The organism is Microcoleus sp. M2_D5, assembly GCF_036701935.1.
In the GTDB taxonomy this organism is placed as follows: domain Bacteria; phylum Cyanobacteriota; class Cyanobacteriia; order Cyanobacteriales; family Microcoleaceae; genus Microcoleus.
In genome coordinates, this window is record NZ_JAUBRP010000040.1 from 1 (window position 1) to 54,652 (window position 54,652).

Consider the following 54,652-nt stretch of genomic DNA (forward strand, 5'->3'; position numbering starts at 1 on the left):
GTCCAAAACGGACGGGCGGGACGCCCATCCCACAATAACAATTAAAATTGTAAGTTATTTAATTCGCGATCCTAAGCGGGATTTCACGTTAGTTGTTAGTTGTATTTTCTACCCTTGCTGTTCGGCCGTTAAAAAAGCACATCTTCATCTCCGCAGTGAAAAACCCTCTATTCTTCTCCCCCTCAGACTCTCTCCCCCTCTTCCCCTCTCCCCTTCTCCCCGCGCCCCGGCAATCACGATCTGCTGCAGCTTATCTAGCAGGAGTTGCTGCTTGAGAAGTCGGCGGCGCAATATTAATTAATGGCAAAGTTCCGCCTCCTCCCATTACTGTCGGAAACTGACCGTTCCATTTTTCAATTGCTTGCTGCTGCAAAATTTCGGCTGTTAATGTTTGCCGCTGCAAGCGTTGAGCTTCAGCTTTACCTTTAGCGCGGTTAATTTCAGCTTGAGCATCTTGGGTGGCTTTTTGAACAGTAAATTCTGCTTGTTTAGCTTCTTGTTCGGCTATTTGTTTGGATTCTATGGCTTTGCTAAATTCAGGAGAAAAGCCAAAATTTATTAAGGAAACATCTCTGACAATGACACCGTAAGGTTCCAAACGCTTTTTGAGGCTGTTGTCGATTTCAGTTTTGAGTTCGGTGCGCTTAGTGATAATTTCTTCGGCGGTTTTTTTAGAAGTTGCTGCTTTGAGAACTTCTGAAATTGCCGGACTCAGAATGCTGGTAACAATTTGTTCTTCGTCTCCTATTTGTTGGTAAATTTGATTTACTTTGGCGGGGTCAACATTCCAGTTGACTGCCAAATCTGTCGTAATGCTTTGCAAATCTTTGGATGCTGCATCTGCTTTCAAATCTGTTTTTTGTACCCTCACGCTGAGAGTTTTTACAGAGGTGACGATGGGTAAAATCGGGTGGATGCCTTCATCTAAAATCGCCTCTTGAACTTTCCCGAAGCGCATCATAACGCCGCGTTCCCCTGGGCCGACGATGGCAAAAGGTCTTAAAATTAAGGCGGCGATGATGAAGACGATGCCACCGACGATGTAGAGAGCTAGGTTGTACTGAACACTTTGCATGGTTTTCATATGTTGATTCACCTATGTTGTGTTACTTGATGTTAGTTTTCTATTTGATATTATCTAAGATTATAACTTCAGGTTAATGGTGCAACCACTCATAAATTTATGTATTTTTTTTCATAAAAGTCATATACTTGTCAGGGTCTGGGAACCTCTTAGCTCGATGAGCGGGGATGAACAATGGCACTTGTAGCTGGGTGAGATTATTGATGAATAAATGTTTCAAGGATCTTGACAAATAGAATTTTTTTAGATAAAGCCGAAGTAAATAGATAGCTCGATCGCTCTTTGAGAAGCGATAAAAGGGCGATCGGAAACAGAAAGCTTTCTAGAAAGCTAAAAAATCAGCATCAAAGAGGTACTTTTTGTAAATTTAGAGTAGAAAATTGGAGCAGTGTGCCGATTAAACCTTTGGGGGTTGGTTCCAGCACAAGCGAAAGATAGAATTTGACTCTCCGACCTACAGACTCTATTTGTAGAATTGGCATCGGCCCGCCTAGATCAACCCTCCTGAGTAGAAAAAAGACTCATCGGGCAAGTTGGGAATTTATAGCTACAAACGATAAAAATCCGAGTTTAAAAATGCCCGAAAATAAGTTAAGCTTAGATGAGAACGGTTGAAGAAAAATCAAAATGTTGCAGCGACACCCTTGGCCGCAGACAATTGAAGAGGCGATCGCCATTCAAGAACAGCTTCGGTCAGAGGTAATTACCCAAAATCAACTGGAGACAGTTCGCTACGTCGCAGGCGTAGATGTCGGCTACGACAGTGAAAACGACGTATCGCGGGCCGCTGTAACAGTTCTGAGCTTTCCAGACTTGCAGTTGCAACAGCAAGCTGTGGTTCGCAGTCCTACAACTTTTCCTTATATTCCGGGTTTCCTGTCTTTTCGAGAAGTGCCTGCTGTTCTCGAAGCTTTGGAAAATATCAGTTTGAGGCCAGACTTGATATTGTGCGACGGTCAAGGACTTGCCCATCCCCGCAAATTCGGTCTTGCTTGCCATTTGGGGGTTTTGACAGGGATTCCGACGATCGGAGTTGCCAAAAATCGATTTATGGGAGAACATTCCGAAGTCGGACTCGACCGGGGCAGTTGGCAACCCTTGCTGCTAGAGGGATCGACGGTAGGCGCAGCGCTGAGGACGCAAACAGGGGTAAAGCCGATGTATGTTTCGATAGGTCATAAGGTAAACTTGATAAGTGCGATCGAGTACGTCCTGCGCTGCGCCCCAAAATATCGCTTACCAGAAACAACTCGATCGGCAGACCAACTAACATAGGGATAACAGACCAGCGCGGAATGCCTCAAAAAAAAGTAAAAAGACCAAAAAAGCATCCGTCTTTGGACTTTGAATTTTTGAGGTGGCGCGGCCAGAGTCGAAAAATCCTCTGAGTCTACTGCCAATCAGCTTTCGGTTCCATCCTTCCAGCGAACTAAAGAATGACTATACCTGAGAAAGAGGTATAAAAGTTGGGGGGGTTTATAGAATGATTGAAACACAGTAACCAGCTTAAAAAATTGGCGGCTCTAACTATAGTGCCCGGGCGTGAACTATTTTTAGTTCACAGTTGTAAATTATGCAATATTCATTCTGCGAGTTAAACCAAAAGCTTACATTCGTTTGATGAAGTTTCATAATTTACCGTCGGATATCTCACCACTGACTGGGAGTAACCACAACAGTGGGAGGCGAAGGCGCGATCGAGCTAAAAAATCAGAAACAAACAAGGAGACAGTCATGGCTGAGAAAAGCAAACGCGGATTCGCTTCTATGGATGCAGAAAAACAGCGCGCAATTGCTAGCAAAGGCGGAAAAGCTGCACACGAGAAAGGAACTGCACACGAATTCACCCCTGAAGAAGCCAGACAAGCTGGTCAAAAAGGCGGCGAAGCTGTCAGCAGAAATCGCGAACACATGGCTCAAATTGGTCGCGAAGGCGGTCGGAAAAGCCGCAAAAGCGAAGCTTAAGTCTTTCAAGGCTTGCCCTGTAATGAAAGATTGCACAGTTGCAGCGTGAGAGATAGCACTAGGACAGTAAACGTTTGAGGAGGTGGGGCGATCGAAGTTACCGAGGTAGTTCGATCGCCCAACCTCCAAAATTCGTCACTAGCGCACCAAAGCTTCGCAAAGGTGAAAACCCCCCAGGAATTAGTTTTTAGCAATCGCTGCTCAATCTTTAACAGCAAAATTTTAACAAAGGTGCACTCGGCTCAATAATTTTGCGGGAAACAAAAGCTGGCAAGCGCGAGTCAGTCTCTCAAAAAAAAGCCAATACGAGCACTAAAAGCCCCGAATTCAGGGCTTTTTTGTATAGCTGCACATAATATTTTTAGAAGTGCGATGAGTCGGCGTCATTCGATTTTAGATTTTAGATTTTAGATTTTGGATTGACTTGCGCGAGATTAATTCGGGGGACGCAAGGATTTTAGATTTTAGATTTTGGATTGACTTGCGCGAGATAAATCACGTGGCGGATACCACCTTTGAAATTCGCTTGTCAATAATTATAATTAAGTTTTTTGGTGAGGAACTCCGTCCTCAAAATAAATCAGTTAATATTTTTTTATATTTTTGAGTTAACTATAAAATCATGACAAACCAGCTCACTTTAGTATGGACAGAAGCTGGGGTGCGCCAAACTCAGACAATTGAAAACGGACAGCCGAGCAAAAATCCGGGAACCGTGAGGCTAGGGCGCGATCCGGCGAAGTGCGATATAGTATTTTCGCATCTGAGCGTATCGGGTCTGCACGTTGAAATATTTTTTAATCAGGAATTGCAGGAGTATGCAGTGCGGAATTTGCGCCAAAGCAATCCGCCGCTGGTAGATGGACAAATTCTCGCCCGAGGCGAAGCAAAATTGAACTCGGGAAGCCACATCCATTTAGGCCAAGTGCAAATTGAGGTGGTAAATGTCACGGAGGTGCAGGTAGCCGCGCCCCAGACAGTTTTGCTGTCCGGGCCTCCCGCACCTGGTAACTTTCAGCCGACGGGGCCTTCACAATATGGTTTGCAGTGTCCCAAATGCAGCCGAATTTCGCCTTACGCGCAGTTGAATGCGGGGTGTCCGTGGTGCGGTACTTCTTTGGCGGCGGCGGCGAGTGTGGTTATCTCTCCGTGAAAGTTGGAAAAACTGAGATGTTGCACCATTCTCAAGAACGGGCATCTTGCCCGTTCCACAAAGAGTGAATTTTCTTGTGGAACAGGCCGAAAAGCCTGTTCATAAAAGGCTAATTGACAATGGTGCAAGATTTAAGAAAAAGGGAAAATCACGGTATCCGCTAAACACTCTCAACTTCACAAATCTTTTTTTGCAGGAAGCTCAAAGCCGACGGCTGATGTTTAAAAAATAATCATGAATTCTCAACCCTTGCGCCTGCGACTGACTTGGACAGATACAGCTACGGGGGATTGTCGATCCCCGATACTCGACTTACCCATCGCTTTGGGACGAATTTTTGAAGCTATGCCCGCCACTATCAACGGGAAACGAGTTTCTCGAATTGCCCTCAGCAGCAGTCAAGTTTCTCGCTTTCACGCAGTGATTGGCACAGAAGGTAACAGTATTTTACTTACTGACACGGGCAGCCGCAACGGTACTTTTGTTAACGGCATTCGCCAAACCCGTTGCGTGCTGGCAAACGGGGATATGCTGCAAGTTGGGCCCTACGCGATCGGCATTTCATTTGCTGTTAATTCCCCAGAAACGCCATCGGTCAATTCTCACATTTTCTTTAACCTGCAGACCAATGGGCCAGACCCTGCATTGGGGCCGCAAATAATGTCGCAGGTTTCTCAAACAAGTAGTAAGGGAGAATTTCCGCCGATCGCATTTTTGCACGCTTCTCAAGTGTCAATGCGATCGCTCCAATCTATGGGACTTCCTGTAGCAGAAGTTGATTGGGCGGCCGTTGGCGGCGGTTTGGGCAGCTTTATTTGGGTGGATTTGCTGAGAATTTGCGGTGTGAAAACCGATCGAATTGCAGTTTTGGGCATGGAAAGCCAGCCTTACGCCCGCTACCTGCGTCTGTGCCTGAATTCTCAAATTCCGCTGCGGGAACGGCTGCGATCGAATTCTGACTCTTGTCCAGACAACATTTGGGGGTGGCCTCCCTATGCTTTGCGGGAAGCTTGGCGGGAATTGCACAAAGGGCGTTTGGGAATGTCGCTGAAGTTAATGTGGCAGGTGTTTGCCGAACCGACTTTTGCCGAAACTTATACGCCTCGCGCGGGGAATGTATTTGATTCTATTGACAGGGAAGTCGATCGAATTGGGTGGAATCAGATGTTTCGCTACGGTAGAGTGCGGGGAATTCGCAAAACAGATGACGGCAGGTACGCGATCGCTTATTCTCGATCGAATGCCGATCGTCGCGACCACGCTTTTTTAATCGCCAAATACGTACACTTAGCCACCGGCTATCCCGCCATTCAATTTTTGCCGGATTTGCAAGCTTACCGCGAAAAAACCCAGGATTTTGAGTCGGTTGTCAACGCTTACGAAAGCCACGACGGCGTTTATGAAAAATTGGAAGCCAGCGGCGGCAGCGTGTTAATTAGAGGCCGGGGAATTGTGGCTTCCCGCGTGGTGCAGCGAATTTACGAAGCGCGACAGCGGAACCGCAACATTCAAGTATTGCATTTGATGCGATCGCCCAAACCTCAAGGTAACAAATTTAAACTCGCTGAGCGCCGCGTCGAAAATCACTACGAATTTCAACCTTTCAACTGGCCGAAAGCTTGCTGGGGCGGCGAACTGCGAGTAATTTTGGAAAAAGCGGCCCCGGAATTTCGCCCGCAGTTGCTCACCGACTGGGGCGGAACTACCACTGCCCAGCGCAGCGACTGGCGGCGGATTGTCAAAGAAGGTTTAAGTCAAGGATGGTATCAAATTACCTTCGGCGAAGTCGAGCGAGTTGAGCGCGACAGTCAAAACCGCACGGTGACGTACATTCAGGAGAAGGAACTCAAGGGGCAAATTAAGTTAGAAGCTGATTTTATTATTGACGCTACGGGTTTGGACGCTAAGGTAAAAACCAGTCCCCTGTTAAACGATTTGGTAGTTCAATACAATCTTCCCCTCAACAGTTTGGGGCGGCTGAGTGTTAACAACGATTTTGAAGTTCCCGAATTGCGGAATTCTTCTGCTAGCAACACAGAAGGCCGGGTATACGCAGCCGGCGCGATTACTTTGGGGGGGCCTTACGCGCCGGTAGACAGTTTTTTGGGCTTGCAATACGCCGCCTTGCGTTCCGTTGAAAGTCTGGCCGCCAACCGAGTTGCGGGTGTGCGGAAATTGAGCGTTTGGCGATCGTTCGTGCAGTGGTTGAAGTGGATTTTCAATAAATCTCCCGACTAATTTGAAGGACGAAGTTCGGCAACAAGCCATGTACGGGATTTAATAGATTTAACGGAGACATTGCACCATTTTCAATAGTTTTTTTACGGGCTAGCAGGTTTTTTACGGGCGGGCAAGATGCCCACCCCACAAGAAAACCCACTCTTCGCGGAACGAGCATCTTGCGCGGGCATCCTGCCCACTCCACAAGAAAACTCACTCTCTGTGGAACGAGCATCTTGCGCGGGCATCCTGCCCACTCCACAAGAAAACTCACTCTCTGTGGAACGAGCATCTTGCGCGGGCATCCTGCCCACTCCACAAGAAAACTCACTCTTTGTGGAACAGGCATCTTGCGCGGGCATCCTGCCCACCCCACAAGAAAAGTCACTCTTTGTGGAACAGGCATCTTGCCTGTTCTTAAAAATGGTAAAAGATATCATATTTAACTTATTAAAACGGACTTCGCCTTCAACCTAAAATCCCAAATCCAAAATCCCAAATCGCACAACTTTCCCATTCAATCTAAAATCCCAAATCCAAAATCCCAAATCGAACAACCTTCCCATTCAATCTAAAATCTAAAATCTAAAATCTAAAATCGCATGACTCCCACCTTATTCGGCCGCTGGCAAACTCGGTTACTGCTATTTGCAACCGCAGGCATTTTAGTAACGCTGCCCTTTTTTCTGGGTTTAATTACCTCCCAATCAGGCTCAATCTTTTTCTGGATTTTAGGGTATGTAGCGATTTTTGGCATCGGCTGGGATGCTTTATATATATACATCCAGCAGTTCCGCTGGGATCGAGATTGGCCCGGTGTATTTCAAGTGCTCGCTGGGATTTGGGAGGCACTTTTTGTGTTATTTTTAATCAAAGTTATCGGTTTGCCGGGAATACCTGCACAAGATTTTGACTTGGGAGCTTTTGCTTTGCATTACAGTTTACTGTGGCTGGCTATTTATCTGGCGTCGCAAACACTGATGCGGATTTTCTTTCCCTACTGGCGTTTCCGAGGCGGTCAATGGTTGTAAAAATATTGTGTGATTTTTGTGATGCCTGTAGGGGCGGGTTTTACAAATAATAATCGCCTCAAATTAATAATCTCATAAACCCGCCCCGGTCAATTACCAATTACCAATTCCCAATTCCCAATTCCCCATGCCCAATTCCCAATTCCCCATCCCCTGTATTTTCTCATTTTTTTCGGGTTCAGGCTTGCTCGATCTGGGTTTTGAGTCGATCGGCTTTAATATAGCGTATGTCAATGAAATTTTCCCACCTTTCATGCAAGCATACCGCTATTCTCGGCAGTGCCTGAATTTGCCGCTACCAGAATACGGATATTGCGAAGGAGAGGAAGCAGATGTAACTCGACTTGTAGGGGGAGAACCAGCTTTTCGCCTGCGGGAATTGATGCAGGATGCCCGCAAGCATCACGATATTGTGGGATTTATCGCCGGCCCGCCTTGTCCTGACTTTTCTATTGGCGGCAAAAACCGGGGTGGGGAAGGAGATAAAGGTCAACTTTCAGCTTCATACATTGAATTGATTTGCCAGCAGCAGCCAGATTTCTTTTTATTTGAAAATGTCAAAGGTTTGTGGAGAACAAAAAAACATAAAGCTTTTTACGACGCACTCAAAAATCAGTTGTCTGAGTCGGGATACGTTTTTACCGAACGTTTAATTAATGCGATAGAATACGGGGTTCCGCAAGATAGGGATAGAATTATTTTGATAGGACTTAGAAAAAATCTTGTCAAAAATCTGGGCATTTCCCTAGAGGAAAAAAGCCAAATGTTATCCGAAAATTTATTTCCTTGGCAAAGTCAGATATTATATCCCAAATCAGAAATTTTTTCTCATCCTTGGCCGGATAGAACTGCCTTTGCAGGTGATGGTTTCGTGCCTTGTCCCGATGGTATTCCTAAAGAGTTAACCGTTGAGTTTTGGTTCCAAAAAAATGACGTTCTCAACCATCCCAATGCCAAACACTATTTTCAACCCAAAGCAGGCATTAAGCGGTTTGCTTCGGTTGATGAAGGAGATGATTCAAAAAAATCTTTCAAGCGATTGCACCGGTGGCGTTATTCGCCGACAGCTTGTTACGGCAATAACGAAGTTCACTTGCACCCTTACAAACTTCGCCGGCTTTCTGTTGCAGAAACACTGGCTATTCAGTCACTGCCAAAAGATTTTGCACTGCCGGCTAAGATGACGTTGACTAATATGTTTAAAACAGTTGGCAATGGAGTCCCTTATTTGGCTGCACAAGGTATTGCCAAAACAATTTTAGAGTTTTTACAGAGAAAATAAATAGATAAATAGGCGCAAATAAACCTTAGCATCAGGACTTTCGCCGTGGTGCGTAAGGGCGAGTATTTTTTGAATTCAAACTGTGGATTTTTAATATTCACGCACCGCCCCAACTAGATTTTGGTGCGTGACGCGCGGTTTAAGATTGATTGTCAGTGGCGGAAGTTAATCGCCGCGCCTCACACACCCTACAGATTTGTGAAAGTGGTTTTTTTAAGAGGCAAGATTGTATGCCTTTGCAAACTATCTTCAAAGGCATTTGCGTTTATCTGCGTTTATCTGCGGTTTCCCCTATCCATCAAAGATTTATGCAATAAGTCTAATAAACAGGAGAGGGTGCTGAGAAAGAGAAAAGACGGATAAAAATAAAAGTTCACAAAGGGTTTAGATTTGTTATATAATACTTGGTTGAGGTTGAAAACCTATATTTTTTATTTGCCTGCAATTCGCCATGACCGTTAAACCCCGCCGCTATCACATCACTACTTTCGGATGCCAGATGAATAAAGCCGACTCGGAACGGATGGCCGGCATTCTGGAAAATATGGGCTTTGAGTTCTCGGAAGACCCGAATGAAGCTAGCTTGATACTCTACAATACTTGCACGATTCGCGACAATGCCGAACAAAGAGTTTATTCTAACCTCGGAAGGCAAGCTCATCGCAAGCGCCAAGAACCGGGTTTAACTTTAGTTGTAGCTGGATGCGTGGCGCAGCAGGAAGGTGAAGCGCTGCTGCGGAGAGTGCCGGAATTAGACTTAGTAATGGGGCCGCAACACGCTAACCGACTTGAAGATTTGCTGGAACAAGTTTTTGAGGGCAATCAGGTTGTGGCGACTGAAGCTGTTGAGATTATGGAGGATATTACTAAGCCGCGCCGCGACAGCAAGGTGACTGCTTGGGTGAATGTAATTTACGGCTGCAATGAACGCTGCACTTATTGTGTTGTCCCGAATGTTCGCGGCGTTGAACAGTCGCGAATGCCGGAGGCTATTCGCGCGGAAATGGAGGATTTGGGCCGTCAAGGTTACAAGGAAGTAACTTTATTGGGGCAAAATATTGATGCTTATGGGCGCGATTTGCCTGGGACAAAACCGGACGGCAGCAACCAGCATACTTTGACGCATTTGCTTTATTTTGTGCAGGATGTGCCTGGGATCGATCGCCTCAGATTTGCTACTAGCCACCCGCGCTATTTTACGGAGAGATTAATTAAGGCTTGTGCTGAATTACCGCAGGTTTGCGAACATTTTCACATTCCTTTTCAGTCGGGAGATAATGAGATTTTGAAGGCGATGTCGCGCGGTTATACTCAGGAGAAATACCGCCGGATTATTGATACAATTCGCCGTTATATGCCGGATGCTTCGATTACTGCGGATGCGATTGTGGGTTTTCCTGGGGAGACGGAAGCGCAGTTTGAGAAGACTTTGAAGTTAATCGAAGATGTTGGTTTCGATTTGGTGAATACTGCGGCTTATTCGCCGCGCCCGGGAACGCCGGCGGCTTTGTGGGAAAATCAGTTGAGTGAGGATGTGAAGGCCGATCGCCTGCAACGAATCAATCACGTAGTGACAACAACGGCGATGGAACGATCGCAGCGCTATTTCGGACGCACTGAAGAGGTTTTGGTTGAAGTCCAGAATCTCAAAGATCCAACTCAGGTGATGGGGCGGACTCGCGGCAATCGCCTCACATTTTTTAAGGGCGATATTGCTGAATTGGCGGGTAAAATTGTGCGGGTTAAAATTACCGATATTCGTGCTTTTAGTTTGACGGGGGAAATGCTTTAAATAGCACCGGAATGAGATAGGGGACGGCTTACTGGTGAACTTTTCTAAGAAGATGTAATTTTTTTTACCGCAGAGATCGCAGAGATCGCAGAGGAAGAGTGGGAGGGAGGAGATAAGTAGTTTTAAGGCGGTTCGTTTCTGCGTTGGCTGCGCTAACTGCGTGTATATTTGTCGAAAAGTCCTAGGAGTAGTGAAAAATGACAATGATGCGGATCGGGCTATTGTTCGGGGGGCGATCGGGCGAACACGAAGTCTCTATTAGTTCGGCGCGCGCGATCGCCCGTGCCCTCGCTGCTGAGGAAAATGCCTCTAAATACGAAGTTCTGCCCTTTTACATCCAAAAAAACGGCCGCTGGCTGTCGGGAACATTACCTCAAGAAGTCTTAGCCACCGGAAAACCTCTGGAAATAGAGGAACAAACAGCAGAAGATGATTCTTCCGCTGGACAGTTTCCTAATTTTAATGCCGTAGATGTTTGGTTCCCTGTTTTGCACGGCCCAAACGGTGAAGACGGCACTGTGCAAGGGTTGCTGAAATTATTGCAAGTTCCTTTTGTCGGTTCGGGGGTTTTAGGTTCGGCGCTGGGAATGGATAAAATTGCGATGAAAATGGCTTTTGCTCAAGCTGGTTTGCCGCAGGTAAAATACATCGCTGTCAACCGTTCCGAAATCTGGTCTAATCCTTGCGTTTTCCCCAAACTGTGCGACAAAATTGAAGCGAGTTTGGGCTATCCTTGCTTTGTTAAACCAGCGAATTTGGGTTCGTCTGTGGGAATTTCTAAAGCTCGATCGCGCGCTGAGTTAGAAGCAGCCCTCGACAGCGCCGCTAGCTACGACAGGCGGATAATTGTCGAAGCGGGTGTGGTTGCTAGAGAATTAGAATGTGCAGTTTTAGGTAACGATAATCCCCAAGCTTCAACGGTGGGAGAAATTTCTTTTCAAAGCGATTTCTACGACTACGAAACTAAATATACCCAGGGACAAGCCGACTGCTCAATCCCGGCAAAAGTCAGCGGTGCGATCGTCTCGCAAATCCAAGAAATGGCAGTGCAAGCATTTTTGGCTGTAGACGCTGCAGGTTTAGCGCGAGTAGACTTTTTCTACATTGAATCAACCGGAGAAGTTTTGATTAATGAAATCAACACTTTTCCTGGCTTTACAGCTACCAGTATGTATCCGCAAATGTGGGCAGCGGACGGCATTTCTTTCCCTGAATTAGTAGACCGTTTAATTCAATTAGCTCTCGAAAGGCACGGGGAAAAAGGTTGAATTGCGATTTGCAAACCGCTGCCCGGTCAACTGAAAATAAATTATTTTCGCAGGTAATATATCCATACTAGCGGAAACGATATAACATAGTTGTGGCAGGCTCTGCCTGCCAGCAACCCAATTTCCGCTGCGGGTCGAGCAACTGGAAATTTTCAGCAGTCGGGTATAAATAAATACACTATAAAATGGTTGAGAAAGAAGGGCGAATAGCAGCGCCAATCTCACATCTTGCATCTCAAATTTTAACTCGGTTAACTTAGATGAGACGTTTCACTCAACTGCAGCAGTGGTGGACTTACGGACTGGTATTTCCCCTAGCGGTACTCAACTGCTGGTTAGCCCTCCTAGTCTTTGAATATTTTCGCGCCCTGATTACAGTTTTGGTAGTGGCTACAGTGCTGTCTTTTTTGCTAGATTATCCCGTGCGCTTTCTGTACAGATACGGCTTAAAGCGCGATCGAGCAGTTTTATCGGTATTGTTTTTGACTTTACTGGTATTGGTGGTTTTAGCTATCACTCTGGCTCCCATTCTGCTAAACCAAATCACTGAACTCGCCACCCGACTGCCGACTTGGATAGTTTCTGGCACAGAACAAATTGAAGCATTCCACAATTGGGCGGAAAATCGCAATCTCCGCATTGATGTTAGCGGTTTGACTACCCAATTGAGCGATCGACTTTCATTTCAATTGCAGTCTCTCACTGGCGAAATTCTCAGATTTGGTTTGGGTGCTGCAGACAGTCTGTTGAATTTCCTCCTCACAATAGTCGTGACATTCTACTTGCTCTTGCACGGCGATCGCGTATGGGAAGGCTTGTTTAAATGGTTTCCCTCCAAGCTGAGCCTTCAATTGCGAGAGTTGCTGGCGCGAAGCTTCCACAACTACTTCGTCGGGCAAGCAACTTTGGCGGGTTTGATGGGACTGTCGATGACTGTTGCTTTCTTAATTTTGCGAGTTCCCTTCGGACTGCTATTCGGTTTGGGTGTGGGTGTAATGACCATAATTCCCTTCGGGGCACCTTTCAGTATTTGCATTGTCAGTTTGCTAATCACATTAAACAACTTTTGGCTCGGAGTCACAGTTTTGGCTGTCGCTACAGTAATTCAGCAAATAATTGAAAGTGGCGTTGCTCCTCGGTTATTAGGCGGTTTTATCGGTCTCAATCCTGTGTGGATTTTAGTGGCGCTGCTGGTGGGGGTTAAGGTGGCGGGAATAGCAGGTTTATTAGTTGCTGTGCCGATGGCTGGTTTTATTAAGAATACTGTTGATGTTTTGGAAACTTCGAGGAAAAAGTCGAGGGAAATCGATTCGGTTAGTTCCATTGAACCTATGGAGCAATAAAATTCCTCCCTAGGTTCAAATTTTTGATTTGAAGAGAGTTTTTGCAGGCTATTTTGACTTAGGTTTAGTTGGTACTTGAGCTTGAGGCTTTACAGGTTTTTTAATTCCTGCTTCAGGGTGAGGCTTTCCGGTGCTTTAGCTGCTACCCTTCATGGATGCAGGCGGGGTCAAAAACTCCGTTTCTACGTTAACCTCGATGGCTCACAACGAATATTTTGCGTAGAAACCTGGTTTTTTTGAGTGCACGATTGTTGTTGACTTCGGATATCAATCCTGTCAGAAACCTCAGCCTAAAGGCGTGAGGCTTGAAAGAGAAATCTAACAGGCCATTCTGACCAGACTAAGCTTTAAATAGCTACGTTATTTAGGTCACGACACCCTGGGATGCGAAGCTAGTCCCTTGCTCTGTCGCTAGTGGTTAAACAGTCTTAAGGTCACTGAGACAGTGCTGCTAGCCTAACAAGCCTTTATAACTTTGTCGAAGCTAACTTTACCCCAGAAATGGGAGTTTGGGGCAACCATTCCCGAAAAATCGGAGAGGTTGCATTAAATTCCCTCTCCGACCCCGAAAGGGGATTTAATTCAATGTAAAGCCGTCCTATAAGGACGGGGCTTCAGACCCAGTTTTTTGGTGAAAATTTCGCGGGAAATGCGGAATATGCGAGCTGGCTACCGTAGTTTGTATTATCGCACTCAGACAGCAATTAGCCAGTGCCGACCCAGTTCGATCGCACTCAAAAGCTGGAATCCACAAACAATCTGCCTGCGACAGTCCGGTTTCTACCCCAGCTTGTAGGGTAAACCCCACCAGTCAAGCAGAACTCATAAATGCTTGAATTAAAATTAAAGAACCTTTAGTTGTAATTTAATTACAGTAGGTGCTAAAAATGCAAAATCCTAATTATAACTCTCCCTCTAACTCCCACCAACTCAATACTATGTCAACTAAAAATATGCCTGCTACAACTGTGCGTTCTCGCCGTTCTTCTTTGCCGAAAAAACTGGCTTTTTTATCCCTCATTTTGCTCGGTTCCACCGCCACTGTTGGGTGTAACGCCTTAACTTCTAAAGTTCCTGGAAGTTCTAACGCCATTCAAGCTGAACCTTCAACTACAGCGCCAATCTCAGCATTGCCTGCCAATATATTGCCTTCTCAAGACTCTAATTTTGTCACTAAAGTTGTGCAGGAAGTCGGCCCGGCAGTGGTGCGGATCAATTCGTCTCGCACGGTGACGAACCAAGTTCCAGATGAAATCCCCGAACAATTCCGCCGCTTCTTCGGTTCAGAATCTCCCATTCAACCGGGAAATCGGGTAGAAAGGGGCTCTGGTTCGGGTTTTGTTTTCGGTTCTGACGGCCGCATTTTGACTAACGCTCACGTCGTTAACGGGGCGGATACGGTGACGGTAAAACTGAAGGATGGCCGCGAATTTGTCGGCAAAGTTTTAGGCGTAGATACAGTTACTGATGTGGCTGTTGTTAAAATAGAAGCTAATAATTTGCCTGTGGTGAGTTTGGGCAAATCTGAAGAGTTACAGCCGGGAGAATGGGCGATCGCGATCGGCAATCCCCTCGGTTTGGACAATACTGTGACTGTGGGAATTATTAGCGCTACAGGTCGTTCTAGCGCCGATGTCGGTGTTCCCGACAAACGTGTTAGTTTTATTCAAACCGACGCTGCGATCAATCCCGGCAATTCTGGTGGGCCGCTGCTGAACCAGCGCGGTCAAGTTATCGGCATGAATACGGCGATTATTCAAGGCGCTCAAGGATTGGGTTTTGCTATTCCGATCGATCGAGCACAACAAATTGCCAACCAATTAGTAACAGCAGGAAAAGCCGAACATCCTTATCTCGGCGTTCGGATGTTGAGCATTACTCCCGAAATCAAGAGAGAATTTAATAACAATCCCAACACCAAATTGAGGCTGACTGAAGATAAAGGCGTGTTAGTTTTGGGAGTTGCGAAAAATTCTCCGGCGGCACAAGCTGGAGTTCGCCTTGCCGACGTGATCAAGAAAATCAACGGTACAGAAGTAACTGATGCTGGCAGCGTACAGCAAATTGTCGAGAAAAGTACAGTCGGCAGCGATCTGCAGCTTGAATTGAGCCGCGGCGGACAACCTGTTACTGTGGCGGTGAAAGCGGGTGCTTTTCCAGCGGATCAGCAGCGGTAGAATTGTTGATTGCAACTCATATTTGGCACCATTCTCAATTAGCATTTTAGGAACAGGCTTTCCGGCCTGTTCCACAAGAAAATCTACTCTTTGTGGAACGGGCCGAAGAGCCCGTTCTTGAGAATGGTGCAAGAGGTGAGTTAAAACTCATATTTGGCACCATTCTCAATTAGCCTTTTAGGAACAGGCTTTCCGGCCTGTTCCACAAGAAAATTTATCTTTTGTGGAACGGGCCGAAGAGCCCGTTCTTGAGAATAGTGCAAGAGGTGAATTTCAACTCATATTTTACACCATTCTCAATTAGCATTTTAGGAACAGGCTTTCCGGCCTGTTCCACAAGAAAATTTATCTCTTGTGGAACGGGCCGAAGAGCCCGTTCTTGAGAATAGTGCAAGAGGTGAGTTTCAACCGACTTGTGCTGTGAGACGGGTTTAAACCCCGGCGGGATGTCGGGGGTTTTAGTTAAACTAAGTTACCATAATTTATATGGGTTATTAAGAGGTAGAAAAATGGCTAACATTAATCGGAGGCGTACTGAAAATATTAACGGTAACTTTTATGTAGACAGTACCTGTATTGACTGCGATACTTGTCGGTGGATGGCACCTGAAGTATTTACTCAAGCAGGAGAACAGTCGGCGGTTTACCAGCAGCCAAGAAACGAGATGGAAGAAATGCGATCGCTCGCGGCTCTTTTGTCTTGTCCCACAAGTTCGATCGGCACTGTAGAAAAACCGAAAAACATCAAAGAAGTTCAGCAAAGTTTGCCCGCACTCGTAGCAGAAAATGTCTATCACTGCGGCTACCACTCAGAGAAATCCTACGCCGCAGCAAGCTATTTAATTGTCCGTCCCGAAGGAAACATTTTAGTTGATTCTCCCCGTTTTGTGCCGCCGCTAGTCAAAAACATAGAAGCAATGGGCGGCATTCGCTATATGTACTTGACTCACCGCGATGATGTGGCAGATCATCAACAATACCGCGATCATTTTGGGTGCGATCGCATTCTCCATGCTGACGAAATTAACGCGGATACTCGCAGTGTAGAAATTAAACTGTCTGGTAGCGAACCGTATCAAATCGCAGATGATTTGTTGGTTATTTCTGTGCCAGGCCACACGGAAGGTCACACAGTTTTGCTTTACAATAACAAGTTTTTGTTTAGCGGCGATCATCTGGCTTGGTCGGAAAGTTTGCAGCATTTGGTTGCTTTTCGCGATGTCTGTTGGTATTCTTGGCCGGAACAAGTCAAATCTATGCAGAATTTGGCTAATTACTCGTTTGAATGGGTGTTGCCGGGACACGGCCGCAGGTATAATGCCGATCGACAAATAATGAGCAATCAAATGCAAAAGTGTATTGCTTGGATGGTCGATGCTTAATAGTTTAAAACCCCTTTTCTACTAGGCGGTTGAAACCAATCCTACACACACTTTCGCCGCCAACCACGAAAAAGAAGTCATCGCCGCTGTTGGAAGAAATGCAAACTACAAATTTTGTTTCTAAGTTATGGAGTTTGGAAGCTGTTGGTGGGGAGGTAGAAACCGGGTTTCTTCCTGAATCTGGGTGATGATACATAAATTATCGCAGAAACCCGGTTTCTGAGATTGATTTTACTTTGATTATTGGCTCGTTATGTCCCGACAAACCCGTCGGAAACATAGACAGGTTATGGCTTCGTGGTTTTGGGATTTATTATAAATCTTTATGAAATCCTGAAACGCTTAGATGTTACACTTTACAAGTCTCGACGCGAGAGAATACCAACTCCCAGCCAACGACCCACAACCAAACACACCACACCACACCCAACCTTTCGCACTCCCCCCGCCCCATGCAGGGAGGTGAGCTTCTGGTGCTTGCTCTGAAAAAATGAGGTCTTTGTAGTAGAGCCATTCGTTCTTTTTTCTCCAGCCTACCTTATCGCCAAACTTTTCCCAAACTTCACTATCATATTCCAAAGTTCCCCCCAGACTTTGATAGATGTGCTTCTGCACCTAAAAGCCGAAGTGCCTATCGCTGTATTTTACCCAACGTTGGTCGATGGTACGCAAGTCATCGCAGGGAAATTTATCAATATTTTCATCATCCAGCCATTTTGCTTCCTCCCTACCCGCTACCTTCAACATCACTCTCTCCGTTTCCTCATCGGCTTCTTTCCACTTTTTAGCAGCCAATAAATTCCGCAAGTTTATATAATCCATCCCCAGGGCTGAAATTAACTCTACCTCATCGTCAGCTTTTTTAGGCATCACCAAATCCAACCATTCCTGCACCGACTGCGGGCGATTTTGCGGTTCCAACTCCATCCCTTTGATAATAGCGGCATTCACTCTGTCGCTAATCTCAGAATTGAATTGCTTCGGCGGAGTTAAAGCAATATTTTGCTTTCTGAATTGCGACGGAAACGCCAACTCACCCGTCAACATTACATAAAGCGTTGCTGCTAGGGAATAAACATCTGTATAAGCACCTAGTTTGGCACGTTTTTCTAATAATTCAATGGGTGCGTAACACTCAGTCCCGGAATTGCTATTTGTCCTCAATTTTTCTGGTGCTGTGATCTGTCGTGCTAACCCAAAATCAATCAAAACGGCTTTCAAACCCCGCTTTCTGAGCATAGTATTTTGGGGTTTAACATCGAGGTGAGTAAGTCCTTGCTTGTGAACAAAACTCAGGGCCCTTCCCACTTGCTTAATAATTGGCAAAGCTGTCTCTTCCGACAAAATGCCGTTATCTTCGAGATATTCTGCTAAATTAGTGCCGTCGATTAATTCCATCACCATGCACCACAATTCGATATTTCCCACCATTTCGGGAAATACTTCGTAAACTTGCACGACGTGGGGATGGCTGCACTTGGCTAAAGATAAAGCTTCGTTGACAAATTTGGTTTGATATTCGCGAAAGTTTGGTTTACTTTGAACGTTGGCGTTTAGGGTTTTGATGGCCACTGCTTTAAGCTGTTGTGCATTTAAACTGCACAGTAAAAATTTGGTCAAGTTCTTGTGGGGAGTAGGGGTTGGGCCAGAAAGCCCGCACAAAAAATGCAATTTAGATGTCGAACAGCTTACCTTCTTTAAGGTTTTGAGCGCGGTAAGTGACACCGAATCCGCCGCAGCCGAGAATTTCTTCGATTAGGTATTTGCCTTGGTGCAGTTGTTGTCCGGGGGGCCAGTGCCTCATGGCGGGTTTGTGGGGATGGAGAGGATGGTTTTGATTATAGCTGAGACAGGGGAATTTTTGTTGAGTTGTCGCGTGAGGTTGAGAAACCGGGTTTTTTCGGAGTTTGTGGGTGGTAGTTAGGTATTGTTGAAAAAAACCCGGTTTCTTGAGGCTTTGGGTGAGGTTGAGAAACCGGGTTTTTTCCGAGATTTAGGTAACAGTTTTAATTTGGGCGAAAAACCCGGTTTCTTAAGTGTAAGCCTCCATTGGTAAACAAGAACAGACAAAATTACGATCGCCAAAAGCATTATCTATCCGACCCACCGCAGGCCAAAACTTATGTTCGCGAGTCCAAGAGGTCGGATAAGCCGCTTGCGCGCGAGTATAAGGACGATTCCACTCATCAACCATCAGAGATTCTGCGGTGTGCGGCGCATTTTTCAAGACGTTATTTTGCGCGTCAACATTACCTTTTTCAATCTCCGCAATTTCGGCTCGAATCGCAATCATCGCATCGCAAAAACGGTCTAATTCCTGCTTTGATTCGCTTTCAGTCGGTTCCACCATTACCGTACCAGCAACCGGCCAAGAAACCGTCGGCGCGTGATAGCCGTAATCCATCAACCGTTTAGCGATATCTTCGACTTCAATAGTCGCAGATTTTTTGAGCGATCGCAAATCCAGAATACACTCGTGCGCCACCAAACTAGCTTTCCCTTTGTACAAAACCGGATAATAAGATTCTAACCGTTTTGCCATGTAATTAGCATTAAGAATTGCTACTTTTGTCGCCTCAGTTAAACCCACTCCTCCCATCATCCGAATGTACATCCAAGAAATAGTCAAAATGCTGGCACTTCCCCAAGGCGCTGCGGAAACAGCACCCACTGATTGGGATATTTCGCCTTTAGGAAGAGGGGGCTGTATGTTGCTCCCCCCCTTAGCAAGGGGGGGTTGGGGGGGGTAAGATTTTGATTCTTCATCAGTAGAAGGCAAGAAAGGCACCAAATGAGACATTACCCCAATCGGGCCCATACCAGGGCCGCCGCCACCGTGAGGAATACAGAAAGTTTTGTGTAAATTTAAGTGACAAACATCAGCACCAAAATCACCGGGGCGGCACAAACCAACTTGAGCATTCATATTTGCGCCGTCCATATAAACTTGTCCGCCGCAGTTGTGGACAATATCGCAAATCTCTTTAATTTCTTCCTCAAAAACGCCGTGCGTAGATGGATATGTCACCATCAAAGCCGCCAGTTCATTTTTGTGTTTCTCGGCTTTTTTATGTAAATCCGCGACATCAATATTGCCCTGAGAATCGCACTCGACAGCAATTACTTTCATTCCCGCCATCACCGCGCTAGCCGGATTTGTACCGTGGGCTGACTGGGGAATCAAACAGATATTTCGGTGAGATTCGCCTCGGTGTTCGTGGTATTGGCGAATAACTAACAAGCCCGCGTATTCGCCTTGGGAACCGGCGTTTGGCTGCAAAGAAATTCCCGCAAAACCTGTGATTTCTGCCAGCCACTGTTCTAGTTGCACGAACATCATTTGATAGCCGCGAGTTTGATCGCGGGGGGCAAAAGGATGTATCTTGCCAAATTCCGCCCAAGTCACCGGCATCATCTCTGCTGTTGCATTCAATTTCATTGTGCAAGAACCCAAGGGAATCATCGATGTATTTAGCGATAAATCCTTGGCTTCTAAACGGTGCAAATAGCGCAAAAGTTCAGTTTCTGAATGGTAGCTGTTGAAAACTGGATGGGCGAGATAGCTGCTGGTGCGATCGCAAAAATCTGGTAACGTCAAATATGAATTCAATGCGTCGGCATCCAGCGGAATGTTAAGAGCATTCTGCCCGTCTGCCCTGATATAATCCTTATCCTGTGAAAATATTTTCCACAACTCTTGCACATCTTCAACGGTGACAGTTTCATCTAAAGTGATTCCTACTGTCGAATCATTGAAAACTCGGAGATTGATTTTGCGAACTTTAACAGCTTCTAGAATTTCTGACAGCGGTTTGTCTCCCAATTCTACCCGCAAAGTATCGAAGAAATGTTGAGAACCAATTTTGTATCCGAAACTTCTTAAACCGGATGCCAAAAGTGCTGTTAAACTCCATACTTTCTCAGCAATGTCTTTCAGTCCAGACGGCCCGTGATAAACAGCATACATACTCGCCATCACTGCCAGCAAAACTTGAGCAGTACAAATATTGCTGGTTGCTTTTTCGCGGCGGATGTGCTGTTCGCGAGTTTGCAAGGCCAAACGCAAAGCAGATTTGCCGTTGGCATCTTTAGAAACGCCGACAATTCGCCCTGGAACTTGCCGTTTAAACTCTTCTCGCGTGGCGAAATAGGCTGCGTGGGGCCCTCCGAATCCCATCGGCACTCCGAAGCGCTGAGTGCTTCCTACGGCTATATCCGCGCCGAATTCGCCGGGGGGTGTGAGCAAGCAAAGGCTCAAAATGTCGGCGGCGACTGTGACTAATGCGCCGACTTCGTGTGCCGATCGAATAAAATCGGTATAGTCGTAAATTGCGCCGTCTGTGGCGGGGTATTGCAGGAGAGCGCCGAAGATTGTACGATCGAACTCAAAGCTTTGATGGTCGCCGACAATTACCTCAATTCCCAGCGGCTTAGCGCGAGTTTGCACCACTTCCACAGTTTGAGGGTGGCAATCTTGGGAAACAAAAAACGCTTTTGCCCCCTTTTTGCCGGCGCCGTAACTCACCGCCATCGCTTCCGCCGCCGCAGTCCCTTCATCCAGCAAAGAAGCGTTGGCAATTTCCAAACCCGTCAGGTCAATTATCATGGTTTGGAAGTTCAGTAAAGCTTCCAATCGCCCTTGAGCAATTTCGGCTTGGTAAGGAGTGTAAGCTGTATACCAGCCGGGATTTTCTAGGATATTCCGCTGGATGACCGGGGGAGTTATGCAGTCGTGATATCCCGTGCCGATGTACGATCGAAATACCTGATTTTTGGCAGCAATTTCTTTCAATTCTGCCAAAGCGCTGTACTCGCTTTGCGCTTCGGGAAGTTGTAGCGGTCCAGAAATGCGAATCGCCGCTGGAACCGTTTTGTCAATCAACTCATCGAGGCTTGAAATGCCCAAAACATTGAGCATTTGCTGGATTTCGCTGGGTGTCGGGCCAATGTGCCGGCCCGCAAAACCACCAATGGAGGAAAGGTTTTGCTGCTGGTTGGGTTCAAGTTGAGGGCTGTAGAGTACCAAGGCGGATTCTCCTGAATAGACTTTTGCTTCTTTGTTTGTAACATTTTGCTAAGAAAACCAGGAAGATTTTCTGCGTCTATCCAAGTCCGACAGTCCGACAGGGGTTGAAACCCCTGTCTCATAGCTAAAGTCGTCTGAAGACGACTAAGGAATGAGAATTAAATAACTTCCACAAGTTTGTGGGATGGGCGTCCCGCCCGTCCAAAAAGGACGGGCGTCCCGCCCATCCTACAACAATTAAAATTGTAAGTTATTTAATTCGCGATCCTAAGCAAGATTTTTTGCGTGTATCAAAGTCCGACAGTCCGACAGGGGTTGAAACCCCTGTCTCATAGCTAAAGTCGTCTGAAGACGACTGTAGATTAAGGTCGATGGTTGAAACCGCTGTCGAGATTCAAACGAAGTCTGCCTTAGCGGACAAGCGAAATAAAGGGGGTATTTAAGCCGGATTTGGTATCAGTCGTCTAAAGACGACTTGTGCTATTAGCCAGGGGTTTCAACCCCTGGCGGATTCTGGAATTATCAACGAGCCCTATGCCCTATGCCCTATGCCCTATTCCCCTTCCACCATTTTGCGATACTCCGGGGCAGAGAAAGCCTCGTCTGCTTCGCTGGGATTGTCAACGCGCACTTTCAGCAGCCATCCAGCGCCATAGGGGTCTTCCGCCAAATCTTCGGGAGCCTCTATAATGTCATCATTGCGTTCTACGACGATACCGGTAACTGGTGCTTTCAAGTCTTCAACCGCTTTCACTGATTCGACTGTACCGAAAGCTTCGCCTTTTTCCAACCCTGCACCGACTTCGGGCAAATCTAGAAACACGATATCGCCGAGTTGGTCAACTGCAAAGGCACTAATGCCGATTGTGGCAATTTCGCCTTCGAGTCGGATGTATTCGTGGGTGTCTAGGTATTTCAAGTCATCGGGGTATGTTAGTGCCATATCTTTTCTCACAATAAACAAAGTATCAAGTAAATCTTAGTGAACTATGGGCATTTATTGATGACTAAGTGGAACAAAAAAAATATTAAACGCTTGCTTTTCGGAGAATTTTCTGTCAAACGACTGATGCGATCTATAATTTTTATTTACGCATTTTTGTGTTTTTACGGTTTCTTTTTTTCAGAACGGCTAATTTTTCAACCTCCCCCATCTAGTCAGAGTGAGAACAGGGAAGTTATCAAAGTTAGCTCAGCTAATGGCGTGAAAATTTCTGCTGTTCATTTCCCTAACCCGCCAGCTAAATATACCATACTTTACAGTCACGGGAATGCGGAAGACTTGGACAGCATTTTGTGGCTACTCAGAGAGATTCGAGATAGCGGGTTTGCTGTGTTAGCCTATGATTATCAAGGTTACGGAACGAGCCAGGGAAAGCCTTCTGAGTATAATACTTATCGCGATATTGATGCTGCTTACAATTATTTAACCCAACAGTTGGGAGTACCTGCAAAGCAAGTTATTCTTTACGGGCGTTCTGTGGGGGGTGGGCCGGCTATTGATTTGGCTTCGCGCCAAAAAGTCGGCGGTTTGGTGGTTGAAAGTTCCTTTGTTTCGGCTTTTCGGGTGTTGACGCGGATTCCGATTTTACCCTTTGATAAGTTTGTAAATATTGATAAGATTGGCAAAGTTCGATCGCCTGTTTTGGTGATTCACGGTAAGGCTGATGAGGTGGTGCATTTTTGGCATGGAGAACAGTTGTTTGCCACCGCCAACGAGCCGAAAGTGAATTTTTGGGTTGATGGGGCCGGTCATAATGATTTGATGGATGTGGCGGGCGATCGCTATGCTGCAACTTTGCGAAAATTTGCTAAGCTAGTAGATGAGTCTTCTTGACAACAATTATGAGCAACGGGCTAGAAGCCCGTTCCACAACAAATACACTTACACTTTCTTGTAAGCCGTTGCTCAGAGCAACGCCCCTGAATTAATGCTCACCTACTTACTTTAACTAGGTCGGTTTGGCGATCGATAAAATGGTTTTTTCACCACACTAGCCGGATAGTTTTTTCCGCGAATCTCGATTTCTAATTGCTGACCGATTTTCGCTAATTTTGTCGGAACAACGGCGAGGGCTACTGGTCGATTCAATGTCGGCGATAATGTACCGCTAGTAACTTCTCCTACTGTTTCGCCTTCAAATATTACCGGATAGCCGTGGCGCGCAATGTGCCGCCCCTGCATTTCTAACCCTACCAACCGCTTTGATACTCCACTCGTTTTCTGCTGTTCCAAAACCTCGCGACCAATAAAATCGCCTTTGGTGTCCAAGTGAACAACCCAACCCAATCCAGCCTCTAAAGGTGTGATATTGTCATCGATATCTTGACCGTAAAGTGCCATTGCTGCTTCTAAACGCAAGGTATCTCTCGCACCCAAACCGCAGGGAACAACGCCAGCAGCTAACAATTTTTGCCACAGTTGTTTTCCTACTTCGGCATCCACCATGATTTCAAACCCATCTTCGCCGGTGTAACCAGTTCTGGCGATAAAACTCGGCTGTCCCAACAGATTTGTTTCTAAGTGACCGAATGCCTTAATTGGTGCGAGGTTGTCTTCCACAAAAGGCTGGAGATATTTAACAGCTTCTGGCCCTTGAATCGCAATTAAAACTTTATCTTCGGAGATGTCTGTAAAACATAGTTCGCTCAATTCTAAGTGAGTGGTGATCCATGCTTTGTCGGCGATGCGAGTGGCGGCGTTGACAATGATTACTGCACGTTCTTCGCTAGTAATAGGGTCTGGTTCTTGGCAGTAGAAAATAATGTCGTCTAAGATGCAGCCTTGGGCATTTAGCAAGACTGTATATTGAGCTTGACCGGGTTGCAAGCGGCTCAAGTCTGAGGGTACTAAGGGTTGAAATTTTTCTATTACTTGTTTCCCTCTCAAACCAAATTTTCCCATGTGGGAAATGTCGAACATTCCTGCTTGCTGGCGTACTGCTTGGTGTTCGCTGCTGATGCCTGCGTACTGTACTGCCATCTCCCACCCGGAAAAGGGTACCATTCGGGCTTTGAGTTCTAATGATAGGTCGTACAGAGGGGTGCGGGCAAGTTGGCTCGGACTCTCTGGATTGTTGGGTTCAGTTGACTTTGCCACTGGTAGCGCTTTGGTTGCGGGTAGACTGTTTTGATTTTACGGGAAAATTGGTTGTCGCGGTGTGTAGGGCGATCGAATTTAACGACACGGCAATGCTGTTTAGGTACAAGTCGCGATCGAATTTAACGACACGGCAATGCTGTTTAGGTACAAATTAGGATAAGGCAGTGCCGTTTCCCTAATCTTGATTTATGGAGAATAGCGGGCTCGAACCGCTGACCCCTACAATGCCATACTTACCAGAGATAGGATATAACGGAAAAAGGGTGTTTCAGAGGTTGGCAAAAGTGTTTAAGAGCAAAATTGGGTACGGTTAACCAAAAATGGCAAATTCTGGGGTTTTTAAAAAATTCGGTGATGTTTCGGTAGAAATCGTTAAAGGGAATTACAGATTAAGGTGGCGGGCCCTCGGCCGCCGTTTTTGTTTGGCGATCGGGAGAGCCGATACAGAGGCGGCGCGAATTGTGGCAGAGGGCCGGGCCCAAGAAATTAACGCCGATATTTTGTTTGGGCGGTTTGACGAAAGCTTGGCAAAATATTCTCAAATTCACGCCGATCGTATTGCCGCCAGCAAAAAAGGATTGGATTTGCGCGAAGTTTGGGAAAAATACAAAATTCATCAAAAATACCGAGCCGCGAAAACAACTCAAAAGGATAATTGGCGAACAGTTGATCTATGTTTGGAAAAATTGACGGCTGAGCAATTACTGCTAGAGCGATCGGAATTGCTACTGCCAAAGCTTCTGCAAACTTACGCATCCGGTACAATCCGAAGAGCGCTGGCAAGCCTGAACGCGGCTTGTAATTGGGCTACAGAAGCCAAAGTAATAGAAAATAATCCTTACAGTAGGTTGACTAAGCAATTACCCAAAAACCAACAGGGCGATCGCTCACGAGAAATCTTCACGACCGCAGAGATAAAAAAAATCCTTGCCGCGTTCCGTGCAGACAAAGCCGCGAGTTTCTATGCAGATTATATTGAACTATTGGCTTTGACCGGGTTTAGGCCCGAAGAGGCGATCGCTCTAAGTTGGGATGATCTGACCGCTGGAGAAAATGGGAAGCTTTCGATCCGAGTAAACAAGGCACATAGCAAGGGTGAGCTCAAGAATACCAAAACAGGAGATCGGCGCGATTTCCCATGTAATCCGCAACTCACTAAATTTTTAGCTAACTTACCTAAGATTCCCAATTTGCACAATCTAATTTTTCCTTCTCCCAAAGGGGGGTACATAGATCAGCACAATTTTTCTGGTCGGTATTGGTTGCCAATCGTTCGAGAATTGGCAGTCAGTAAGAAAATCAAGCAATATTTACCCTGTTACAATTTACGCCACAGTTTTATCACGAGGTTGGTTCGTGAAGGCTTAGATGTTGCAACGATCGCCAAACTAGCAGGCAACAGCCCAAAAATGATTTTTGAGCATTACCTGAGCGCTAATAGTGATTTAGAATTACCAGAATTTTAACCCAGAGCCGATGGTGGGATTTGAATTTGCGATCGTTCGATTACGAACCAAATTAAGTCGCCGACTGCATCGCGTTAGGGTTTGTTTCAGGTTCGGGATCTGGAGTTGTGATTTGCTGATAGCGTCCTACTCCAATCGCGTGTTGAATTACTCGCATTGCTTCTGCCAGTTCTGGATTGTCTTTGCACGTAAGAATCAACGGTGTTCCGTCCCAGTGCGAAAATCCGACAGGCTTGCCATTGGATAACTGAGTTTCTATTATAAAAAAAACCTCGATAACCATTTCCTGCTGCTGTGTGAATAATGGAAATATTGTCTGAATCAGTGATTATAATCGACATAATTTTAATTTTTAAACAAACGCTATTTGTCTCCAAGCTCCCCATGTACCATTGTTTTGGCATCTTTTCCAGAAATTACCATTTCCATCGGTAAATTCTTGTACCTTATATAGGTTAGCACTCGCTAAACCATGTAAAGCGTCAAACTGCATCAACATTCCTGCATTAATAGGAAGATTAGAATTAGTGACGCTACCGTCAACCCAAAGAGTCATAGCATATTGCGCGTATGATAAATTATTTGCATCGATAGCCACACTACCTGTACGTGGCTCTAGTAGCCAAGCATTTTTTACTTTTATATGATCGGCTCCTATACCTCCTAAAACTATGAAGGCTCCAGTAGTACGAGAAGTAGAAGCTGTAGCATTAGATAGAGTGATAATTCCGCTAAGAGTTTTGTTACCTGCAATTGTTTGATTAGTGGTTAAATCTACAAACTTACTGGGATTTTCCCACCCGCGATCGCCCCTAAGCAAAAACTCCCCACCACCAGCAGGCGGCGCCGGTACCAAGCCATTACTACCAGGGAGGTTGGCAGATGGTGCACCGTAAACACTGAGCAAGGTTTCGAGAGCGGAAATGCGATTGGCTAATTCCTCGTTGCCGTTATTTTTTTTTTCTGCTACAACCGTGCCCCATACCAAAATACTATCGGCCGGAGTTAAAACATTACCGATCTTAATTTGAATCCCAAGACTCAAGTCTTCAGCGATATCTATAGTATTGGAGTCCGAAAAAAACCTCATCAGATTTACATCATAGTAGGGTTCCTTGTTAAAAATTCTGATAGGTGCGCGCTCGATCCACGCTCCGGCTCCTTTTTTTACGTAAAGTATAATTTCCTTGAATGGGGTATTAAGTGCTACTTCTTCGAGAATTTGCTGAAGCACGTCTGGGGGAGTGTCGTCTGGAATATAGGGGAATTCGGCCGCATCTATACTTTTGATATTAATGGTCAGTCTTAAAGTGGTAGCGAATCCGCTGTGTTCCGCTTGAGGTTTGTAAATCGTAAAAATAGGCGCAGTATAATTGCTAGAATTGATTTGAAATAAAATACTTTCAGCGATGGCCATATTTGAAGTAAGAAATAGAGCGTACTCCGATAATAGCATTTCAGAAGTTGCGGGAAAACTTCTCCCACTTCATCCAACTAACAGATATAGCAGTTTTTCTGACTTGTGGAAAAAAACGAGGCGACCGAGCGGCTACCTTCCGCGACCGACTACTTGTGCCACAAAAGATAATGATTTTTTCTTCTGTTGCTTAAGTTGTGGCGCGACAGATCCAGACAGCGTTAAGGAATTGCTGGTACGGCGATCGGCAAATGCCGGATGGATTAGTGCTGATTGGTGGTGGGATTTTGGCTGGCTGCTGCCTGCGGGGTTTGTGAATTTGGGTATTGGGGTTACAGTTCCGAGTCCACCTGTCGAGCGCGATCGGGTGTTTGTCTTTAAACCAGACTTGACACGAGGGTATCTGGATTTAGATTTAGATTCTCACGCTAAGGCTGGGGCTGATCAACATGAGGCGAAGGCTCAAGTAGTTAATTTTAATAACGTGTCTTTTGAAGGGGAATTAACGGTTAATACATCGGGAGATATCCGCGTCGCTGTCCCCCGATCGCAATGGTTTGGAGATGGTAAAAAAATTTGGCAAAGGTTTATATTTCAAGCTCCTGATATGCCTTATGAATTGTCAAATCTAGTTTTAGATAATGATAATATCAAGGTGGTAAATGGCAAAATTGAATTTATGGGAGTTGAACTGTAAATGCCAGATTATTTTCACTCTGCTTTGCGTGGCGAACAGATCCACGAAGCTAAAATCAAGGTTTTGCCTGAAGGTTCTATTTTCCCTATACCCGATTGGGAAGGGCAATTTTTAGTAATTGGATTGAAACTGTATGTCAGCATCAAGCAAAACAATGTTTTGACGTGGTTGCAACCAAAAGCTTCCAATTTACCGCAATTGCCGTCTAACGTGGTTGTTTTTGAGCAAGGCTACGAAAATCCTCCAGCACCGAGAGATAAGTCTGGAGTAATTTATTTAAACATAGATACCAAAGATATATGGTATTTTGAGGGTGCAAATTGGATTAAATTAGGTCAAGGCGGTAGTGCTTCAAGTCTTGATATTATTTCTGGTCGCAGTGCGACAAATTGGCAAGGTAATTTTTTCGGTCTATTGAATCCTGTTTTGGAGAGTGAAGAGAATTGTTTGCTTGTTAAAAAATGGCTGCCTAACACTAAGTATTACTTTGCCATCACAACTCCTGCAATGTTATCCTTGGGGGGTAGTGACGATAATTTGTTTTATATTGGACTATGGGATGGTTGGGGGCAATCACACGTTATAGCTAGCTACTTAGACAAAAATGATGAAATATGTTTTACTTTAGACACCACGCTGTTTAACGAAAAACCTGAACCCTATAGATTAGGTATTTATATAAAAAGAGATATAGGGTATTGGCGTTACTTAAACTTTGAATTTAATCTAGATACGCGCTTTGTAAAAATAAAAGAACTGGCAAATATTTATTACGGGTATTAATTATGGTTAGCTTTTTGACCCCAGCGACAGGTGGGATTCAACCAATAAACGGACGGGCTGGCTCTATTGTCAAGGACTTAGCAGAGGCTAAGCGAGGTGTACCAGGACAAGACATCATCCCCCATCCTATTAATAAAATTATTGCTGCCACGCAAATTGCACTAGCTCAACCTAGTTGCGATCCAGAAACTGCAACACAACGAACTGCCGCGCAAGTCCAAAAAACAATAATTGAAATAATTTACAATGCTATTGAGGATACGATTAAGGGTACTTTAGAGACTAGCGTAGAAGTACAGCAAATATTAAAAAAACTTGAACCGTTGGAGGCATTGCAAGAATTGTCAACATCTCAATTACAAGAAATGGAATTATTGAATAAGGATTTAGATGTGCAGAGAAAAGCCGCTACAATAGCAGCAATTAGCGCTGTATCTCGCGCAGCTCCTACGGCAGCGCAAGCTGCTAATGCTGCTATGGGAGCAAGTAACATTAAGTTAATTGCAGGTGTTGCAGCGCATTTAGAGGCTCCGGTTGGCGTAGCTATCAACCTTGGCAGATATGGCGGGGTTGGCGAGGCGATAACCGTAGAAGCAATTGAAGTTGTGAGCCAAGCTTGTACTTTTGGATAAATAAAATATGGCAATTTGCAAATATGCAGGCGGTGGAATAACCGCGGCAACAGGAAAAGCGGGACTGAGATTAGGCAGTGCATTAGGCTTGTTTAGTGCGGTAGATGTAGGGACTCGACTCTACACGGGATATGGACTTTTGGAGACTTTATCGGTTCCTTATATCGAGTGTCCTGATGGCTCTTATGCAAGTGCAATTGAATGGTACGGAAGCGGGTTAAAGTGTCCAAAAAAACCAGAAACTACTGAATTAGGAATTCAACCGCCTTCGCCTCAAAGTAATCAAGCTCTTTCATATAACGACGCAATTGAAGCTTTAGGAGGGGGTACAACAACGTTTTTTGGCGCTTACAGTTTTGGCTTTAATCTTTACGGCAGTATGCTTGGAAATTCTCCTTTTGCAACTAGCCGATCAGGTCATTACGATACAGGAGTATACCAATCTCAAGATAAACTAGGAAATGTTTTTAAAAGAGGAACCATAAGTGACGGAATGGGAAGCCCGCTCACCGATGAATCAAATCCAGGTGCTTACAGCGATACAGGTCGCGGTGGCTTTTTTTTAGATCCAACCTTTAATCAAACTTGGAATGGAATATCGGGCGGAAGTTATTGGTTTATAAATTATCAAGCCCCTTTGCTAACCAGAACAAAATTTGCAGTTCCGTACATGAAAAGAAATGGATATTTTCGTGGTCAAGCTCCTTATACTTTGCTTGGAATTCAAGCAAGTATTCCCTCTAATTACGAAAAAGCTCCACCTGTCGCCAATATTTCACCACTACTTCCTGGCTTTACTCCAACACCCCCACCACCAAAAGAGGATTGTGAAGAAATGGCTTGTCCTTGTTTAACCAAGAAAGATATAGAAGACGCAGTAAAAAAAGCATTAGGTCTTAAAGCCTTTGCCCCTGAAAAACTAATCAGAGAAATAGGGGCAAAAATGTTTGTCGCCCCCGGCCCGTCATTGGTTCCGGTTGTACCCAAGGATTTAGTAGAAGCGATCGCCGCATTGGTAGCCGCTAATTACATGAGACAAGGCTTAGGACGATATCCTGTGATGATGCCTGGCTCCCTCATCAATGATAATTCCGTTGCCGACGCTGTGCCGGCGCAACCGATCGAAAATTACGCAGAATGGTTTGAGTGGTTTATAAAACAGCAGGACGCCATCCAAGGGGAATGGCCTGTAGAAATTGCGATCGTAGATGGAGCCAAGCGTCAGCCACTCAAATTCGAGAATATTTCCGAAGCTTTTGCAGAGCTTAGCGGGTTGATGATCCAAACCGCCACCGACGCCGACGCTGCTGTAGCCGTATCTTCTCACGCTGCCGTCGCTGCCACCAAGGCACATACTGCTAGTGTGATTGCTCAGAAAAATGTGGAGTGTTTGATTCGGTTCTTTGGCGTCAGAACGGGTTACGGATCGATTTTTATTGATTCTGCAATTACTCCAATGGATTCCGATAATCCAACGTTCAATCTGAAAAAATTCCTTACGCCCTCCAAGCAGCCGATCGCATTCCTAACTGACGTTGACCCATTCGATTTTCAGGCTGTGTTAGACAGAATTTTACGTAACAGCGAGATTGCCAAATCTGCGGTAGCGCTAGATGCAAAATCGGGACTGGTAGGAGACTATGCTCGCAACCAAAGAAAATACGACGCGGCTGAGACCAAGCGCGAAGCTGAAAAAGAACTTGAAAAATTGCAAGCTAGTATTAACGCTGCCAATCCCGAATTTAAAGTTAGAATTCGAGTAGATACGCCAGCCCCAACGGGCGATATCACTGGAAATAATTTTGTAATTAAGAGGCCAAAAACTGCCGATGAATGATTTGACTTGGGCTGAATTACTGGCAGCGCTTGCACCGGATTCTATTTTTGTAGATAACAGTCGCGGTGTTTGCGTAAATGTTTCCCTGGTTTCTGGGGAATCTCCAAACTTAAATTTACTGACTCAAGTAGGAGTAATCGAATTTTGCTACAAACTTCTTGACGCTGCCAATCGAGCTCAAACTACTAAAAATGCAGCATTGCCAGCGGGCAGTAAGCTTAATTCCTTTGGCGCACCGATTTGGAGTACGCCAAGTGCCGCTGGACTGGTAACTGCTCGCCATTCAGTAGCTGCTCAATTTACAGTTTCTACCGCAGTGGCTGTGGCGCCGCTTACCTGATGAATAATACACCAATCGTACTTGGCGAACTTACAGAACTGCGATCGCGCCGAACGCGGATTATTAACAGCCAGAATTTAGGCGGCGAACGGACGATCGACATTACTGCCAGCAGCGACGGTAGCAATCCCGGAATAACTACCGGGCCCGGAACTGGCAGCAGTGGAATTCTTGGCGGCATTGTTTCTAGGCTCCAACAGTTTGCCGGCTTCTTATTTCAGCAGGCGCTAAACACTCTGACCGCTAGCATTAGCCAAATTGCCAGTACGTTGGTTAGTAGCTATTTGCAGCTTGAAAACTTTGACTGGAATAGCACCGATGAGGAAATCAAAAAACAAATTACCGCTAACAATGAATCACTACTGCAAAATTCCGGCGATGCGGTTGGACAGATGGCAGCATGGGGATTAATTGGGTTTGCAAATTTGGCGATCGGCGCAACACTCGGAGCTTTAGGGAAAGCTACCGGGAATAACAAGCTACGCGGGGCGACGATCGCCGGCATTGCGGTTCCCGTGCTTTCTGGCAAAATTGCCTTGGCTCTGGCAGAGGAAGGTGGCGATGAAGTGGGCGATGAATTGCGATCGTTTCTGATGCAGGCTCGCAGCATCGCTGTTCGGAATGGGATTTTAGCTACTATTTTGTCCGCGCGCAAAGCTGGGTTTTTTGGTGGCAGTGTTACTGATACCTCGCTGCCTGTTGATAGTTTCATTTCACGCCAACAGGATTTTATTAAAAAAAATATTCCTGACAAGTGGCAGGATTGGGCCGAAGACGTTCTCGATAGCTTCAAAGATTCCATATCTGAGGCTATTTATGTTGTTACAAATACTATTGACGATGCGCTGGCAGCGTCTAAATATGCTGCGTATCAAAATGAACGCAGACAGCAAGTAACTTTATTATTAAACGAACCAGACGATGACTAAAATTAACTTTCAAGGTTCAATTGAAGATGTAAAAAAGCAAATTGAACAAACTATTGCTACTTATGAATTGCTAGGCAATCAAACATCTGTTAAATTTGAAACATGGTTTGAGAAATGGGAAACGGGATTTTTAACAGCGACCGAAAATAGGACGTTAGGTAATTATCAATTAACAGGCGAAAACGCATGGAGAGCGGACGCGGGCAAACGTCCACGGTTCCGCCAGTGGGAAAACGATCAAGGAATTATCACAGGTGAATACTGGCGCGATCGGAATAATGATGCTACATCATTGATTCTCAGTGGCACACCTGAAATGCTAATTGATCAAATTATTCAAATCGAACACAGACCTAATGGTGGCGGTAAGACTACCGAATCAGAATTTACTGGTGGTGGGGAAGTTAAACGCAAAGGTAGACCGCAATTATATATTTATTTTGTTGAAGACGAAGCGGACGTAGAAACAGGTTACAAGCCGATTGCGAGTGAGATTTCGATGCGCTTAATGAATCAAACCGAATCTAGCCTGAGCCGTGCCGACTTAAATCAGTACACAGCAAAAATCCAAAGTGTTTTTGGCACCAATGGAGGTAGAATTTGGAAGCGAGGAAAAGATATGGCAAGTTACACAGATTGGGAAAATGGTTATCAATTGCAATTATTAGTGCGTTCTACAACCGACGGTGAAGAATTGATAAAACACTTTTTAGCTATTCAAAACGCACCATTTATTAAGAAAAAATATTTTTATAGCGAAAATCAAGACACGGTTAACGCTTACCCTACAATTCCAGGCGAAGAAGTGATTTTAGGCAAAACCGTCAAAAAAACACGTCATCGTCCCATAGCAGAAATTAAATTTCAGTCAGCTTGGATTTCTCTTCCTAGTATCCGCAAGCCAATTTATTTAATTGATGTGTCCGGTGAAAATAAAATATTTTCTGATTGATCTTGCTAAACGCGGAAGGGTGTCACCCTTCCGCCACGCAGTCTACCTCGTTTTACCGGGCTATGTTTGAAGCATGACATCACCCTTTAGAGGCAGATTTACCGATGGCTGATATTACTTACAGCGAATGGACGACTGCGATCGGAGATACAGAGATCAGCTCCATGATCACCAACGCATCGCTACCCAGCTCAACCTTACCGCCTGCCGAAACGCTTTGGAAAATGGTACAGGGGTACAAAAAAGCCCAAGATGCTTACAACGCAGAAGACGAAAGCGGTACAGCTCCCAATTTGGCAACGATCGACACCATGATCTTGGGCCCTAGCGTTGAAATCATGGCAGGCGACGGTAGACCTTACGTGCGGGGACGCGCTCAAGTACAGTGCGTGTTATTCCTCGATTCTAACGACGTGCAGGGGGTCACAGTAATCTAATGACTCAAAGATTTTCTAACATTCGCAAAGCTATAAAAGACGGATTAACTGGTGCTGATTTAACTGCGTACAAGGCGTGGCGACGCGGCGATACAAAAATTGACGCGATTAGCGTACCTCGCGGCCCCAGCGTAAGAAAGGCGTTAAGTCCGTTTTTTGAGGAAAGCTACACATCTTTTGTCACGGCCAAAATTTCTGGACGAGCTTTTGCAGCTCTCGGTACAACTGGCTTGACCGATACCAATCTAGGGCTTAATAATGTTCCGCTAACAGCAGGATCGACGTTAAGAAAATTGAAGCGCTTTTCACCTGCTAAGGCAATTTTGTTTATTCCCGCAGCAGGGGCAACGACAGCATCGCCAAAATCCACAATTACCACACTGGAATATAAAAAAATTCCCGGGAGTAGTTACACCTTGCCCATAGGTAAGCGATCGGTAGCCGGAGGGAGAAATTGGCTTGAAGTTACTGCTACTTTAGAAGCTGAGGTTAGTCCAGGCGTGCGGGTATCTTTCCAGGTTGAAAATTTTTAAGGAGCAAGTAATGGTAACTAGGCAAAGATTTCGCGATTTACAAGACTCAATTAAAAAGGGTCAACAAGGGGAAAAGCTTACAGCTTTTAAAAACTGGCGAGCTGAAGGGCCTGCCGCCACTTTTACTGCTCCAGCTATGCCCGCAAGGGGGGCAGCAGTCAAAAAAGCGCTGCGGCCTTTCTATACTGGCAGCACCGATATTACGACTTTTGCTGTTGTTAAGGTGTCGGGTAGAGCTTACGGTGGTATCGCAGCCGTTGGAATGAGCGATGTTAAACTTTCTCTTGAAGATATTGCTGATACGCCTGCTGATGGAGTTTCTTATGAGTATGTAGACGGATTCTCGCCAGCTAAAGCAGTAATTTTTTTACCTGGTACAGGTTCCAATACTACACTTTCTCGAATTACCAACAAAAGCTACAAAAAGCGCAACGGCGCAACCTATACTCTTCCTTTTGGTAAGCGCGATTTAGCAGGAGCTCGCGATCAAAAAGGAATGCGCGGACGGATTCTTGGCGGTGTGATTGCTGGCGCTTCTGTAAGCTTTAAAGAAGAAAGCTATGCCCCATAACGTTAATATCGAAACTCTCGAAAATTGTTTTCGTTCTTACATTTGGAAACCGCCTGAAGGTTTTTCAGACGCAGAATGTCTTGAATTGGTCGGTGCGCTTGATACTGCCAACAAAGCGACAACTCAGTTTTTGCGAGGTGAAATTGACGAAGAAACTTTTCTTGATATTAAGGAATGGGCACACGGCTTGGAAGAAATGGATGACTTTATAGAAAGTGCAGAAGATAATATTGAGCTGCTTTTGCCTGGGCTTCTATGAGTATCATTGCCGACGATTTGGGGGGTTGGTTTAATATTGGCTCTATTTCTCCAGATCACGAGTGGAAAATGGCTCCTAACGGTGCAGGACTAAACGCGCTTTTTCGATTGAGTTATACAACAAATTGGAACGAGTGGGAAACGACAACTAAATTCAAATCTTACGGGTTGATTCGATTTCACTATCGACAAAATGAACAATTTTCGTTAGTTAGTCGTGCGGTAAAAATTTACCCTAAGCGAGAAATTGAGTTAGTTCGTTTTCCGCCACCTCCTGAGTTTTCTAATTTAATCAATATTGTGCGAGTGCCTGCCGTTAAGCGCGTAACTTATGATCGTAGGGGGCAGAACGGCTTAAACCTAGCAAATATTATCAACTGGTCGGTAAAGATTGAATATTTGCTAATTACCTAACATTACTACTGCAACAACATCCACCGTAACATGAACAGTTACATAGTTGGGATTGCGATCGGATGCGTTGCGATTTTTGCTTGGTATAAACTTTCGCATCGTAAAAAAGAATCAACACCTGACTATACAAAGCTAGAGCGAAGGCTTAACAAAGTAGAGTCTCAAACATTCCGAAACAAATTTGCAAGTGAACGAAACACAGAAAGAATAGATGCGATGGAAAACAGGCAAGATCGGGCGGATGAATGGTTTGGCTCTATTATTCGGCATAGTCGCGCCCAGTTTGACAAAGAAGCAGTTGAGAGCTTTTTAAAAGAACAAGGACTAGAAGAGGAGGAGTAATGGAAAACAAGCCCCCTCAAGGCAGGAACACAACAGTGACATTCATGACTTATTTAGCGGTTATTTGCTTGATATTTACAGCTCTTTATGTATACCTAATTATTCATAATCGAGAAGTTCCCACCTTTGTTACTGTAACTATTTCTTTTACCCTAGGCCCGCTGGTGTACACCCTTACACCCAAAGCAATTGGTTAATGGATAAAACACAAGTTATCAAACACCTTGAAGAACGCAAAGAACAGTTAAACGCGCTAATTATCCATTTGGAGCACCGAGGCAAAAACCACCCGCAATACAACCAACTTGAGAATTGCAAAAATGAATTAGACTTAGTAATCTCTCAACTGAAAAGATTAAAGTAAATATATGCCGTGCCGTATTTTCAAGCTGACGAATTACTTAAAAATCCCGAAGCTTCTCTTGATGATTTACTTACGGCAATAGAAGATTTAGGAGTGCAATATGGGTATATTGTGGCAATGGCGTCACAAGGATTGAGAGAAGACGCAGAAACAGACTTGGTGCGCTTATTGGTATTGATTAAAGCTTTGAAATTCAAAATAACTCAAATCGTAAAACATGACTAACATTAAACTAGACGTTCCGTACTTTTCTCAAGTAGACAACAATACTCGGTATTTTGGCTCAGGCAGTAGACAATGCTGCATGACCAGCAATGCAATGGCAGCTAATTACTTATTACAAAATCACAAGCTAGAATCTTTTGCTCAGCGGGCAAAGCGACTAGGACTAAACGAACCTGAAAGCGCATACGGAGAAATTCTCAATCATTACGGCGACAGTACAGATCACGGGGCAAATACAGAAGCGCTCAAAGCATTTAAATTGGAAAGCTATTTTAGCACCAGCTTGACGATCGAGAATTTGATCTACAGCTTAGAGAGAAGTGTGCCAGTACCAGCCGGACTGCATTACAAATCTAGCGGCCACATTGTGTGTGTAGTAGGAGTTGACACCGATAAGGAGTTTTTCTGGGTGCACGATCCTTATGGCGTCCGCGCCGGAATTGCAGACTATTACGAGGCGATTGGCGGGCAATCAGGCCGATACGACAAATATAGTTTTGAAATTATGGAAAATCTCTGGACGGCTCGCTCGGACGGGTGGGGGCGAATATTCACTAATGTTGGTGGTAAATCCACAGGTTTGTAAACTGCAAAAATCCCCCTCGGATACAGAGGGGGATTCAGGATAGAAGTTAATCCCTGATAGGGTTTTAAGAATAAAATATGCACTTACTACGGTTTCAATCCCTGAAAGGGGCGGCTTGCATCGCCACACAAGCCACATCGGAATCGCCATCGGTCTGCCTAAACGCCTGCTACATTGGGTGCCCCGCTGTGGCGGTAAGTGAGCAACGCCAGCGAGCCACCATAATTATAAACGTTTATCGACAATCTGAGGTTTAGTCGGGGGGATGGAATCATCAATCTTCAAGTTATTGACCTGACGCGCTACCGTTGCACTCCTCCCCGATATTTGGGAGGCTGACAGAGCCTGAACTGTGCACCGCAGGATATACCAGCCACCACAATTATATCGGGTTTCCACGATCGCAACGCTCCATAATCCAAAATCTAATTTCCCCTCCTAACTCAACGCATCCCGAATCTCATCCACCGCGTCCAATTCCTTGAGAAATTCCAACCGTGCGATCGCCAACGTCACCAAATCTGCAGAATGCAGTTTCGCCACATCTGCCACCGTGCCGTCGTAGCAGGCCTCGATCAACTCTGCCGCCAATTTGCGAATTTTGATCCAGTGCAAAATTGTAGATTTGTCAGCAGGTCGTAAAAGTTCAACAGCCTGATCGATCAATTCAGCCGAGAAAACCCGGTAGAGGTGATCTATTTCATTCGGGTCGTCGCTGCTACCTAAAATTTGGAGGAAAGCTTCGAGCACGTACCCGACTTCTGCCGGAATTTCCACTGCCAGCAATTCTGTAAAAGTTTTTTGTTCGGCATCCCCCAGGGCTCCCCAGACTTTTTTGCGATCAGCGGCGCCAGATTTGCAAACTTCTGCAAGAATTCCCCGCACCTGCTGGGCAAAATAAGCATCATTTTCGGCAACAGCTTTTTGTAAATATTCTAAAAGTTCGGTTTCGTCTTCGTTTAATCCACTGGGGGAACTGTCACCAACTGCCACCATCTGTCCCACGATCTGCACCGGGTCAAAGGTAAGCGCTGGTTGGCTTTGAGCTGCCATTGGGGGAACTGTCACCGCTTCTAGGTTTTCATTTTGCAGTTCGCTCAAATTTTTGTAATTTTCAGAAATTTGCTCGGCCCATTTCTGGAAATTCTGCACCGATTCAGTGTCAAAATTTTCTGTCTTAACGTTCTCATCAGTTGGCAATTTTTTTGAAATCGCGAAATCGGTGACAGTTACCCCAATACTCCTAGAACCCTTATCCTGCAAGGGTTTCACTGGGGGAAGACCTGGTGACATTTGGGTGACAGTTCCCCCAGTGAAATTTTCTAATTGGGGGAACTGTCCCACGCTGGGTGCAGTTAAATCGGTGCCTGTACCCATTACAGGTACTGAGTTAGAGGGTAATTGGGGGATTGGGGGAACTGTCCCACGGGTATTTTCAAAAAATATACTTTTCCCAGATGTCTTGATCGCTCCATAACCGAGGGCGACAAGTTCGTTAAACCAACTTTTTGTAACTTGAGCGGTAGGACGAAATTTGAAATTAAAAGCCTTTTGAGCATCGCGGACAGAAATCTTCCCCCCTTGCCGTTCGGCTGCTAATAAAATTTTTGTCAGATTAGGAGCCAGGGCCGATCGATCCGAAAATTCTGTGTAGAGACTCGCCACCTGGTCAGCCGCAAATTTTACAAATTTCACTGCCGACTCAACCGCGCTGCGGGGAATTTGATTTGTCACTTGCTGACCGTTAAAAACGCAGGTCAAGCCGTGAATGATAGTTGCCAGCTTTCCCACCTTTTCCGGCATTTTGCCGAAAGCAGCTCTCAAGCCTTGTTTTGGTTCAGCTATCCGTCTCCGATGGCACGCTAGGGTGAAAACACGGTGATATTCCTTAGCCTGCTTGTCAAATTCAAAACAAATAGCGGGCAAATTATCAATTCTCTGGTAAAGGTCACTGAGCATCGGCGTTAAGTCAAAACGCCCGCCGTCATCCTCTGGCAAGTTTGGCACTGCCAGCGGTTGAAACACAAAATCAAACCGGGCAAATTTCCCGTTGCTATCAGAACAATCCTTGAGTAAGCCTGCGAGCACGTCCGGCTGGATTGTACCGAATACACTCAAGCCGACAGCTTCAACGCTTGCTCTGACACCTGAAGCCCGCAAAACTGTTGTACCGGTGCCGTTCCAAAAACTGAGCATATCTTCCTCGTCCGAACCCTTCCCCCCACGGTACTGGTTTGCAGATTTGAGCATCCCCGCGAGTTCGTCACAGCAAAACATCATTGCTTGATCGGGAAATTCTGCCTGCTGGTAAATTATTGCTTCTCCGGTGGTTTTGTCAAAAATACGGACTCTGAGCTTGGGTTCTTTCGGTTTAGGGCCCCGATCGTCTTCTTTTTTGGCGGCTTTCCAATTATTTAATTCTGTTTCGTAATTTAACTTGGCTTGCTCGAAGTCTCTTTGATCTCTTTCTCTCAGTTCTCTCATGGGGCGAAGGATCATTGCTCTAGGGACGGGAGATTTGAGCTGTGACGATTCTCCCACCATGCCGCAGTTGTAATTCGGTACGCAGCGCCAGTCAGTATCGCGCCGGAGAATAGTTTCTGTGCCGACCTTATAAAGACTGGATACTTGAGCCAACAAGGCTGCAAGATAGCATTCTGAGCGCAAATTCAGCATCCCTGCCAGTTTCTCGATCGGCTGTGCCAAACCCACAGGCAGCACCTCAGTTAACTTGATTGAGGTTTTGTGAGCACTGAGCAAACTCTCGATTTCTGTCGCGACATCGGGGCGATCTGCTTCTTGCTCTTTTTCTTGCTCCTGTTCGCGGTAAATTTTCCAGATGTCGGAACTGGGGAGCCGATAGGTTTTAGCTAATTCGGAGATTTTGAGCTGGATTTGCGATCGCTTCAGGTCTAGGCTGAAAAGTTTTTCAATTTCAGTTTCTAATGTGGCAGCGTCGGGCGTCTCAAATTTGGGATGGGTGAGGACGTTACTGGATTTTTGGGTATTGGATTTTAGATTTTGGGTTTGGCGCTGCTGACGATCGGGCATTTGTACGCCTGTGCGATCGGCGAGCTCCATCACCACTTCGTAAAAATCCTTTCCAGTGGGGGAACCAGTACCGCCTTTGATTTGGTGGAGAAATTGCACCGGCCCGCCACCAACACCACAACCGAAACACTTAAATAATTTTTCCGCTGGGGAGACACTGAAGCTCCCAGTTTTTTCCTGATGGAATGGACACAAACCCTTCAGGCTGTCGCCAGACTTTTTGAGTGCTACCCAGTTGCCGTAAAATTCCTCAGCGTCCAGGCGTGGCAGAATTTCATTTTCGAGAATATCAACCAAACTTTTTTCAACATCTATATATATAGTGCTTTTTTCGGTTGGAATTTTCGGCAACTCTACCGCTGGAGCCTCGCGCATCAGATCGAGAATGAATTGGGGAGCCTCTGCAATTTCCCCGGTATTTTTCCAAACGTAGGGCTTCCCGGTGTCGGGGTGGATCGACGGCGGCAGAGTGCTGCACTCGTTCCAGCGGAGTTCTAGTTTCTGGCAGAGCTCGCTGTTGTTGCACCCGTAAAATTCAGTAAGTTTTTTGGAGATCGCCGGGGGAATCGGTGAAGTTGTGCCGGATTCCCATTGTTGGATATTTTCGGCAGTGATTTTAGAATTCTCGACTGCGGCGTTGAGTTGTTGTGCGATCACTTCCACACTTAAACCTAATTCGAGGCGAGGGGCAGGATTGAGAATAAAAAATTTGGTAGCGGCGAGATTTTCCCAACGGCTGCGGGGCACTGACAACAGAATTTGAAAATGTCCATGTTTGCCTGATGTCCATCGCTTCGTCGTGGGGTAAAGGCTACCACCCGAAAGCTCTCGATATTTTTCCAGCGCCAGCGGGCCGTCAAAATCCACGGCCATAATGCCGCCAGACAGCGAGCCCGTGACCAAGCTCACCCCAGTCCAGGTGCATTTTTTACCCTCAGCATTTGTCTGTGATCGAATTGCGGCGATCAACTGTTGGCGATCGAGTTTGGCTTTGTTCCAGTCTTTCCAGAAGTTTTGTTTGCCGATGCAGAGTGTCAAAGCCCATTCTGCGGGCATTTGAGATATTGCTTCGATCAGTGCGTCGGTATTGCTGGCGTGTGGGGAAAACATAAAGCTGCCTCTACTGTTGGGACAAATTACTGATTATTTGTGGCGCTGATACCGAAAAATTGAGGTAAGTGATGGGCTCAGAGTTCAGAGACTAAGCCCATCGCGAGTCGTCTACCAGGACACAATGAATATAGTCTACCTATTGACAAGTTGTCAACTGGTGGATTATATTCGTTGTGTATTATGCACAATGCCAGTAATGAATAAATTAAGAAGCGTTCTAGTAGCGAAAGGAATTGAAAACGCAAATCAGCTCAGAGTTGCAACAAAAAAAGCCGACTCACAAAAAAAAGGGATTGGGCAAGCAACAGCTTTATCTGCATGGAACGATCCTTTTTGGCTTCCTAATGCTTCTACTTTGCAGTTGATTTGCAGGGCATTCAACATACAACCGGGCGATTTTCTCTTCTATTTAGAGGATGATGCCGCCGAAGTCGATGAAGTAGTAGAGATGAAGGAAACTTTGAATGGAAGATAATACGATCGCATATCAGCGCAAAATGGACGGCGAATATTTCGCCGCCAACTTCAAGCGCGTGTTTTTCCCGGCAGACCCATTTGAAACGGGAGTGCTAGTAGATGCTGCTAATCTGGATGTTTCTGATTTGGTTGCAATTTATCGCGCAACTAAAAACTTAGAAGCCGGAGGGCATCAAGCTTTTGTGAATACTTTGATTCTGTCGAGAGACAATGCTCATTTAACTCCGATGGTGCGAGTCAATCCTCTATTTGTCGATCGCCGTCGCCAGCAAAAAGTCGAAGTCTGCGAACTGTTGCAAGACTTTTTTTATGGTGATTGCCAGACTTTCAAGACCAAACGCCAAGAAATTATTGATATGGGCGATGCTCAACTGTTGGAATTTGTGCAGCAAGTGGAGGAAGTTTTGGGGTTGACACCCCGCGAGATGAAAGTTATGGAGGTGATTGATGAAGATTAGAATTCCAGTGAAAAATACCAGCGGATTTAAAGGCACTGCAGAAACATTAGGGCTGGACACTTCTGAAGTAGTTGCTTTCCATCTTGATAAACACGGTGACTTGCATTTGTGGTATCGGGGAACTCCTGATTCTGTAGTGATTACAGAAAAAGAAATCGGCGCTGAATATTTTACAGATTTGTTAACGCTGATTTGTAGCGACTTTCAGCATATCGATGACGTGAAACTTCCAGTTCCCTTATACTCAATCTCAATTAACCATTGAAATGCCCTGCGGTGCGCGAAACACCCAGGGCTGACCGTTCCCACACTAACACCGCAGAAAGTAGAGACGATATGACTAATATATCAACAATTGCGCGCATCAGTGCGCCCTTACTTACCGATCATCCAGAAGAATTTGATCCTGTAGAGCTTTTGTGGATGGTGCAGACTCACGGCTGGACGCCTCAACAATTTGCTACTGTTTTCGGTTGTGAGCTAGACACTGTTTATAAGTGGAGTTATACCCGCAAGTGTTCCCGGCTGGCTCGAATTCGGGCGGCCACACTTAAAAAGCAGTGGGGCTTTTAGCTCCATCTCAAAATTAGGATTTTATCCAATTACCCCTCCTAGCGAGGGGTTTATTGTTGGTGTTAATCGGGTGCGGAATCGCTGAGGATAGCACCGCACCCGCTATCTAGTCCGCATCTATTTAGCAACGGAGGCACGAACTAAAAATGTGAAATCGGCTAACTGCGAACATTTCAGAACAAAGTCAGAGGTGCTGACAGAATTGGGAATTTGTGAAACAACTTTACGGAATTACAGAAAATTACTCACCGATTCCGCACCCGAAGAGTTTCATCACCAGAAACACGAGAAAATCTACACCCCTGAAAGTTTCGCCGCACTAGAAAGAGTTGCCCAACTTTTTCGCCGGGGCCTGAGTAAACAACAAGTCAAAAACACCCTCATCAAAGAAGGAGTCTAAAAATGCACACAACTGAAAAACTTGCCAACGATTTAACCGTCACCCCTGGACGCATCAACAGTATTTCTAAAGCGCTGTACAAACAAGAAAAGTCGAGTTTCACCCCAGAAGAAATTCAAGAAGTTGCCGGAGTAGTTGCGTACATGAAAGACCGACAAGAGCGGTCGATCGCCAAAGCCGCCACCGCATACCGGGAAGGAGTTGTTAGCCAAATTCGAGCCAACCCCCGTGAACACGCCTCGCAAAATGCGATCGCCACCACTGGCAAGGAATTGGGGAATGTCAGTATCGCTCAAGAAGATTTGGCGATCGCCCGTACCCGCGCTATCCGTCGTGCTGTGGGAATTCGAGAAGCTGAGTACGACATTCTCGCTCAACTTTTAGACGGCGGTTTCTCCACTGCCGATTTACCTGATGAAGTAGCCGAAATTTTAGAAGCTTCGGTAAGTCGCGTTTATGATGCTGGCTTGGGAAAATTCGATGCAGTCGGCGGTTACTTGCCGGCACTCGCAGCCGGAACCGGCAATATGCCGATGCTGGCAGCTTCCGAGAATTACGCCGCTTAAATTTGTCCGATCGGCTGCTGATACTTCTTTGGTTATCAGCAGCCACCACCCAAAACTCTGAGGAAACCCAAATGCTCAATTTTTTAAAAGTGCTGTGGCAGTCACTCCAACAACCGATCGCCAGTAATATTCCGGTTTATCTGCTAGTGGGGATTTGTTAGATGCAACAAGAAAAATGTCAGCACCCGATTTACAGTGTCGAAGCGCCAGGCCCGATTCTTTTTACTACTCGACCGCAGCAGCAGCCGACCGCACAAAAAACCTCGCTAGTTTTTGGGGGTGGATTGATTTTATTAGTTGGCTTAGGTGGCGGAATTGCGATCGGCAATCATTTTGCAGAGCGGCGAGTTGTCGAGGCTCAGGACGCTCTGAGGCTGGAGCAGTTACAAAGAGCGGCGACTACAAAGCAGATTGAGGATTTTTGCAAAGAAAGTTTGGGAGGTAGATAAATGTTTTGGGGAAAACCGCAGCAACATACTCGCGAAGTTCACATCAACAGCAGCCGAAAACCGACTCAAGTAATCACACTTACATCTGATACTCCAATTTGTCCGATCGACGCTCTCCGGTATGTTGATGAAAATTTTTCTGTTTCGCGAGAGCCAGGGGAGGTTGTTGAACTCAAGACATTTTTAGGAGATGGTAATGGCAGATGATGATTTTTTTGCAAATATGCTGGCTGGTGACGCTCAAAAATCTTTCGATGCTGAGTTAAATGTCGGCACCTCCAACGGTGATCAGCTTTTATCAAAACTCGGAGTTCCCACAGGTCGCCTAACTGATGCCAGTGTGGCTGCTTTTGAAAAAACTACGGAAAACGAGGTTGCCCAACTTGTTCTACAGCGCAAACTTACGGCAGCGGCAAAAACTTACACAAACGCGATCGCCAAAATTGCAGAGGAAGAAAACAAGCGGCGCGAGCAGGGGATTTTAACCCAGCAAAAACTTAACGAATTAAAAGCTGAAGCGGCAAAAGCTTGGGCGAAATACCAGTCTGCAACCCAAGTCTTGATGGTGCAGACTAAAAACGACGTTAATTTAATTGGCTTTAAAACTGCCAAAGAAATCAACTATCAAAATCAAATCCACTTGTTAGCTCAAGAAAAAGAGACTGCTAGGTATGAAAGCAGGTTCCAGCAAGCGGAAGCCCGACACCAAAGTTTTTTAATCAGCTTGAGGGAAAGCATTGCTGCGTCGATCGCCAAATTTAGGGGAAATTCGCAGTTACCGCAAGGTCAAACTCCAAAAGTTTTTGGAATTTTCGAGGGGAAGAAGGAGAGAGCATGAATCTCAAAATTTTAATTTTTCTGGGCTGGCTAGTGACGGGATGGAGTTTCGCACTTTTGCTAGCCCTTTTTATTAAATATTCGCCGGCACTGCAACTGGGTACATTGATTGCGCTTTTGGGCTTTGGAGCGATCGCCCTAGTGCTCGCGTGGTTCGCTCCGAGTACCCGGCCGTGGGTTTCTTTAATTGCTGTAATTGGATCTTTGGGAGGATTGGTATGGCTGCTTTAAATACTAGAGGCGATCGGCTGCTGTGGGGAGTAGCAAATTTAGCAATTGGCGCTTTGGCTATTCCCTTCTGTTACGGGCTTTCGAGTAAAGATTTTACCTCTTTCAAGTTTTTGAGTGCGACTTTGGGGCTGGGAGCCGGTTTGAATTCTGTGCGGTTATTTCACGAACATGAGCAAGGTGCTGGAGTGCGATCGGCGTGGCGAGCATCGGCAGAAATGGTAAGCGGTGCGTGGATTGAAGAAATCGCTAGCGCCAATTTGCCTCCTAGTTTTCAGGCTCCAGTTTACCGACAAGAATATGCAGGGGTGGAGAAGCAACCAGTTCCACAATTTCAATTCGCAGCATCGCCACAATCTGAAGATTTACCCGAACGCGGTGACGGTCGCACAATTTACGGAAAAATGCCGGGGTTAAGTTGGTATTCTTCAGTTTTGGCTTACGGGATACCGGGTGCTGGCAAAACTACTTTTATCGAAGAAGAAGTTAGAAAAAGATTGGCGGCAGGGCATAAAGTAATAGTTCTAGATCCTCACGCCGCATACGGTCAATGGGAGGGGTGCGAAGTTATTGGAGCCGGGATGGACTACGAAGCCATCGACGCAAAAATGGTTTGGTTTGAGCAAGAAAATAAACGGCGTTATAAAATCCGTCAAACTCAATCAAATCCAAAATTTCAACCTTTAACAATGGTTGCCGAAGAATTTACAAATTGGGCGACGCGTTGCAAGTTTAGCGGCGAACACTTTAGAACTGTAAATTCCGATATCCGCAAAGTTGAGTGCTACTCAATAATCGTCACTCATACGCGCACTCTAGCGGGTTTGGGTGATGCTAAAGGGATGGCATCACTTAGGGATGAGTCTATGCTCGAAGTGGAAATACTAGGAAATTACGATCCAGTAACTGAGAGAGCAACACCGAGGTTTGAGGCTTTAGTTAAAATGCCCGGCCAGGCGTTGAGCGATCGGACTTTAGTTAAGATTGAGCGCCATTCCGGGAAGCTTCCACACCAGCCGCCAGAGCCTTCGGGCAAGCTACCGGGAAGCTATCAGGAAGCTTCACCACCAAAACCCGAAAATCTTGGAACCCTTGACGGAATGCGGGTTGCAGGATTGGAAGCTATTTTGAGCGAGATCCTGAAGTCCGGCGGTAATGCCACGGTTTACGGCAGTAATTGGGGGCTGAACGATCAGCAGAAATTTGAATTAGCCAAGTTAGTTATTGAGTGCGAGCAAGGAATCGAAAAACGTATTTTGTATCTGTGGGGTGCAAAGTCTGGAGGTCGCACTAACCATGAAAAATATAGACTTGCTCGTGAGTGGCTGGATCGCCTAATTGCACAAATAAATCAGTCGGGAAGTGATACAATCTAATTGCGTACAGTTAATCTACCAAATAGTAAAGCAGCTATCAGTCGCTTCCGATAGCTGCTTTTTTTGTGGATAATCAAATTACCAAGACGATTCAATTGAATCGATTTGCTCTTGACTTACCACTGGTTCGGGAGGAATAATTATATTTTCTTCCCCCCACTCTTCAATCAATTTGTTCAAAGCTTCTTCCTCTGAAGAAGCTTCAACAATTACAGACTTTAGCCCTAAGCGATTTACATCTGCTACAAACTTATTTTCAGTATTCATTGTTCACTTCACTTCTAGATAGACTTTGGTTAGTTTTTCTTGTGTCCAAAAATAACGTTTTTTGGACGGGTCTTGTTGGACTTCTTCTGCCGAATAAGGCACAAGTCCGGATGCCTTTATCCATTCAGATTCCGGGCTAGCCCGGAACCATACGCAATCCTGCCAATGGGCATTGTTTATGGCTTCAATGGCAGATGCGCCATTGAATCTAAAGGTTCTGGCATCCCCACTCCCCCAATTTTTTCCTTTCATAGCTTGAGGGTTTGAAGCATTTCCAATCGCTTCTTTTAAGTCTTTCAATTTCATAACTTCCTCCTAATTGCCCATACAATCTAGGGCATCCCTAATAGGGATTTAATAGAGCGGGGCGCTACTCCCGCTAATGCTTTCAAATTCAACAAGGAATTTTTACGGCTTCAGCCCAACCATATTTTTCTGCTTCCCGCTTAATATCAGAAGCTTCTCTCCAATCGTATTTTTTGAAATTAACAGTTTGCCGTCGGTTTTTTTTTCCACCTTGGCGCACCAAGGGATTGATGGGAATTGCAACCGCCCAACCTTCTTTATCGACAATCACATCATTAGGATGATGTGTAATTGTTTCTGTTGGCGGAGATGTGGAGAAATCCACCGTACCAGTAACGCACGACAAGTGACCTGCTTCTGCAACTTTTACAATTCCGTTTTTGAATATAAACATTGTATTGTTTGCCATCCTCAGTACCGGGGTTACAACCACCCGGTAGACGCCCCGAAGGGCGTTTCGGCGTTGTTACTAAACTTGTAGGTTCAACCTCTCTACGAGCTGACTAGCTAATATTTTTTGCAAATTCTAAAAACGCATCCTCAAGAATGCTAGCCTGTGATCGCCCGCAAGCAGCAGACAAAATTTCCAATCTTTTAACTACATCCACACTCAAGCGAAAAGTTTTGGAAACTTTGGGGAGATCGCCAATTTGGGCATTGCTACCCTTGCGCCGTACAAACCAACGAACACCCTGGGGTAAATTGACCCCATCAACACACAAGCAAACCTCGACTTCTTCAGAATTTGTTCTTTCTCCGTAGGTTTCAATCCCTTTTTCATCAACGGGGAAAATTTTGATTAAACACTCTTCACCATTATTGTCTGGGAAAGTCGGGAAACCCGGCGGGACTTCCCCTTCTTCGGTTTGGGCGAAAAACTTGCGCTCAAACGAATCTTGAATCACTTTAATGATCGCAACTTTTAACATTATCGGCACCCCCATTCTTTTCGATTGTCGATCCAGTAACGGCAATCTGGGTTTTTCACCAGACTGACCGCTTCAGCAAAGGACATTTCTCCTCTGGCAACTGCAGGAGCGAGCCAGTTTTCGATTGCAAAGCCCCGAATGCTGCGGGCCCAGGATTTTTGCTTTTCGCTGCCCTTCAGCGGGCTGTCGCAGTAGGCATCTAGCGACTCCCACTGCGATTTCACTTCATCTTGAAACGCATCAGCCACGGCATCTGCTGCTTTTTCCGCAGCTTCATTTTCAGCCTGACGCTCGCAAATAATTTGCTTTATAAAATCGTGGTGCTTTTCAGCAAACCGACGCTCAATTTCTGAAAATCCTAAGTAATCATTTGCGACTTGCAGCACAAATAGCGCTGCTTTTTTTGCGGTAGCCGAATCATTGCCCGCTCCTAAAAAACGGGAAACCAGCATTTCATAATGGCTCATTGTTGCTACTTCTTTTTTGCTAACAAACCGCGCCCTATTTTGCGACACACTACAAATAGCACGGTTGCCCATTCCTCAACCCGCACGATGGCGGATTCCGTAATATTTAAGTGGTTGGCTATTTGCAAGGTCGCTATCATGGGCTGGTTTTGAACTCTATATTCCTATAGTACATACAATCAAGTCTATTGTCAATACATTAGATAAAATATTTTGAGAAATTAAACCAGCACAGCCAATCAAGAGCGATCGCCTTTCCGTGCTCAGTAACTGTCCGCTCAATCTTCACCATTTCTTGTCCAAGTGCCACCATCAGTTCTAGGGGAGTTGTTGGCTCAGTCGGTTCTGCTACTTTTTCCGCTACATCATGGTGATTTTATCTGTGTTGGCAGCTAGGTTCATAATGAACCTAGCTTCACTCAAAGCTTTGCCTCGCAACACTTTGACACCATCGGAGTCTAGTTCGTCTCGGTGACGCTTAAAAACTGTTCTCACTGTTTCCGCTGGCACTTCGTAATATTCAGCCATTTGTTCGGTAGTCGCTGCACCGGTTCCTTGCCAGAGGGCAAAGACTAATGCTTTAGCTTTGCTCAGAGTGTCGGTCGCAGCTTCATGGCTGACTTTTGTTAGCTGACCGTCGCGGGCGGTTTTGGACTCGATCAGGATTTCTGGTGTGCTCATTTTGTTGGCTCCTATTTTTTGCTGAGAAATTTTGCTAGTTCTGAAACTTCCCCGGCTTTCTGCCAGTCAGCTTCGCCCCGTCTCACTTTTGTGCGATCTGTGATTTTCTGAACTTCCCACAGTTGCAGTGCGGTGTACGGCCCTTCGGCTTTACCTGATCGGAAAACGTACCAGTCGGCAACTTCGGGAACCGCTTGTTTCACGGGTTTTATTCGTGGCTGCACTGGGGTTGGAGCTTGTGTGACAGGTTTCTGATTTGCCTTTACCAACCACGCACTTAAGAACCCAAACCCACCAAGGACTCCGCCTCCCACTCCGAACATCAATACAGGAGAAGTCGGCCGGTATGGCTCCGGTACTGGCGGAGGCGTAGGAACTGCTGGAGATGATGGGGTTACAGGTGATGGAGTCGGGTATGTGTTACGCGGATAATAGCGATCGCCCCGGTTCCTTTTTCCCTTCTTCGCTGCTTCAGTTGGGGTAGCAATTATTGTTGTCGCAAAAGTTCCGCTCAACAGTATCAGCAGTGATCGGCGCGACAGTTTAGTAGAATGGTTCATGTTCTGAAAAAAGATGGTGATAGGGGTATCACTATTTTCTCAGAACGCCACACCATCAATAACATTTTCAGCCCGTCAAATTTTTGAGTTTGGCGGGCTGAACGTTTTTGTCCTTTGCGCCGGTCTGCTTCGCAGACTAATGTACTGTTGTCAACGGTATTTTAATTAGGGTAGTATGTCAAGTAGCAACAGTAAAAACCTCATCACCATGATCGACGTTGAATATATAGATAGAGTTAGGTGGGATTCCGAGTTGGGCGATCGCTTAAAAAACTTACGGGGTAAAACTTCTCGGCGCAAGTTGGCTGACCGAACAACTGAGTTGGGGCGACGTGTTCCCCAGCAGTACATTCAGCAACTTGAAAAACCAAATTTGTCTATAAATCGCCTCAAAAGCAATCACCTAACCGTTTCCCTGGAAGTCATTCGAGTTTTGGCCGATGCCTTGGATGTTGAACTTACCGACATTTTTACGAAGTCAGCAATCATATCCCAATAAAATATTTACTGCTACCCCTTGACAGTTTACTGTTGCCAACAGTAGATTAAGAGGACAGACAGCAAAAACCCGCCGCTGATTACTAGCCCGCGACGGGTTCCGCTCTCACCGTAAGCAATTACGGCAAGTCCCACAAATTACCTGTGAGGTATCCATATTATGCCATCAGCAGGCTTACTCAGCCGCCGCCAGTTTTTGATTTCGATGTTTGCACCAGCGATCGCAAAACCCGCCACCAAATCCGAGCAACCGCTACCAGGAGCCCACAAACCAGAATTCTGGTTTGGTGAAAAAGTCGAGTTTTGCTGGATCGATGAAACTAGCGGCAAGCATCACACAGAGAGCGGGGAAATAGTCGGCGCTAACTGGAACCATCCAGAGGTCCAGTGGGAGTATCAAATTACTTGGCACAGTTCCACAGCTTACCCCGCCAGCGAATACCCGATTTTTGACGGCAACTTAGTTACAGCAGATGTTCTTTCGAGGGTAAAAACGCACCAATGAATAAAAAAGAACTGATTGAAGCTATCGCAAAAAAAAGAGGGATGACTCCTGAAGCGGTTGCTTACGATTTAAATCTTGCCTACGACGAAATTTTTGCCGCCATCATCCAGGCAGTAGCCGAGGGCAAAGTTGTAGAAATTCCTGGTTTTGGTCGCTTCCACCGTACCGAGCGTTCTTTTTGTCGCACTCGCGCACCTTTTAGTAGAAAAATCCCAAGTTTTAGTCCAGATTTGGCTTTTAAAGATGCAGTTTCAGAGGGGGCTAAAAATAAATGATCGTTGAATTGCACCACAATGACGGCAAGAGCGAATTTCCTGAAATTTGCTGCACCGAACTGACAGCGCCCAGCGTGATTTTCGATCGCGACACGGGCAAATTTTTCTTCAAAACTCCGTGCGACCCTCGAATTTGTACGACCGTGGCTAAATACCTTCTTTACCGGGAATGCCGGGGAGAGGTCTTGAACAGCATCAAAGTCGTGCGACCTTTAGACTCGGAGGACGTAGCATGACTTATAACATCACTCCGAATACCAAAGCTCAGCCACAAAGTTCTGATATGAGTCCGATGGAATTAGCTTTGCTCGGTGGAGATTTGAGCAAACTTTCCGAAAAAGACCGCGCTGCTTACTACAGCAAAGTTTGTGAATCAGTCGGCCTCAACCCGCTGACGTGGCCTTTCGAGTACATCAAGCTCGATGGCAAGCTCAAACTTTACGCCAAAAAAGACTGTGCCGATCAGCTTCGCAATTTGCGGGGAGTTTCCATCAGCAAAGCCGAAACTCGAATCGAAAACGGTATCGCCATTGTAGAAGTTACTGCCACAACAAAAGATGGTCGATCTGACTGCGACATGGGCTGCGTACCCATTGCCGGCTTAAGTGGTAACGCTCTAGGCAATGCCTTGATGAAAGCTGTTACCAAAGCTAAGCGCCGAGTCACCCTCAGTATTTGTGGCCTTGGCTGGCTGGACGAAACAGAAGTGGAGGCGATCGAGCCAGTGCGACCACAAGAAAAAGTTTTGCCATCAGCGCCGATCGCACCCAAGCAATTAAAATCTGTTGCACCAGTTTCCAAACTTTTGCCAACCACTAACCCCGCTGCGAGTTCCGCAGTTGCAGATACTTTGCACCGGCTCAAATGGACTGACTTCCAAATCCAGAATTGCTTAACTGCAAATTTTGGCAAAGTGCATCCAACCGAATTGACAAACGAGGAATTGCTCGACTTTCTGGATTACTTAGCAGTGTTTGAGCAAACTTCGGCAGAAGTGCGCCGGCTCCACTGGACGCCAGAGCAAGGCAAGGAAGTTTTAAAGTTTCAATTCGGACTTGAAACTCGCAACAGTCTCACTTTTGAGCAACTGAAAAAATTTTTGGAATTGCTCAAGCGTCAACCTGCAAACCCTGCTTAATTATTCACAGTTCCCAGGCAACCCCTGGGAACTACTCACCACCACACTACAAAAGATATGTGCATTCAAACTCGCATCAGCAAAATTCTCGCAGAAAAAGCAGCCCTGGATGCTCAAATGCAAAAATTGGAGCTACTGGCAGAAAAGACGGCTCCTATCAAAAACCTGCTGACCGAACTGCTTGAAGATTATGCAGCGGAAGCGCCAGAAGATTTGGCGGCGCTTTGGGGGGAGATTTTGGCGATCGGTGGCAAGTTTAATTTGTCGGTACAGCCGTTGGCTGCCGACGAGTTGCGGCAGTGGGAAGCCGATCGGGCAGCCCTCGAACAACTGCGATTGGATTTTGCAAAGTATCAAGCAGACTTCAAAGATTCATTTTGGGCTGAGGTTGAAGCAGCAAAAGTCGAGATATTAACCGGTGCTGAGTACGACGCAGCAGTAGAGGAAGAACTGGCGCTCGATGATGACAGGAAAGATATTCCTGCTCTAACTTTGTGGCAGCCTTGGGCAAGTCTCATCCAACAAGAGATTAAGCGTATCGAAACTCGTTCCTGGTCAACCAATTACAGAGGGCCGATCGCAATTCACGCAGCCAAAAAGCCTGTCAATATTTCTGACTACCCCGGCCTTTTTGAGTTGCTGCCAGACAACTGCGAAATCCCTTTAGGTGCGGTTGTGGCGATCGCAAATCTGGTGGACTGCGTGGAAATGACCCCAGAATTTATTGCACAGCAATCTGAGACAGAGTTGATGTGCGGCGACTGGCTGCCAGGGCGGTTTGCTTGGGTACTCGAAATTATTCGCCCCGTGGTTCCAGCAATTGCAGCAACAGGCGGTCAAAAGTTGTGGAATTGGTCGGGAACGTCGATTGCCGCAGAGCTGGAGTATTTGGAAAAATTTAAGGCTACACCCGAACCTGAATATGAGCTGGAAGAATCAGCACAGCGGATTTTCCAAGCGCGAAGCTGCTGCCGTTGATGCAGTGCGCCGACAACTGAAAGCCGAAAAACCTGAGTAGCAAATTGTGATTCCCGGCTGTTACACCGGGAATTTTTAATCAATCAAATCATCATTCTTTGAGGGGTACAGACATGGAATTAAAATTATCTCAATACCAATCCGGTATTTTGCAAGCAATCCAGCAGCGCTGTGAAGTGCCAGCGGGTAAACCGATTAAAGGGTTGCTGATCGAAGCACTCGCCGGAACTGGTAAAAGCTTCACGCTAGTTGAAATTTGCTCATTGCTGCGCGACTTGGGAGTGAAACCCGAACAAGCTCGGCTGGTAGTCTTTGGGCGCAAGAATAAAGAGGATTTAGCAACTAAGTTAGGAGTAAGAGTTGGGAGATTATGGAAAAACTCAGTCAGCACTCTGCACAGTTTGAGCTACCAAATTTTGCGAGAAGCGCTCAACACTGATCACAAAACATTCAAGTTACAAAATTGGAAGTATGAGGATATCGCCGCCAATCTCGGATTTATTCGCCGTACTGAGTATGTGGGTAAAAATCGCCAGTACATACCAGGCAATTTATTCTCGAATTCTCCTGAAGATAAAATCAGAGAATTAGAGCGTGAATTCTTGCAATTGCTGGAATTGTTGCGGTTATACTGTTTTCCTCCCTACCTAGACAGCATTGCTGAGTTGGTGGAACTCCACAACCTTGATATTCCAGTCAACTACGATGTAGCTACAGCGGCAACACAATGCTTAAAAGTTGGGCTGCACGATGCAATTACTAACTTTGTAATTGACTGCACAGATATGTCATGGGTGTTATGGATGCACCGCGACAAGTGCAAGGGTACGCTGGAAAAGTGGCGATCGCAATTTCGGATGATTGCAGTGGACGAATGTCAGGACACAGACGTGCTCCAATTAAACATTCTG

The 54,652-nt window shown here is 45.7% G+C and carries 65 protein-coding genes, 1 other RNA gene and 1 pseudogene (1 of these 67 cut by a window edge); 49 read left to right on the forward strand and 18 right to left on the reverse strand.

The window, feature by feature from the left end; all coding sequences use genetic code 11:
- Nucleotides 1-250: 250 nt before the first annotated feature.
- Entirely contained in the window at nt 251-1,075 is an 825-nt protein-coding gene (locus QUA50_RS17400; protein ID WP_333263711.1) for a prohibitin family protein, read from the reverse strand.
- Nucleotides 1,076-1,711: 636 nt separating this feature from the next.
- Here QUA50_RS17400 and nfi point away from each other — a divergent pair.
- From nfi to QUA50_RS17460, 12 genes are all read left to right on the forward strand, one after another.
- Nucleotides 1,712-2,359, forward strand: a complete 648-nt coding sequence (gene nfi / locus QUA50_RS17405) for a deoxyribonuclease V (protein ID WP_333263708.1) — start codon at nt 1,712-1,714, stop codon at nt 2,357-2,359.
- Between the two features lie 459 nt (nt 2,360-2,818).
- On the forward strand, nt 2,819-3,049 hold the full coding sequence (locus QUA50_RS17410) for a KGG domain-containing protein (protein WP_006631632.1): 231 nt from the start codon (nt 2,819-2,821) through the stop codon (nt 3,047-3,049).
- Nucleotides 3,050-3,671: 622 nt separating this feature from the next.
- Complete coding sequence (locus QUA50_RS17415) at nt 3,672-4,202, forward strand: FHA domain-containing protein (RefSeq protein WP_333263705.1); 531 nt, start codon at nt 3,672-3,674, stop codon at nt 4,200-4,202.
- 234 nt (nt 4,203-4,436) lie between these two features.
- Nucleotides 4,437-6,440, forward strand: a complete 2,004-nt coding sequence (locus tag QUA50_RS17420) for an FHA domain-containing protein (protein ID WP_333263703.1) — start codon at nt 4,437-4,439, stop codon at nt 6,438-6,440.
- Nucleotides 6,441-6,557: 117 nt separating this feature from the next.
- Nucleotides 6,558-6,899 carry a hypothetical protein gene (locus QUA50_RS17425; protein WP_333263700.1) on the forward strand — a complete coding sequence of 114 codons (342 nt, stop codon included), beginning with the start codon at nt 6,558-6,560 and terminating at the stop codon, nt 6,897-6,899.
- 125 nt (nt 6,900-7,024) lie between these two features.
- Entirely contained in the window at nt 7,025-7,453 is a 429-nt protein-coding gene (locus QUA50_RS17430; protein ID WP_333263698.1) for a hypothetical protein, read from the forward strand.
- Nucleotides 7,454-7,580: 127 nt separating this feature from the next.
- Nucleotides 7,581-8,735, forward strand: coding sequence for a DNA cytosine methyltransferase (locus QUA50_RS17435; protein ID WP_333263695.1), 1,155 nt, complete (start codon nt 7,581-7,583; stop codon nt 8,733-8,735).
- 451 nt (nt 8,736-9,186) lie between these two features.
- Entirely contained in the window at nt 9,187-10,527 is a 1,341-nt protein-coding gene (gene miaB, locus QUA50_RS17440; protein WP_333263692.1) for a tRNA (N6-isopentenyl adenosine(37)-C2)-methylthiotransferase MiaB, read from the forward strand.
- A 197-nt stretch (nt 10,528-10,724) separates the two neighbouring features.
- Complete coding sequence (locus QUA50_RS17445) at nt 10,725-11,795, forward strand: D-alanine--D-alanine ligase family protein (RefSeq protein ID WP_333263689.1); 1,071 nt, start codon at nt 10,725-10,727, stop codon at nt 11,793-11,795.
- Between the two features lie 260 nt (nt 11,796-12,055).
- Nucleotides 12,056-13,138 carry an AI-2E family transporter gene (locus QUA50_RS17450; protein ID WP_333263686.1) on the forward strand — a complete coding sequence of 361 codons (1,083 nt, stop codon included), beginning with the start codon at nt 12,056-12,058 and terminating at the stop codon, nt 13,136-13,138.
- A gap of 887 nt (nt 13,139-14,025) precedes the next feature.
- On the forward strand, nt 14,026-15,315 hold the full coding sequence (locus QUA50_RS17455; RefSeq protein ID WP_333263683.1) for an HhoA/HhoB/HtrA family serine endopeptidase: 1,290 nt from the start codon (nt 14,026-14,028) through the stop codon (nt 15,313-15,315).
- Between the two features lie 509 nt (nt 15,316-15,824).
- The gene (locus tag QUA50_RS17460) at nt 15,825-16,697 is read left to right on the forward strand and encodes an MBL fold metallo-hydrolase (protein WP_333263681.1); all 873 of its coding nucleotides are present in this window, start codon (nt 15,825-15,827) and stop codon (nt 16,695-16,697) included.
- A 342-nt stretch (nt 16,698-17,039) separates the two neighbouring features.
- Here QUA50_RS17460 and QUA50_RS17465 read toward each other — a convergent pair.
- The 4 genes and pseudogenes from QUA50_RS17465 to gcvH form a co-directional block, all read right to left on the reverse strand.
- Nucleotides 17,040-18,422: pseudogene (locus tag QUA50_RS17465) on the reverse strand (GUN4 domain-containing protein).
- Entirely contained in the window at nt 18,370-18,501 is a 132-nt protein-coding gene (locus QUA50_RS17470; RefSeq protein ID WP_333263678.1) for a hypothetical protein, read from the reverse strand. Before QUA50_RS17470 ends, QUA50_RS17465 begins: the two are co-directional and overlap by 53 nt.
- 228 nt (nt 18,502-18,729) lie before the next feature.
- Nucleotides 18,730-21,723, reverse strand: coding sequence for an aminomethyl-transferring glycine dehydrogenase (gene gcvP, locus QUA50_RS17475; RefSeq protein ID WP_333263675.1), 2,994 nt, complete (start codon nt 21,721-21,723; stop codon nt 18,730-18,732).
- A gap of 553 nt (nt 21,724-22,276) precedes the next feature.
- A complete protein-coding gene (gcvH, locus tag QUA50_RS17480; protein WP_333263672.1) occupies nt 22,277-22,666 on the reverse strand; it encodes a glycine cleavage system protein GcvH in 390 nt (129 codons plus the stop codon).
- 60 nt (nt 22,667-22,726) lie between these two features.
- On the opposite strand from gcvH, the gene QUA50_RS17485 reads away from it, so the two are divergent.
- Nucleotides 22,727-23,560, forward strand: coding sequence for an alpha/beta hydrolase (locus tag QUA50_RS17485; RefSeq protein ID WP_333263669.1), 834 nt, complete (start codon nt 22,727-22,729; stop codon nt 23,558-23,560).
- A 111-nt stretch (nt 23,561-23,671) separates the two neighbouring features.
- Here the strand turns inward: QUA50_RS17485 and gcvT are convergent, their stop codons facing one another.
- Complete coding sequence (gene gcvT, locus QUA50_RS17490; RefSeq protein ID WP_333263666.1) at nt 23,672-24,823, reverse strand: glycine cleavage system aminomethyltransferase GcvT; 1,152 nt, start codon at nt 24,821-24,823, stop codon at nt 23,672-23,674.
- A gap of 323 nt (nt 24,824-25,146) precedes the next feature.
- Between gcvT and QUA50_RS17495 the strand changes: the two genes are divergently transcribed.
- Entirely contained in the window at nt 25,147-26,292 is a 1,146-nt protein-coding gene (locus QUA50_RS17495) for a tyrosine-type recombinase/integrase (protein ID WP_333263663.1), read from the forward strand.
- Nucleotides 26,293-26,344: 52 nt separating this feature from the next.
- On the opposite strand, the gene QUA50_RS17500 is transcribed toward QUA50_RS17495, so the two are convergent.
- Both QUA50_RS17500 and QUA50_RS17505 read right to left on the reverse strand, forming a co-directional pair.
- Complete coding sequence (locus QUA50_RS17500) at nt 26,345-26,575, reverse strand: hypothetical protein (RefSeq protein ID WP_333263660.1); 231 nt, start codon at nt 26,573-26,575, stop codon at nt 26,345-26,347.
- Between the two features lie 69 nt (nt 26,576-26,644).
- Nucleotides 26,645-27,709: a pyocin knob domain-containing protein gene (locus tag QUA50_RS17505; protein ID WP_333263657.1), complete on the reverse strand. Its 1,065-nt coding sequence runs from the start codon at nt 27,707-27,709 to the stop codon at nt 26,645-26,647.
- Between QUA50_RS17505 and QUA50_RS17510 the strand changes: the two genes are divergently transcribed.
- The 17 genes from QUA50_RS17510 (at nt 27,702) to QUA50_RS17590 (ending at nt 37,609) form a co-directional block, all read left to right on the forward strand.
- Entirely contained in the window at nt 27,702-28,406 is a 705-nt protein-coding gene (locus QUA50_RS17510; RefSeq protein WP_333263654.1) for a hypothetical protein, read from the forward strand. The two genes, QUA50_RS17505 and QUA50_RS17510, sit on opposite strands and share 8 nt — an antisense overlap.
- A complete protein-coding gene (locus QUA50_RS17515) occupies nt 28,407-29,189 on the forward strand; it encodes a hypothetical protein (RefSeq protein WP_333263650.1) in 783 nt (260 codons plus the stop codon).
- A 2-nt stretch (nt 29,190-29,191) separates the two neighbouring features.
- Nucleotides 29,192-29,821, forward strand: a complete 630-nt coding sequence (locus QUA50_RS17520; protein ID WP_333263648.1) for a hypothetical protein — start codon at nt 29,192-29,194, stop codon at nt 29,819-29,821.
- 7 nt (nt 29,822-29,828) lie between these two features.
- Nucleotides 29,829-31,658 carry a hypothetical protein gene (locus QUA50_RS17525; RefSeq protein WP_333263645.1) on the forward strand — a complete coding sequence of 610 codons (1,830 nt, stop codon included), beginning with the start codon at nt 29,829-29,831 and terminating at the stop codon, nt 31,656-31,658.
- The gene (locus tag QUA50_RS17530; RefSeq protein ID WP_333263643.1) at nt 31,651-31,998 is read left to right on the forward strand and encodes a hypothetical protein; all 348 of its coding nucleotides are present in this window, start codon (nt 31,651-31,653) and stop codon (nt 31,996-31,998) included. The genes QUA50_RS17525 and QUA50_RS17530 overlap by 8 nt, the downstream gene beginning before the upstream one ends.
- A complete protein-coding gene (locus tag QUA50_RS17535; protein WP_333263640.1) occupies nt 31,998-32,927 on the forward strand; it encodes a hypothetical protein in 930 nt (309 codons plus the stop codon). Before QUA50_RS17530 ends, QUA50_RS17535 begins: the two co-directional genes overlap by 1 nt.
- Complete coding sequence (locus QUA50_RS17540) at nt 32,920-33,879, forward strand: hypothetical protein (protein ID WP_333263637.1); 960 nt, start codon at nt 32,920-32,922, stop codon at nt 33,877-33,879. The genes QUA50_RS17535 and QUA50_RS17540 overlap by 8 nt, the downstream gene beginning before the upstream one ends.
- Before the next feature lie 104 nt (nt 33,880-33,983).
- Nucleotides 33,984-34,316: a hypothetical protein gene (locus tag QUA50_RS17545; RefSeq protein ID WP_333263634.1), complete on the forward strand. Its 333-nt coding sequence runs from the start codon at nt 33,984-33,986 to the stop codon at nt 34,314-34,316.
- A complete protein-coding gene (locus tag QUA50_RS17550) occupies nt 34,316-34,849 on the forward strand; it encodes a hypothetical protein (RefSeq protein WP_333263631.1) in 534 nt (177 codons plus the stop codon). Before QUA50_RS17545 ends, QUA50_RS17550 begins: the two co-directional genes overlap by 1 nt.
- A 10-nt stretch (nt 34,850-34,859) precedes the next feature.
- Nucleotides 34,860-35,420, forward strand: coding sequence for a hypothetical protein (locus QUA50_RS17555; protein WP_333263629.1), 561 nt, complete (start codon nt 34,860-34,862; stop codon nt 35,418-35,420).
- On the forward strand, nt 35,410-35,679 hold the full coding sequence (locus QUA50_RS17560; RefSeq protein WP_333263627.1) for a hypothetical protein: 270 nt from the start codon (nt 35,410-35,412) through the stop codon (nt 35,677-35,679). The genes QUA50_RS17555 and QUA50_RS17560 overlap by 11 nt, the downstream gene beginning before the upstream one ends.
- Complete coding sequence (locus QUA50_RS17565) at nt 35,676-36,092, forward strand: hypothetical protein (protein WP_333263624.1); 417 nt, start codon at nt 35,676-35,678, stop codon at nt 36,090-36,092. The genes QUA50_RS17560 and QUA50_RS17565 overlap by 4 nt, the downstream gene beginning before the upstream one ends.
- A 30-nt stretch (nt 36,093-36,122) precedes the next feature.
- The gene (locus QUA50_RS17570; RefSeq protein ID WP_333263621.1) at nt 36,123-36,434 is read left to right on the forward strand and encodes a hypothetical protein; all 312 of its coding nucleotides are present in this window, start codon (nt 36,123-36,125) and stop codon (nt 36,432-36,434) included.
- The gene (locus QUA50_RS17575; protein ID WP_333298410.1) at nt 36,434-36,631 is read left to right on the forward strand and encodes a hypothetical protein; all 198 of its coding nucleotides are present in this window, start codon (nt 36,434-36,436) and stop codon (nt 36,629-36,631) included. The genes QUA50_RS17570 and QUA50_RS17575 overlap by 1 nt, the downstream gene beginning before the upstream one ends.
- Complete coding sequence (locus QUA50_RS17580; protein WP_333298408.1) at nt 36,631-36,798, forward strand: hypothetical protein; 168 nt, start codon at nt 36,631-36,633, stop codon at nt 36,796-36,798. Before QUA50_RS17575 ends, QUA50_RS17580 begins: the two co-directional genes overlap by 1 nt.
- 9 nt (nt 36,799-36,807) lie before the next feature.
- Nucleotides 36,808-37,023 carry a hypothetical protein gene (locus QUA50_RS17585; protein WP_333263618.1) on the forward strand — a complete coding sequence of 72 codons (216 nt, stop codon included), beginning with the start codon at nt 36,808-36,810 and terminating at the stop codon, nt 37,021-37,023.
- Nucleotides 37,016-37,609 (forward strand): C39 family peptidase, encoded by a 594-nt coding sequence (locus QUA50_RS17590; protein ID WP_333263616.1) that lies wholly within the window; start codon nt 37,016-37,018, stop codon nt 37,607-37,609. The genes QUA50_RS17585 and QUA50_RS17590 overlap by 8 nt, the downstream gene beginning before the upstream one ends.
- Before the next feature lie 438 nt (nt 37,610-38,047).
- Here QUA50_RS17590 and QUA50_RS17595 read toward each other — a convergent pair whose 3' ends face one another.
- Nucleotides 38,048-41,770 (reverse strand): DUF3987 domain-containing protein, encoded by a 3,723-nt coding sequence (locus QUA50_RS17595; RefSeq protein ID WP_333263613.1) that lies wholly within the window; start codon nt 41,768-41,770, stop codon nt 38,048-38,050.
- A 190-nt stretch (nt 41,771-41,960) separates the two neighbouring features.
- Between QUA50_RS17595 and QUA50_RS17600 the strand changes: the two genes are divergently transcribed.
- From QUA50_RS17600 to QUA50_RS17650, 11 genes are all read left to right on the forward strand, one after another.
- On the forward strand, nt 41,961-42,248 hold the full coding sequence (locus QUA50_RS17600) for a helix-turn-helix transcriptional regulator (protein ID WP_333298407.1): 288 nt from the start codon (nt 41,961-41,963) through the stop codon (nt 42,246-42,248).
- Nucleotides 42,238-42,708, forward strand: coding sequence for a hypothetical protein (locus QUA50_RS17605; RefSeq protein ID WP_333263607.1), 471 nt, complete (start codon nt 42,238-42,240; stop codon nt 42,706-42,708). Before QUA50_RS17600 ends, QUA50_RS17605 begins: the two co-directional genes overlap by 11 nt.
- On the forward strand, nt 42,698-42,973 hold the full coding sequence (locus QUA50_RS17610; protein WP_333298405.1) for a hypothetical protein: 276 nt from the start codon (nt 42,698-42,700) through the stop codon (nt 42,971-42,973). The genes QUA50_RS17605 and QUA50_RS17610 overlap by 11 nt, the downstream gene beginning before the upstream one ends.
- Before the next feature lie 71 nt (nt 42,974-43,044).
- Entirely contained in the window at nt 43,045-43,281 is a 237-nt protein-coding gene (locus QUA50_RS17615) for a hypothetical protein (RefSeq protein WP_333263601.1), read from the forward strand.
- A gap of 148 nt (nt 43,282-43,429) precedes the next feature.
- Nucleotides 43,430-43,681 (forward strand): MerR family transcriptional regulator, encoded by a 252-nt coding sequence (locus tag QUA50_RS17620; RefSeq protein ID WP_333263598.1) that lies wholly within the window; start codon nt 43,430-43,432, stop codon nt 43,679-43,681.
- A gap of 2 nt (nt 43,682-43,683) precedes the next feature.
- Nucleotides 43,684-44,247, forward strand: coding sequence for a hypothetical protein (locus QUA50_RS17625; RefSeq protein ID WP_333263595.1), 564 nt, complete (start codon nt 43,684-43,686; stop codon nt 44,245-44,247).
- Nucleotides 44,248-44,408: 161 nt separating this feature from the next.
- Nucleotides 44,409-44,696, forward strand: coding sequence for a hypothetical protein (locus QUA50_RS17630; protein WP_333263592.1), 288 nt, complete (start codon nt 44,409-44,411; stop codon nt 44,694-44,696).
- Nucleotides 44,697-44,903, forward strand: a complete 207-nt coding sequence (locus tag QUA50_RS17635) for a hypothetical protein (RefSeq protein ID WP_333263591.1) — start codon at nt 44,697-44,699, stop codon at nt 44,901-44,903.
- Nucleotides 44,893-45,534, forward strand: coding sequence for a hypothetical protein (locus QUA50_RS17640; RefSeq protein ID WP_333263588.1), 642 nt, complete (start codon nt 44,893-44,895; stop codon nt 45,532-45,534). The genes QUA50_RS17635 and QUA50_RS17640 overlap by 11 nt, the downstream gene beginning before the upstream one ends.
- Entirely contained in the window at nt 45,531-45,764 is a 234-nt protein-coding gene (locus tag QUA50_RS17645; RefSeq protein WP_333263586.1) for a hypothetical protein, read from the forward strand. The genes QUA50_RS17640 and QUA50_RS17645 overlap by 4 nt, the downstream gene beginning before the upstream one ends.
- Nucleotides 45,752-47,137 (forward strand): hypothetical protein, encoded by a 1,386-nt coding sequence (locus QUA50_RS17650; RefSeq protein WP_333263583.1) that lies wholly within the window; start codon nt 45,752-45,754, stop codon nt 47,135-47,137. The genes QUA50_RS17645 and QUA50_RS17650 overlap by 13 nt, the downstream gene beginning before the upstream one ends.
- A 78-nt stretch (nt 47,138-47,215) precedes the next feature.
- Here QUA50_RS17650 and QUA50_RS17655 read toward each other — a convergent pair whose 3' ends face one another.
- From QUA50_RS17655 to QUA50_RS17695, 9 genes are all read right to left on the reverse strand, one after another.
- A complete protein-coding gene (locus tag QUA50_RS17655) occupies nt 47,216-47,404 on the reverse strand; it encodes a hypothetical protein (protein WP_333263580.1) in 189 nt (62 codons plus the stop codon).
- Between the two features lie 3 nt (nt 47,405-47,407).
- Nucleotides 47,408-47,710, reverse strand: coding sequence for a hypothetical protein (locus QUA50_RS17660; RefSeq protein ID WP_333263577.1), 303 nt, complete (start codon nt 47,708-47,710; stop codon nt 47,408-47,410).
- Nucleotides 47,711-47,798: 88 nt separating this feature from the next.
- Nucleotides 47,799-48,119, reverse strand: coding sequence for a hypothetical protein (locus QUA50_RS17665; protein WP_333298404.1), 321 nt, complete (start codon nt 48,117-48,119; stop codon nt 47,799-47,801).
- Nucleotides 48,107-48,173, reverse strand: an RNA gene (locus QUA50_RS17670) — hammerhead ribozyme type II. The genes QUA50_RS17665 and QUA50_RS17670 overlap by 13 nt, the downstream gene beginning before the upstream one ends.
- 40 nt (nt 48,174-48,213) lie before the next feature.
- The gene (locus QUA50_RS17675; RefSeq protein WP_333263572.1) at nt 48,214-48,639 is read right to left on the reverse strand and encodes a hypothetical protein; all 426 of its coding nucleotides are present in this window, start codon (nt 48,637-48,639) and stop codon (nt 48,214-48,216) included.
- The gene (locus QUA50_RS17680) at nt 48,639-49,106 is read right to left on the reverse strand and encodes a hypothetical protein (protein WP_333263569.1); all 468 of its coding nucleotides are present in this window, start codon (nt 49,104-49,106) and stop codon (nt 48,639-48,641) included. The genes QUA50_RS17675 and QUA50_RS17680 overlap by 1 nt, the downstream gene beginning before the upstream one ends.
- 5 nt (nt 49,107-49,111) lie before the next feature.
- A complete protein-coding gene (locus QUA50_RS17685; protein ID WP_333263566.1) occupies nt 49,112-49,246 on the reverse strand; it encodes a hypothetical protein in 135 nt (44 codons plus the stop codon).
- 220 nt (nt 49,247-49,466) lie between these two features.
- On the reverse strand, nt 49,467-49,787 hold the full coding sequence (locus QUA50_RS17690; RefSeq protein WP_333263563.1) for a hypothetical protein: 321 nt from the start codon (nt 49,785-49,787) through the stop codon (nt 49,467-49,469).
- Between the two features lie 11 nt (nt 49,788-49,798).
- Nucleotides 49,799-50,347 (reverse strand): DUF4339 domain-containing protein, encoded by a 549-nt coding sequence (locus QUA50_RS17695; protein ID WP_333263561.1) that lies wholly within the window; start codon nt 50,345-50,347, stop codon nt 49,799-49,801.
- A 208-nt stretch (nt 50,348-50,555) separates the two neighbouring features.
- On the opposite strand from QUA50_RS17695, the gene QUA50_RS17700 reads away from it, so the two are divergent.
- From QUA50_RS17700 to QUA50_RS17730, 7 genes are all read left to right on the forward strand, one after another.
- The gene (locus QUA50_RS17700) at nt 50,556-50,846 is read left to right on the forward strand and encodes a helix-turn-helix transcriptional regulator (protein WP_333298402.1); all 291 of its coding nucleotides are present in this window, start codon (nt 50,556-50,558) and stop codon (nt 50,844-50,846) included.
- A gap of 159 nt (nt 50,847-51,005) precedes the next feature.
- Nucleotides 51,006-51,350 carry a hypothetical protein gene (locus QUA50_RS17705; RefSeq protein WP_333263555.1) on the forward strand — a complete coding sequence of 115 codons (345 nt, stop codon included), beginning with the start codon at nt 51,006-51,008 and terminating at the stop codon, nt 51,348-51,350.
- The gene (locus QUA50_RS17710; protein ID WP_333263552.1) at nt 51,347-51,625 is read left to right on the forward strand and encodes an HU family DNA-binding protein; all 279 of its coding nucleotides are present in this window, start codon (nt 51,347-51,349) and stop codon (nt 51,623-51,625) included. Before QUA50_RS17705 ends, QUA50_RS17710 begins: the two co-directional genes overlap by 4 nt.
- Complete coding sequence (locus QUA50_RS17715; RefSeq protein ID WP_333263549.1) at nt 51,622-51,861, forward strand: hypothetical protein; 240 nt, start codon at nt 51,622-51,624, stop codon at nt 51,859-51,861. The genes QUA50_RS17710 and QUA50_RS17715 overlap by 4 nt, the downstream gene beginning before the upstream one ends.
- On the forward strand, nt 51,858-52,763 hold the full coding sequence (locus QUA50_RS17720; RefSeq protein ID WP_333263547.1) for a hypothetical protein: 906 nt from the start codon (nt 51,858-51,860) through the stop codon (nt 52,761-52,763). Before QUA50_RS17715 ends, QUA50_RS17720 begins: the two co-directional genes overlap by 4 nt.
- 57 nt (nt 52,764-52,820) lie before the next feature.
- Complete coding sequence (locus QUA50_RS17725; RefSeq protein ID WP_333263545.1) at nt 52,821-53,741, forward strand: ASCH domain-containing protein; 921 nt, start codon at nt 52,821-52,823, stop codon at nt 53,739-53,741.
- A 113-nt stretch (nt 53,742-53,854) separates the two neighbouring features.
- Nucleotides 53,855-54,652 carry the 5' portion of a UvrD-helicase domain-containing protein gene (locus QUA50_RS17730; protein WP_333263542.1) on the forward strand. The gene runs 1,083 nt beyond the window's last position, so the window shows 798 of its 1,881 coding nt (coding positions 1-798); the start codon lies at nt 53,855-53,857; the stop codon falls past the right edge of the window.

Excerpts from the sequence above, each read along its gene's own strand:
- QUA50_RS17695 (WP_333263561.1), bottom strand. The coding sequence starts at position 50,347 with ATGAACCATTCTACTAAACTGTCGCGCCGATCACTGCTGATACTGTTG.
- QUA50_RS17575 (WP_333298410.1), top strand. The coding sequence starts at position 36,434 with ATGGAAAACAAGCCCCCTCAAGGCAGGAACACAACAGTGACATTCATG.
- QUA50_RS17410 (WP_006631632.1), top strand. The coding sequence starts at position 2,819 with ATGGCTGAGAAAAGCAAACGCGGATTCGCTTCTATGGATGCAGAAAAA.
- QUA50_RS17590 (WP_333263616.1), top strand. The coding sequence starts at position 37,016 with ATGACTAACATTAAACTAGACGTTCCGTACTTTTCTCAAGTAGACAAC.
- QUA50_RS17610 (WP_333298405.1), top strand. The coding sequence starts at position 42,698 with ATGAAGATTAGAATTCCAGTGAAAAATACCAGCGGATTTAAAGGCACT.
- QUA50_RS17650 (WP_333263583.1), top strand. The coding sequence starts at position 45,752 with ATGGCTGCTTTAAATACTAGAGGCGATCGGCTGCTGTGGGGAGTAGCA.
- QUA50_RS17445 (WP_333263689.1), top strand. The coding sequence starts at position 10,725 with ATGACAATGATGCGGATCGGGCTATTGTTCGGGGGGCGATCGGGCGAA.
- QUA50_RS17415 (WP_333263705.1), top strand. The coding sequence starts at position 3,672 with ATGACAAACCAGCTCACTTTAGTATGGACAGAAGCTGGGGTGCGCCAA.
- nfi (WP_333263708.1), top strand. The coding sequence starts at position 1,712 with ATGTTGCAGCGACACCCTTGGCCGCAGACAATTGAAGAGGCGATCGCC.
- QUA50_RS17665 (WP_333298404.1), bottom strand. The coding sequence starts at position 48,119 with ATGGCAAACAATACAATGTTTATATTCAAAAACGGAATTGTAAAAGTT.
- QUA50_RS17555 (WP_333263629.1), top strand. The coding sequence starts at position 34,860 with ATGGTAACTAGGCAAAGATTTCGCGATTTACAAGACTCAATTAAAAAG.
- QUA50_RS17710 (WP_333263552.1), top strand. The coding sequence starts at position 51,347 with ATGAATAAAAAAGAACTGATTGAAGCTATCGCAAAAAAAAGAGGGATG.
- QUA50_RS17595 (WP_333263613.1), bottom strand. The coding sequence starts at position 41,770 with ATGTTTTCCCCACACGCCAGCAATACCGACGCACTGATCGAAGCAATA.
- QUA50_RS17470 (WP_333263678.1), bottom strand. The coding sequence starts at position 18,501 with ATGAGGCACTGGCCCCCCGGACAACAACTGCACCAAGGCAAATACCTA.
- QUA50_RS17640 (WP_333263588.1), top strand. The coding sequence starts at position 44,893 with ATGGCAGATGATGATTTTTTTGCAAATATGCTGGCTGGTGACGCTCAA.
- QUA50_RS17450 (WP_333263686.1), top strand. The coding sequence starts at position 12,056 with ATGAGACGTTTCACTCAACTGCAGCAGTGGTGGACTTACGGACTGGTA.
- QUA50_RS17420 (WP_333263703.1), top strand. The coding sequence starts at position 4,437 with ATGAATTCTCAACCCTTGCGCCTGCGACTGACTTGGACAGATACAGCT.
- QUA50_RS17400 (WP_333263711.1), bottom strand. The coding sequence starts at position 1,075 with ATGCAAAGTGTTCAGTACAACCTAGCTCTCTACATCGTCGGTGGCATC.
- QUA50_RS17535 (WP_333263640.1), top strand. The coding sequence starts at position 31,998 with ATGAATAATACACCAATCGTACTTGGCGAACTTACAGAACTGCGATCG.
- QUA50_RS17720 (WP_333263547.1), top strand. The coding sequence starts at position 51,858 with ATGACTTATAACATCACTCCGAATACCAAAGCTCAGCCACAAAGTTCT.
- QUA50_RS17460 (WP_333263681.1), top strand. The coding sequence starts at position 15,825 with ATGGCTAACATTAATCGGAGGCGTACTGAAAATATTAACGGTAACTTT.
- QUA50_RS17495 (WP_333263663.1), top strand. The coding sequence starts at position 25,147 with ATGGCAAATTCTGGGGTTTTTAAAAAATTCGGTGATGTTTCGGTAGAA.
- QUA50_RS17715 (WP_333263549.1), top strand. The coding sequence starts at position 51,622 with ATGATCGTTGAATTGCACCACAATGACGGCAAGAGCGAATTTCCTGAA.
- QUA50_RS17615 (WP_333263601.1), top strand. The coding sequence starts at position 43,045 with ATGACTAATATATCAACAATTGCGCGCATCAGTGCGCCCTTACTTACC.
- QUA50_RS17505 (WP_333263657.1), bottom strand. The coding sequence starts at position 27,709 with ATGGCCATCGCTGAAAGTATTTTATTTCAAATCAATTCTAGCAATTAT.
- QUA50_RS17675 (WP_333263572.1), bottom strand. The coding sequence starts at position 48,639 with ATGTTAAAAGTTGCGATCATTAAAGTGATTCAAGATTCGTTTGAGCGC.
- QUA50_RS17570 (WP_333263621.1), top strand. The coding sequence starts at position 36,123 with ATGAACAGTTACATAGTTGGGATTGCGATCGGATGCGTTGCGATTTTT.
- QUA50_RS17725 (WP_333263545.1), top strand. The coding sequence starts at position 52,821 with ATGTGCATTCAAACTCGCATCAGCAAAATTCTCGCAGAAAAAGCAGCC.
- QUA50_RS17520 (WP_333263648.1), top strand. The coding sequence starts at position 29,192 with ATGGTTAGCTTTTTGACCCCAGCGACAGGTGGGATTCAACCAATAAAC.
- QUA50_RS17510 (WP_333263654.1), top strand. The coding sequence starts at position 27,702 with ATGGCCATATTTGAAGTAAGAAATAGAGCGTACTCCGATAATAGCATT.
- QUA50_RS17625 (WP_333263595.1), top strand. The coding sequence starts at position 43,684 with ATGCACACAACTGAAAAACTTGCCAACGATTTAACCGTCACCCCTGGA.
- QUA50_RS17690 (WP_333263563.1), bottom strand. The coding sequence starts at position 49,787 with ATGAGCACACCAGAAATCCTGATCGAGTCCAAAACCGCCCGCGACGGT.
- QUA50_RS17560 (WP_333263627.1), top strand. The coding sequence starts at position 35,410 with ATGCCCCATAACGTTAATATCGAAACTCTCGAAAATTGTTTTCGTTCT.
- QUA50_RS17580 (WP_333298408.1), top strand. The coding sequence starts at position 36,631 with ATGGATAAAACACAAGTTATCAAACACCTTGAAGAACGCAAAGAACAG.
- gcvH (WP_333263672.1), bottom strand. The coding sequence starts at position 22,666 with ATGGCACTAACATACCCCGATGACTTGAAATACCTAGACACCCACGAA.
- QUA50_RS17425 (WP_333263700.1), top strand. The coding sequence starts at position 6,558 with ATGCCCACCCCACAAGAAAACCCACTCTTCGCGGAACGAGCATCTTGC.
- QUA50_RS17600 (WP_333298407.1), top strand. The coding sequence starts at position 41,961 with ATGCCAGTAATGAATAAATTAAGAAGCGTTCTAGTAGCGAAAGGAATT.
- QUA50_RS17455 (WP_333263683.1), top strand. The coding sequence starts at position 14,026 with ATGCAAAATCCTAATTATAACTCTCCCTCTAACTCCCACCAACTCAAT.
- QUA50_RS17430 (WP_333263698.1), top strand. The coding sequence starts at position 7,025 with ATGACTCCCACCTTATTCGGCCGCTGGCAAACTCGGTTACTGCTATTT.
- QUA50_RS17685 (WP_333263566.1), bottom strand. The coding sequence starts at position 49,246 with ATGATAGCGACCTTGCAAATAGCCAACCACTTAAATATTACGGAATCC.
- QUA50_RS17435 (WP_333263695.1), top strand. The coding sequence starts at position 7,581 with ATGCCCAATTCCCAATTCCCCATCCCCTGTATTTTCTCATTTTTTTCG.
- QUA50_RS17635 (WP_333263591.1), top strand. The coding sequence starts at position 44,697 with ATGTTTTGGGGAAAACCGCAGCAACATACTCGCGAAGTTCACATCAAC.
- QUA50_RS17540 (WP_333263637.1), top strand. The coding sequence starts at position 32,920 with ATGACTAAAATTAACTTTCAAGGTTCAATTGAAGATGTAAAAAAGCAA.
- QUA50_RS17530 (WP_333263643.1), top strand. The coding sequence starts at position 31,651 with ATGAATGATTTGACTTGGGCTGAATTACTGGCAGCGCTTGCACCGGAT.
- QUA50_RS17660 (WP_333263577.1), bottom strand. The coding sequence starts at position 47,710 with ATGAAATTGAAAGACTTAAAAGAAGCGATTGGAAATGCTTCAAACCCT.
- QUA50_RS17700 (WP_333298402.1), top strand. The coding sequence starts at position 50,556 with ATGATCGACGTTGAATATATAGATAGAGTTAGGTGGGATTCCGAGTTG.
- miaB (WP_333263692.1), top strand. The coding sequence starts at position 9,187 with ATGACCGTTAAACCCCGCCGCTATCACATCACTACTTTCGGATGCCAG.
- QUA50_RS17645 (WP_333263586.1), top strand. The coding sequence starts at position 45,531 with ATGAATCTCAAAATTTTAATTTTTCTGGGCTGGCTAGTGACGGGATGG.
- QUA50_RS17550 (WP_333263631.1), top strand. The coding sequence starts at position 34,316 with ATGACTCAAAGATTTTCTAACATTCGCAAAGCTATAAAAGACGGATTA.
- QUA50_RS17565 (WP_333263624.1), top strand. The coding sequence starts at position 35,676 with ATGAGTATCATTGCCGACGATTTGGGGGGTTGGTTTAATATTGGCTCT.
- QUA50_RS17605 (WP_333263607.1), top strand. The coding sequence starts at position 42,238 with ATGGAAGATAATACGATCGCATATCAGCGCAAAATGGACGGCGAATAT.
- QUA50_RS17655 (WP_333263580.1), bottom strand. The coding sequence starts at position 47,404 with ATGAATACTGAAAATAAGTTTGTAGCAGATGTAAATCGCTTAGGGCTA.
- QUA50_RS17485 (WP_333263669.1), top strand. The coding sequence starts at position 22,727 with ATGACTAAGTGGAACAAAAAAAATATTAAACGCTTGCTTTTCGGAGAA.
- QUA50_RS17545 (WP_333263634.1), top strand. The coding sequence starts at position 33,984 with ATGGCTGATATTACTTACAGCGAATGGACGACTGCGATCGGAGATACA.
- QUA50_RS17525 (WP_333263645.1), top strand. The coding sequence starts at position 29,829 with ATGGCAATTTGCAAATATGCAGGCGGTGGAATAACCGCGGCAACAGGA.
- QUA50_RS17630 (WP_333263592.1), top strand. The coding sequence starts at position 44,409 with ATGCAACAAGAAAAATGTCAGCACCCGATTTACAGTGTCGAAGCGCCA.
- QUA50_RS17515 (WP_333263650.1), top strand. The coding sequence starts at position 28,407 with ATGCCAGATTATTTTCACTCTGCTTTGCGTGGCGAACAGATCCACGAA.
- QUA50_RS17500 (WP_333263660.1), bottom strand. The coding sequence starts at position 26,575 with ATGGTTATCGAGGTTTTTTTTATAATAGAAACTCAGTTATCCAATGGC.
- QUA50_RS17680 (WP_333263569.1), bottom strand. The coding sequence starts at position 49,106 with ATGAGCCATTATGAAATGCTGGTTTCCCGTTTTTTAGGAGCGGGCAAT.
- QUA50_RS17705 (WP_333263555.1), top strand. The coding sequence starts at position 51,006 with ATGCCATCAGCAGGCTTACTCAGCCGCCGCCAGTTTTTGATTTCGATG.